Origin of the sequence: Nocardioides luteus, assembly GCF_000960475.2 — a bacterium.
Taxonomy (GTDB): domain Bacteria; phylum Actinomycetota; class Actinomycetes; order Propionibacteriales; family Nocardioidaceae; genus Nocardioides; species Nocardioides luteus_A.
In genome coordinates this window covers 115,343-163,532 of record NZ_JZDQ02000011.1, presented here as the reverse complement: position 1 = coordinate 163,532, position 48,190 = coordinate 115,343, and the positions used below count along the sequence as shown (strand labels likewise).

Annotated in this window: 48 protein-coding genes (1 of these 48 only partly in view); 33 read left to right on the top strand and 15 right to left on the bottom strand. The window is 69.7% G+C overall.

Annotation, left to right across the window (positions count from 1 at the left end):
* The first annotated feature begins 160 nt into the window (after positions 1–160).
* Positions 161–1,285 (top strand): FUSC family protein, encoded by a 1,125-nt coding sequence (locus UG56_RS09945; RefSeq protein ID WP_045546804.1) that lies wholly within the window; start codon positions 161–163, stop codon positions 1,283–1,285.
* Here UG56_RS09945 and UG56_RS09940 read toward each other — a convergent pair.
* Positions 1,282–2,409 carry a glutamate--cysteine ligase gene (locus UG56_RS09940; protein WP_045546805.1) on the bottom strand — a complete coding sequence of 376 codons (1,128 nt, stop codon included), beginning with the start codon at positions 2,407–2,409 and terminating at the stop codon, positions 1,282–1,284. The two genes, UG56_RS09945 and UG56_RS09940, sit on opposite strands and share 4 nt — an antisense overlap.
* A gap of 82 nt (positions 2,410–2,491) precedes the next feature.
* Between UG56_RS09940 and UG56_RS09935 the strand changes: the two genes are divergently transcribed.
* A complete protein-coding gene (locus UG56_RS09935; RefSeq protein WP_256206535.1) occupies positions 2,492–3,838 on the top strand; it encodes a threonine/serine ThrE exporter family protein in 1,347 nt (448 codons plus the stop codon).
* Between the two features lie 3 nt (positions 3,839–3,841).
* Here UG56_RS09935 and UG56_RS09930 read toward each other — a convergent pair whose 3' ends face one another.
* Genes UG56_RS09930 through UG56_RS09920 form a run of 4 tightly spaced genes read right to left on the bottom strand, consistent with a single transcriptional unit; the run spans position 3,842 to position 6,899 of the window.
* Entirely contained in the window at positions 3,842–4,369 is a 528-nt protein-coding gene (locus tag UG56_RS09930; protein ID WP_045546807.1) for a DUF402 domain-containing protein, read from the bottom strand.
* Between the two features lie 4 nt (positions 4,370–4,373).
* Positions 4,374–4,520 (bottom strand): hypothetical protein, encoded by a 147-nt coding sequence (locus tag UG56_RS28325; RefSeq protein ID WP_177191451.1) that lies wholly within the window; start codon positions 4,518–4,520, stop codon positions 4,374–4,376.
* Between the two features lie 16 nt (positions 4,521–4,536).
* Complete coding sequence (locus UG56_RS09925) at positions 4,537–5,373, bottom strand: SDR family NAD(P)-dependent oxidoreductase (RefSeq protein WP_045546808.1); 837 nt, start codon at positions 5,371–5,373, stop codon at positions 4,537–4,539.
* Positions 5,370–6,899, bottom strand: coding sequence for a flavin-containing monooxygenase (locus UG56_RS09920; protein ID WP_045546809.1), 1,530 nt, complete (start codon positions 6,897–6,899; stop codon positions 5,370–5,372). The genes UG56_RS09925 and UG56_RS09920 overlap by 4 nt, the downstream gene beginning before the upstream one ends.
* A gap of 48 nt (positions 6,900–6,947) precedes the next feature.
* Between UG56_RS09920 and UG56_RS09915 the strand changes: the two genes are divergently transcribed.
* The 3 genes from UG56_RS09915 to UG56_RS09905 all read left to right on the top strand — a co-directional run bounded on the left by UG56_RS09915 (position 6,948) and on the right by UG56_RS09905 (position 9,303).
* Positions 6,948–7,556, top strand: coding sequence for a TetR/AcrR family transcriptional regulator (locus UG56_RS09915; protein ID WP_256206534.1), 609 nt, complete (start codon positions 6,948–6,950; stop codon positions 7,554–7,556).
* A gap of 164 nt (positions 7,557–7,720) precedes the next feature.
* Entirely contained in the window at positions 7,721–8,233 is a 513-nt protein-coding gene (locus UG56_RS09910; protein ID WP_045546811.1) for a SigE family RNA polymerase sigma factor, read from the top strand.
* Positions 8,230–9,303 (top strand): nitrate- and nitrite sensing domain-containing protein, encoded by a 1,074-nt coding sequence (locus tag UG56_RS09905; RefSeq protein WP_071326999.1) that lies wholly within the window; start codon positions 8,230–8,232, stop codon positions 9,301–9,303. The genes UG56_RS09910 and UG56_RS09905 overlap by 4 nt, the downstream gene beginning before the upstream one ends.
* 89 nt (positions 9,304–9,392) lie before the next feature.
* Here UG56_RS09905 and rocD read toward each other — a convergent pair whose 3' ends face one another.
* Positions 9,393–10,631: an ornithine--oxo-acid transaminase gene (rocD, locus tag UG56_RS09900; RefSeq protein ID WP_045551894.1), complete on the bottom strand. Its 1,239-nt coding sequence runs from the start codon at positions 10,629–10,631 to the stop codon at positions 9,393–9,395.
* Between the two features lie 255 nt (positions 10,632–10,886).
* On the opposite strand from rocD, the gene UG56_RS28320 reads away from it, so the two are divergent.
* From UG56_RS28320 to glmM, 6 genes are all read left to right on the top strand, one after another.
* Positions 10,887–12,296, top strand: coding sequence for a hypothetical protein (locus UG56_RS28320; protein ID WP_045551893.1), 1,410 nt, complete (start codon positions 10,887–10,889; stop codon positions 12,294–12,296).
* Positions 12,293–12,553, top strand: a complete 261-nt coding sequence (locus UG56_RS09890; protein ID WP_045551892.1) for a hypothetical protein — start codon at positions 12,293–12,295, stop codon at positions 12,551–12,553. Before UG56_RS28320 ends, UG56_RS09890 begins: the two co-directional genes overlap by 4 nt.
* Positions 12,554–12,678: 125 nt before the next feature.
* The gene (locus UG56_RS09885) at positions 12,679–13,143 is read left to right on the top strand and encodes a hypothetical protein (protein WP_071326998.1); all 465 of its coding nucleotides are present in this window, start codon (positions 12,679–12,681) and stop codon (positions 13,141–13,143) included.
* 283 nt (positions 13,144–13,426) lie between these two features.
* Positions 13,427–13,870, top strand: coding sequence for a 50S ribosomal protein L13 (gene rplM, locus UG56_RS09880; protein WP_008362447.1), 444 nt, complete (start codon positions 13,427–13,429; stop codon positions 13,868–13,870).
* Positions 13,871–13,884: 14 nt separating this feature from the next.
* A complete protein-coding gene (gene rpsI, locus UG56_RS09875) occupies positions 13,885–14,385 on the top strand; it encodes a 30S ribosomal protein S9 (RefSeq protein ID WP_045551552.1) in 501 nt (166 codons plus the stop codon).
* 104 nt (positions 14,386–14,489) lie between these two features.
* Positions 14,490–15,845: a phosphoglucosamine mutase gene (gene glmM / locus UG56_RS09870; RefSeq protein ID WP_045551551.1), complete on the top strand. Its 1,356-nt coding sequence runs from the start codon at positions 14,490–14,492 to the stop codon at positions 15,843–15,845.
* A gap of 86 nt (positions 15,846–15,931) precedes the next feature.
* Here the strand turns inward: glmM and coaA are convergent, their stop codons facing one another.
* Positions 15,932–16,897, bottom strand: a complete 966-nt coding sequence (gene coaA / locus UG56_RS09865; RefSeq protein ID WP_045551550.1) for a type I pantothenate kinase — start codon at positions 16,895–16,897, stop codon at positions 15,932–15,934.
* Positions 16,898–16,967: 70 nt separating this feature from the next.
* On the opposite strand from coaA, the gene glmS reads away from it, so the two are divergent.
* From glmS to tsaD, 10 genes are all read left to right on the top strand, one after another.
* Complete coding sequence (glmS, locus tag UG56_RS09860; RefSeq protein ID WP_045551549.1) at positions 16,968–18,842, top strand: glutamine--fructose-6-phosphate transaminase (isomerizing); 1,875 nt, start codon at positions 16,968–16,970, stop codon at positions 18,840–18,842.
* Between the two features lie 13 nt (positions 18,843–18,855).
* The gene (locus UG56_RS09855) at positions 18,856–19,209 is read left to right on the top strand and encodes a holo-ACP synthase (RefSeq protein ID WP_045551548.1); all 354 of its coding nucleotides are present in this window, start codon (positions 18,856–18,858) and stop codon (positions 19,207–19,209) included.
* A gap of 111 nt (positions 19,210–19,320) precedes the next feature.
* Positions 19,321–20,667: an NAD(P)H-hydrate epimerase gene (locus UG56_RS09850; protein ID WP_256206533.1), complete on the top strand. Its 1,347-nt coding sequence runs from the start codon at positions 19,321–19,323 to the stop codon at positions 20,665–20,667.
* Positions 20,668–20,687: 20 nt separating this feature from the next.
* Positions 20,688–21,881 (top strand): alanine racemase, encoded by a 1,194-nt coding sequence (gene alr / locus UG56_RS09845; RefSeq protein WP_071326996.1) that lies wholly within the window; start codon positions 20,688–20,690, stop codon positions 21,879–21,881.
* On the top strand, positions 21,878–22,972 hold the full coding sequence (locus UG56_RS09840) for an alpha/beta fold hydrolase (RefSeq protein ID WP_045549803.1): 1,095 nt from the start codon (positions 21,878–21,880) through the stop codon (positions 22,970–22,972). The genes alr and UG56_RS09840 overlap by 4 nt, the downstream gene beginning before the upstream one ends.
* Complete coding sequence (tsaE, locus tag UG56_RS27515; protein ID WP_084100843.1) at positions 22,969–23,913, top strand: tRNA (adenosine(37)-N6)-threonylcarbamoyltransferase complex ATPase subunit type 1 TsaE; 945 nt, start codon at positions 22,969–22,971, stop codon at positions 23,911–23,913. The genes UG56_RS09840 and tsaE overlap by 4 nt, the downstream gene beginning before the upstream one ends.
* A 21-nt stretch (positions 23,914–23,934) precedes the next feature.
* Positions 23,935–24,576: a tRNA (adenosine(37)-N6)-threonylcarbamoyltransferase complex dimerization subunit type 1 TsaB gene (tsaB, locus tag UG56_RS09830; protein WP_045549804.1), complete on the top strand. Its 642-nt coding sequence runs from the start codon at positions 23,935–23,937 to the stop codon at positions 24,574–24,576.
* A complete protein-coding gene (gene rimI / locus UG56_RS09825) occupies positions 24,573–25,019 on the top strand; it encodes a ribosomal protein S18-alanine N-acetyltransferase (RefSeq protein WP_045549805.1) in 447 nt (148 codons plus the stop codon). Before tsaB ends, rimI begins: the two co-directional genes overlap by 4 nt.
* Positions 25,020–25,162: 143 nt before the next feature.
* The gene (locus tag UG56_RS09820) at positions 25,163–25,621 is read left to right on the top strand and encodes a hypothetical protein (RefSeq protein WP_143054981.1); all 459 of its coding nucleotides are present in this window, start codon (positions 25,163–25,165) and stop codon (positions 25,619–25,621) included.
* A 193-nt stretch (positions 25,622–25,814) separates the two neighbouring features.
* Complete coding sequence (gene tsaD / locus UG56_RS09815) at positions 25,815–26,861, top strand: tRNA (adenosine(37)-N6)-threonylcarbamoyltransferase complex transferase subunit TsaD (RefSeq protein WP_045549807.1); 1,047 nt, start codon at positions 25,815–25,817, stop codon at positions 26,859–26,861.
* Positions 26,862–26,876: 15 nt separating this feature from the next.
* On the opposite strand, the gene UG56_RS09810 is transcribed toward tsaD, so the two are convergent.
* Positions 26,877–28,040 (bottom strand): class I SAM-dependent methyltransferase, encoded by a 1,164-nt coding sequence (locus UG56_RS09810; protein WP_045549808.1) that lies wholly within the window; start codon positions 28,038–28,040, stop codon positions 26,877–26,879.
* A gap of 78 nt (positions 28,041–28,118) precedes the next feature.
* Here UG56_RS09810 and UG56_RS09805 point away from each other — a divergent pair, with 78 nt between their 5' ends.
* The 3 genes from UG56_RS09805 (at position 28,119) to groL (ending at position 30,958) form a co-directional block, all read left to right on the top strand.
* Complete coding sequence (locus tag UG56_RS09805) at positions 28,119–28,766, top strand: hypothetical protein (RefSeq protein ID WP_143054980.1); 648 nt, start codon at positions 28,119–28,121, stop codon at positions 28,764–28,766.
* Positions 28,767–28,955: 189 nt separating this feature from the next.
* Complete coding sequence (gene groES / locus UG56_RS09800) at positions 28,956–29,249, top strand: co-chaperone GroES (RefSeq protein WP_008362423.1); 294 nt, start codon at positions 28,956–28,958, stop codon at positions 29,247–29,249.
* A gap of 89 nt (positions 29,250–29,338) precedes the next feature.
* Entirely contained in the window at positions 29,339–30,958 is a 1,620-nt protein-coding gene (groL, locus tag UG56_RS09795; RefSeq protein ID WP_045549810.1) for a chaperonin GroEL, read from the top strand.
* Between the two features lie 83 nt (positions 30,959–31,041).
* Here groL and UG56_RS09790 read toward each other — a convergent pair whose 3' ends face one another.
* Together UG56_RS09790 and UG56_RS09785 are read right to left on the bottom strand one after the other, a co-directional pair.
* Positions 31,042–31,791 carry a glycoside hydrolase family 25 protein gene (locus UG56_RS09790; RefSeq protein WP_045549811.1) on the bottom strand — a complete coding sequence of 250 codons (750 nt, stop codon included), beginning with the start codon at positions 31,789–31,791 and terminating at the stop codon, positions 31,042–31,044.
* 19 nt (positions 31,792–31,810) lie between these two features.
* Positions 31,811–32,488, bottom strand: a complete 678-nt coding sequence (locus tag UG56_RS09785) for a DUF305 domain-containing protein (protein WP_084100840.1) — start codon at positions 32,486–32,488, stop codon at positions 31,811–31,813.
* Positions 32,489–32,669: 181 nt separating this feature from the next.
* Between UG56_RS09785 and UG56_RS09780 the strand changes: the two genes are divergently transcribed.
* From UG56_RS09780 to UG56_RS09740, 9 genes are all read left to right on the top strand, one after another.
* Positions 32,670–34,136, top strand: coding sequence for an LVIVD repeat-containing protein (locus UG56_RS09780; RefSeq protein ID WP_256206531.1), 1,467 nt, complete (start codon positions 32,670–32,672; stop codon positions 34,134–34,136).
* 134 nt (positions 34,137–34,270) lie between these two features.
* Positions 34,271–35,020 carry a hypothetical protein gene (locus UG56_RS09775; RefSeq protein ID WP_045549813.1) on the top strand — a complete coding sequence of 250 codons (750 nt, stop codon included), beginning with the start codon at positions 34,271–34,273 and terminating at the stop codon, positions 35,018–35,020.
* Positions 35,021–35,092: 72 nt separating this feature from the next.
* Entirely contained in the window at positions 35,093–35,878 is a 786-nt protein-coding gene (locus UG56_RS09770) for a DUF1684 domain-containing protein (RefSeq protein WP_256206530.1), read from the top strand.
* A 54-nt stretch (positions 35,879–35,932) separates the two neighbouring features.
* A complete protein-coding gene (locus tag UG56_RS09765; protein WP_045549815.1) occupies positions 35,933–36,844 on the top strand; it encodes a GNAT family N-acetyltransferase in 912 nt (303 codons plus the stop codon).
* 127 nt (positions 36,845–36,971) lie between these two features.
* Positions 36,972–38,471, top strand: coding sequence for an IMP dehydrogenase (guaB, locus tag UG56_RS09760; protein WP_045549816.1), 1,500 nt, complete (start codon positions 36,972–36,974; stop codon positions 38,469–38,471).
* A gap of 131 nt (positions 38,472–38,602) precedes the next feature.
* The gene (locus UG56_RS09755) at positions 38,603–39,571 is read left to right on the top strand and encodes an amino acid ABC transporter permease (RefSeq protein ID WP_045549821.1); all 969 of its coding nucleotides are present in this window, start codon (positions 38,603–38,605) and stop codon (positions 39,569–39,571) included.
* Positions 39,571–40,332 carry an amino acid ABC transporter ATP-binding protein gene (locus UG56_RS09750; protein ID WP_045549817.1) on the top strand — a complete coding sequence of 254 codons (762 nt, stop codon included), beginning with the start codon at positions 39,571–39,573 and terminating at the stop codon, positions 40,330–40,332. Before UG56_RS09755 ends, UG56_RS09750 begins: the two co-directional genes overlap by 1 nt.
* Before the next feature lie 20 nt (positions 40,333–40,352).
* Complete coding sequence (locus UG56_RS09745; protein ID WP_045549818.1) at positions 40,353–41,306, top strand: transporter substrate-binding domain-containing protein; 954 nt, start codon at positions 40,353–40,355, stop codon at positions 41,304–41,306.
* A gap of 17 nt (positions 41,307–41,323) precedes the next feature.
* Positions 41,324–42,112: a DUF1684 domain-containing protein gene (locus UG56_RS09740; protein WP_071326995.1), complete on the top strand. Its 789-nt coding sequence runs from the start codon at positions 41,324–41,326 to the stop codon at positions 42,110–42,112.
* Between the two features lie 105 nt (positions 42,113–42,217).
* Here the strand turns inward: UG56_RS09740 and UG56_RS09735 are convergent, their stop codons facing one another.
* The 5 genes in view from UG56_RS09735 to UG56_RS09715 are tightly spaced (at most 27 nt apart) and all read right to left on the bottom strand, a layout consistent with a single transcriptional unit that may run on beyond the window.
* A complete protein-coding gene (locus UG56_RS09735; RefSeq protein ID WP_045549568.1) occupies positions 42,218–43,345 on the bottom strand; it encodes an LLM class flavin-dependent oxidoreductase in 1,128 nt (375 codons plus the stop codon).
* Entirely contained in the window at positions 43,342–44,412 is a 1,071-nt protein-coding gene (locus UG56_RS09730; RefSeq protein ID WP_045549567.1) for an LLM class flavin-dependent oxidoreductase, read from the bottom strand. The genes UG56_RS09735 and UG56_RS09730 overlap by 4 nt, the downstream gene beginning before the upstream one ends.
* Complete coding sequence (locus UG56_RS09725) at positions 44,409–45,776, bottom strand: NtaA/DmoA family FMN-dependent monooxygenase (protein WP_045549566.1); 1,368 nt, start codon at positions 45,774–45,776, stop codon at positions 44,409–44,411. Before UG56_RS09725 ends, UG56_RS09730 begins: the two co-directional genes overlap by 4 nt.
* Entirely contained in the window at positions 45,773–46,999 is a 1,227-nt protein-coding gene (locus UG56_RS09720; RefSeq protein WP_045549565.1) for an LLM class flavin-dependent oxidoreductase, read from the bottom strand. The genes UG56_RS09725 and UG56_RS09720 overlap by 4 nt, the downstream gene beginning before the upstream one ends.
* Positions 47,000–47,026: 27 nt before the next feature.
* Positions 47,027–48,190 carry the 3' portion of an MFS transporter gene (locus tag UG56_RS09715; protein WP_045549564.1) on the bottom strand. It continues 258 nt past the right edge of the window, so the window shows 1,164 of its 1,422 coding nt (coding positions 259–1,422); the start codon falls outside the window, past its right edge; it ends in the stop codon at positions 47,027–47,029.

The window sequence follows — 48,190 nt, the reverse complement described above, 5'->3', positions numbered from 1 at the left end:
GAGGCGTCAGTCCCGTCGGCCGAGGCGTCAGTCCCGTCGGCCGAGGCGTCAGTCCCGTCGGCCGAGGCGTCAGTCCCGTCGGCCGAGTGGGCATCACCGTGCCCACTCGGCCGACGCGGGTGACGTCTCGGCAGGGGTCTGGACCGATAGGATCCCGCCCATGGCGTTCTCTGCTCCGCGGGTCACACGTGAGCAGGTGAAGTCCGACGTACGTCGCCGGCTGGCGCGGCTGAAGTCGAAGCGGTGGCACGTGCTCCAGGCCGCCGCCGCGGCCGGGGCGGCGTGGTTCATCGCGGCGTCGCTGCTCGGCCACGTCCAACCGGTCTTCGCGCCGATCGCGGCGGTGGTCAGTCTCGGCACCTCCTACGGCCAACGACTGCGGCGGGTGACCGAGGTGACCATCGGGGTCGCGCTCGGCGTCTTCCTGGGCGACATCGTCGTGCAGGTCATCGGCGAGGGTGCCTGGCAGATGACCCTGGTGGTGGCGATGGCCATGGCCGTCGGCATCTTCATCTCCTCGGGCCAGGTCTTCCGCAACCAGGCGGCGGTGCAGTCGATCTTCGTGATGGGGCTGCTGCCGACGCCCGGCGCGGCGTTCACCCGCTGGACCGACGCGCTGATCGGTGGTGCGGTCGCGCTGGTGGCGGCCTCGATCGTGCCCGCAGCGCCGCTGCGACGTCCGGGTGAGCAGGCGGCCGTGGTCGCCAGGAAGATCGCCTCGCTGCTGCGTGCCGCGGGCCAGGTGATGCTCGACGCCGACGCGGTCCACGGGCTCAAGGTGCTCGCCGACGCGCGCGCCACCGACCCGCTGATCCGCGAGCTGCAGGATGCGTCCGACGAGGGGATGTCGGTGCTGGCGGTGTCGCCGTTCCGGTTCCGGCATCGCAGCCACGTACACCGGATGGCCGAGCTGGTCGAGCCGCTCGACCGCGCGCTGCGGAGCACCCGGGTGCTGGTGCGGCGGGCGGCGGTGTCGGCCTATCGCGGCGACATCGTGCCGGAGAGCTACTACCAGCTGGCCTTCGGGCTCGCCGACGCCGTCGACGTCATCGAGTCCGAGCTCGCCGCGGGCCTCGGCCCCGACGGACTGAGCGAGGAGGCCAGATCGGTGCTGCTCGCGGTCGGCGAGCACTCGGCCGAGGTGGAGCGTACGGACTCCCTCAACGCCGAGGTCATCCTCGTCCAGATCAGGTCGATCATCGTCGACCTGCTCGGGGTCACCGGGATGGGGCAGTTCGAGGCGACCGACGCGCTGCCGCCGCTGCCCTCACGCCGAACGGCCTAGAGCGACCCGCGCAGGTCGCGTACGACCGAGTCCACGACCGCGACCAGGTCACCCTCGGTAGAGGCCGCGATCGCGCGTTGCCGCTGGTAGGAGGCACCTTTGTGGATGATGTCGTGCACCCCGGCGAGCTCCTTCTCACAGCCGAGGCGCGCGGCGACCGGCTCCAGCCGGACCAGCAGGTCGGCGAGGTCGTCGGTCACCAGCCGCTCCTCGGAGGCGTCGTTGAGGATCACGATCGCGTCCAGCCCGTAGCGGGCGGCGCGCCACTTGTTCTCCTGCACGTGCCACGGCGGCATCGTGGCGATCGGCTCCCCGGCCGCCACCCGGGCGTCCAGGTCGACGCAGAGGCAGTGGGCCAGCGCAGCGATCGCGGCCAGCTCCTGAAGGGTCGCGACCCCGTCGCAGATCCGGTTCTCGATGGTCCCGATCCGGGGCGAGGGCCGGATGTCCCACCGGATCTCGCTGATGTCCTCGATCACGCCGGTGACCGTCTGGTCCGAGACGTACGCCTCGAACTCCGGCCACGTCGCGAACTGGAACGGCAGCCCGGCGGTCGGCAGCTGCTGGAACATGAGCGCACGGTTGGACGCGTAGCCGGTGTCGACGCCGGCCCAGATCGGGGAGGAGGCCGACAGTGCCTGGAAGTGGGGGTAGTAGGTCAGCAGCCCGTTGAGGACCGGCAGCACCCGGTCCCGCTCCGGCATCCCGACGTGGACGTGCACGCCCCAGATCAGCATCTGCCGCCCCCACCACTGGGTGCGGTTGATCAGCTCCTCGTAGCGATGTCCCGCGGACAGTTCCTGGGTGGTCCAGGACGCGAACGGATGGGTGCCGGCGCCGAAGAGGTCCACCCCGAGATCGTCCCCGGCGCGTACGACCTCGAGGGTCGTCTCGCGGATCTGGTCGATGGCCTCCTCGACCGTCCCGCAGATCCCGGTGACGATCTCGACGGTGTTGCGCAGCAGCTCCTTGTGGATCCGCTCCGGGTTGGGAACCCGGGCCTTGGCCCGGGCGAAGAGGTGGTCGGCGACGTTGACCAGATCGCGGGTCCGGCGGTCGACGAGCGCAAGCTCCCACTCGACGCCGAGCGTCGGCCGGGGGGAGGGATGGAAGTCGATCCGCATGTATTGAGCGTTCCTTGCACGGGCCTGTTTGTCGAGCACCGTGAATGCCTGTCGATCACCGCCCCGATGGCACCCTGTGACGGTGGACGCGCGTGAGGTGAACCTGACTCTGGACTTCTGCCTCCGCGTCGGTGAGCTGCTGATCTCGACCGGCGCCGGGGCCGCTGACGTGACTGCGACGATGAGGTCGCTCTCCCAACATCTGGGGCTGCGCGGAGCCGAGGTCGACGTCACCTACACCAGCCTCTCGATGAGCTATCAGGCCGACCCGGAAGCGATCCCGATCCACACCACGCGCCAGGTCAAGAACCGCACGATCGACTACGACCACCTGACCGCCGTCGACCACCTGGTCCGTCAGGTCGTACGCGACGAGGTGGACCTGCAGGGCGCCCGGATCGCGCTGGGCCGGATCATCTCCGGCGGCCACCGCCGGCCGCGCTGGGCCGCGACGCTCGGGATGGCGGTGATGGCCGCCGCGTTCACCGTCTACGTCGGTGGTGATCCCTGGGTCGTCGTCCTCTCTTTCATCTCGGGCGCGTCCATCGACCAGCTGCAGCACCTCCTCCACCGCCGCTGGCGGCTGCCGCTCTTCTACCTGCAGGTCGCTGGCGCCGGCCTGGCCACGCTGCTCGCGGTCATCGCCGCGGCGCTGCCGCTGGACCTCGACGTCTCCACCTCGATCACCGCCAACATCACCGTGATGCTGGCCGGGATCAGCTTCATGGGTGCCCTGCAGGACGCGCTGACCGGCTTCCACGTCACCGCCAGCGCCCGGATCATGGAGGCCCTGGTCTCGACGGCCGGGATCATCGCCGGGGTCACCGGCGGTCTGGTCTTCGCGAGCGCGGTCGGGGTGCCGATCCACGGAGCCGTCTCGAGCGGCACCAGCACGCTGCAGTCGATCACCCTCGCCACCGGAGGTGGCGCGGTCGGTGCCGCGGCCTTCGCCTACGCGGCGTACGCCCCCAAGCGGACGCTGCTCCCGATCGCCGTCATCGCCGGCATCGCCGTGGTCCTCTCGATCGTCGTGCCCGGCGACGTCGGACGTACGTGGCGGGTGGCCGTGGCCGCCCTCTTCATCGGTCTCATCGCCTACTCGGTCGCCACCCGGCTGAAGGTGCCGCCGCTGGTGATCGTGGTCTCGTCGGTGGTGCCGTTCCTGCCCGGCTACTCGATCTACCGCGGTCTCACGATGCTGGCCCAGGAGACGCCGGCGACCACCTCGGTCGGCCTGGTCGCTCTCTTCACCGCGGCCTCGGTCGCGCTCGCCCTCGCCTCCGGCGTCTATCTGGGCGAATACATCGCCCAGCCGCTCAGTCGCCGGTCCTGGCGGATCGAGACGCGACTCTCCGGGCCGCGGCTCGTCGGTCCGCTGCGCAAGGACCGGACCGCTGCGCCGGTGCCCGTCGCCGAGACCGACTCGTAGGCCTCAGAGCCCGGCCAGCACCTCGAACCAGCGCTCAGGGGTCGTGTCGTACGGCGCCTTCCCCTCCTTGACCGCGAGATAGACCCGCTCGGCGGAGTCCTCGGTCATCGAGATGATCTCGGGCGGATAGCCGAACTCGATCTGATGGTGCTCGAACTCGTCCTGGTCGTCGATGTAGACCGAGCCGTCGAACTTCTTGACCACGTCGAGGTCCAGGTCGATGCAGGTGACGGTCGTGTCCTGCCACATCGGCGGAGTACACATGTCGACATATATCTGCGAGCTCACCCGCCCGTTGGGCTGGTTGAAGGCGGCGAAGTGAGCGGCGTCGCGGTGGGGGATGAGACTGACCGAGTCCCAGTCGGCGACCCACCCCTTGCCCGGCCGGGCGAACTCCGTGCCGACCGGGTGGCCGATCCACTCGCCGTGCTCGTCCTCGCCGAGGTAGATCCCGTCGAAGCCCCAGTGGGGCTTGTTGCCCCACTTCGTCATGTCGACTCGGATCCTGGTGCCTGCCTCGAAGCGCGTCATGGGGTCAATCTGCCACGACCGGCGCCGGCGGTGTGAGCGTGTCGAGGATCTCGAACCAGCGCTCGGCAGAACCGTCATGCGGCGCTATACGGGGCCGGCCACCCCACTTCGTGAACTCGACACGAACGGGGTGGCCGGCTTCGAAGCGCATGGGCGCCGATTCTGCCTCAGGCGTTCTTCTTCGGCAGCACGTATTTCGCACCCAGCGCGACCAGGTCCTGGTAGCGCGAGCCGGTGAACTTGCCGAAGTTGTGGATGACGTGGGCGTCGAGGCCGACCAGCACGCGGGCCTGCTTCTTCTCGATGCCCTTGATGATGATCTCGGCGGCGCGGGCCGGCTCCATCTTGGCGAGCTTCTCGTCGAAGAACTTCGCGGTCGCGGCCTGGTCGTCCTTGGCCGAGACGCGGGCGCTGCGGGCGACCGCGGTCTTGATGCCGCCGGGGTGGACCGAGGTGACGCCGACCTTGTGGCCGTCGATCAGCATCTCCTCGCGCAGCGCCTCGGTGAAGCCGCGCACGGCGTACTTCGCCGCGTTGTAGAACGCCTGGTCGGGCATGGAGACCAGCCCGAACAGCGAGGAGATGTTCACGATGTGGCCGTCGCCGGACTCGATCAGGGCCGGCAGGAAGAACTTGGTGCCGTGCACGACGCCCCACCAGTCGATGCCGATGATCCAGTCGATGTCGTCCCATTCGAGGTCGTTGACCCGGCCGGACAGCGCGACGCCGGCGTTGTTGATGACCACGTTGACCGTGCCGAAGTGGGCGATGACGCCCTCGGCGTACGTCTTGAAGGCCTCGCGGTCGGCGACGTCGAGCTTGTCTTCCTTGATCTCGCGGGCGCCGGCCTGCTTGGCGAGCTCGACGGTCTCGGCCAGGCCGGCCTCGTTGACGTCGGAGAGCGCCAGGCGGGCGCCACGGCCGGCGAGGTCGACCGCGAGGGCGCGGCCGATGCCGGAGCCGGCTCCGGTGAGTACGACTACCTTGTCGTCGAAGGACTTCATGCGGGAACACTCTCCTGGGTCGTGTCGGCGTGCTGGGTGCTGGCGGCGGTGACGACGTACTTGTCGACATCGAACTTGCTGGTCAGGTGGCGGAACAGGAACGTGAAGCTCGGCCACAGGGTGGTGTTGCGGCCGTGCTCGTCGAGATACCACGACGCGCAGCCACCCTCCGACCAGACGGTCTTGTCCATCTTGCGCTGCAGGTCGTCGTTCCAGGCGGAGGTGGCGTCCTCGGTCGGCTCGACGGTGGCGTACGCGTTCGTACGCATCGTGCGGATCGCATCGCGGATGTAGGCCACCTGCGACTCGATCATGTAGACCATCGAGGAGTGGCCCAGGCCGGTGTTGGGGCCGACCACGAAGAAGAGGTTCGGGAACTCGGGGACCGTGGTGCCCTTGTAGGCGCTCATCCCCACCTCCGCGAACCGCTCGGCCATGGTGCGGCCCTTGCTGCCGGTGATCGCGTGGGCGATCGGCAGGTCGGTCGTGTAGAAGCCGGTCGCCACGACGAGGACGTCGATCTCGCGGCTGGTGCCGTCCTTGGCGACGATCGCGTGCTCGCTCACCCGGTCGATGCCGTCGGTGATCAGGTCGACGTTGTCGGCGGCCAGCGCCGGATAGTAGGCGTTGGAGATCAGCGTGCGCTTGCAGCCGAGCGTGTAGTCGGGGGTGACCTTGCGGCGCAGCTCGGGGTCCTTGATGCCGCGGCGGATGTTGTTCTTCGCCATCAGCTCGTGGGCCTTGGTGAGCCTGGGCTCCACGGCCAGGCCCAGGACGCGGACCTCCAGGCCCCAGTAGACCGCCGCGCGGGCGAGCCGCTGGACGCCGGGGACGTGGCGGAAGGCGGCCTTCTCGAGCTTGGAGTAGCGGTGCTCGTTGCGGGGGAGGACCCAGGGCGCGGTGCGCTGGTAGACGTCCAGGCGGGCGGCCTTCTTCTGGATCTCCGGGACGATCTGGATCGAGCTGGCGCCGGTGCCGATCACGGCGACGCGCTTGCCGGTGAGGTCGACGTCGTGGTTCCACTGCGCGGAGTGGAAGATCTCGCCCTGGAAGCCCTCGATGCCCTCGATGTCCGGGAGCTTCGGCTCGGAGAGAGCGCCGGGGCCGGCGATGACGGTGGTCGCTGCGTACGTCTTCTTTCCGCTCTTGCCCTCCGTCTCGACGAGCCAGCGCTGCTGGGTCTCGTCCCAGGTCGCGGAGGTCATCGCGGTGTCGAAGACGAAGCGGTCGAGCGTGCCGGACTGCTCGGCGACCTTCTTGATGTACGCCTCGATCTCCGGCTGGGGCGAGAAGCTCATCGACCAGTCGGGGTTGAGCGCGAAGGAGTAGCTGTAGAGCTGGCTGGGGACGTCGCAGGCGGCACCGGGGTAGGTGTTGTCGCGCCAGGTGCCACCGACGCCGGAGCCCTTCTCGATGACGACGAAGTCGCGCTCGCCGTCCTCCTCGAGCTTGATCGCCGCACACAGGCCCCCGAAGCCGGCACCGACGATCAGGTGGTCGACGTGGGTGAGGTCAGCAGTGGTCATACCGAGAGTATTCTTGCCTATTGAACAGATGTCAATAGAATGGTCGGCATGAGCCAACGCACGAGACTGACGCCCGAGCAGCGCCGCGAGCAGCTGCTCGACCTGGGCATTCGCCTCTTCGCGCGCCACTCCCTCGACGAGATCTCGATCGACGTGGTGGCGCGCGAGGCCGGCATCTCGCGCGGGCTGCTCTACCACTACTTCGGCGACAAGATGGCCTTCCGTGAGGCGGTCGTACGCCGCGCCGCCGACGCTCTCGTCGCCCAGACCGCGCCGCCCTCGACGGGGGAGCCGGTCGAGCGCCTGCTGGCGTCGATGACCGCCTACGTCGACTTCGTCGACGCCAACTACGAGGGGTACGTCTCGATGGTCCGTGGCGCCGCGAGCGACCCGGTCCTGCGCGAGATCTACGACGAGGCCTTCTTGGCGTTGGGGTTGCGGATCTTCGATGCCGGTGCCGACTTCGTCGAGGACACTCCCGCCGCGCGATTGGTGGTGCGCGGGTGGCAGGCGATGTCGGAGGAGCTGGTGCTCTCCTGGAAGGCGGATCCCGCCGGGCTGTCGCGCGAGGAGCTGCTGGGGATGCTGGCGGGGTCGTTGCCGGTGCTGCTGGAGATGCTGCCGCGGAGCTCCGGGGTGGGTTCAGGCGAGCTGTAACACGTCGTTCGTAGGACTATCCGGTCGTTCTGATAGGGCGAGTAGTGCCACGAACGACGTGTTACATGGGCGCCCGCACTCAGGAAGCAGTTACCGGGACCCAACCGATGGACGACCGACTACGTCAGTAGGGCGTCGGGGGTCGGAACCGGAGGAGGAGACTGGTGAGTCGGGACGAGGAGTTCACCGCCTACGTCAGGGAGAGACGCGCGCACCTGTTTCGCGCGGCCTACCTGCTGTGCGGGGACGAGCATCGCGCCGAGGACATCGTGCAGCTGACGCTGTCGAAGGTGTACGCGGCGTGGCGAAAGGTGCGGAAGGCCGACAGCGTCGATGCCTACGTACGTCGGGTGCTGGTCAACAGCCATCTCGACGAAGGCCGCCGTCCGTGGCGGCGCGAGCGAGCGGGCGAGGTCGCCGACCGGCCGGAGCCGGCCGGCCTCGGGGTCGAGGAGCTCGATGAGCTCTGGGCCGCGCTGCGATCTCTACCCGCAGGTCAGCGCCGGATCGTGGTGCTCCGACACTACTGGGGCCTGTCGGTCGAGGAGACGGCCGCCGACCTCGGGGTCGCCACGGGGACGGTCAAGAGCCAGACCTCGACCGCCCTGGCCAACCTGCGCCGCACCCTTCGTCCCGGCCCCGCTTCCGCCGACGTTGCCCGAGGAGGCCAGCGATGAACACCTTCGACGACGACACCCTGCTGCGCGACAGCCTCTACCGCATCGGCGCGACCGCTCCGGTCCCGCTCGCGGACCCCGCCGAGGACGTACGCCGCGGCCGCCGCCGCGTGCGCCGGGCCCGCCTGGTCGCGGCCGTCGGGACCGTGATGGCGGTCGGGATCATCGGTATCGCCGGGGTGGCGCTCCAGCCCGTCATCGCCGACCGGGCCACCGATCCGGCGGGGTCGCCGACCGCCACCTCGACCTCGTCGGTGCGCCGGGCCGAGTCGGTCGCGCAGGCGCTGCCCAGCACGTTCGACCTGGCGATCAACGTGATGTTCGAGCGCGACGGCGCCTTGGCAGGCGTCCCCGACGTCGTGATGAGGCCGTTGCAGGCGACAACCGATGAGGCCATCACGATCTGGACGGCGAAGGCGGAGCAGATCGACGCCGGCGGCGACCAGGAGCTCGCGGACGTCCTCGGGAGGATCCAGCGGTCGTTGGACGGCATGGCGAAGACACGATCGGACATCCGTGACACGACCCAGTCCCAGGTGGTGGCGGCGGCCTACGGGACACTCGCCGACGATCTCCTCTCGCTCGCGACGCTCGTGCCGTCGGTCGGCGACGCCGAGATCGATGCCCAGATCGAAGCGCTCGGCGCCATTCGCCCGGCGTTCCGGTCATTGGGCGAGGAGCGGGCCCTCATGAGGGAGGCGCTCACGAAGCGCCAGCACTCGCAGGCGGCGGGTATGTCGGCCGAACCCATCAGCGAGGAAGACCTCGCCGCGCTCGCCTCGGCCGAGGCCACCTGGCGTCGGTCGCTCGCGGACTTCTACGCGGCGACCTCGGAGCGTCAGCGCGAGACCCTCGACCGGATCACCTTCAACACCGCGACCGACGGGGCCATCGGGGTCCCGGCGCACCGGGCGGTCAACCAGATCCTGTCCACCGGCAGCCTGGACCGGGTCACGCTCACGCCGGACGCTTACACGGGGTCCTGCACCGAGCTGATCCGTGGGCTGCAGGAGCTGTTCGTCGCTGCGGCGAACGAGATCATCGACGATCTCGCCGCGCTCGACCGCTAGAGACAGGTAACACGTCGTTCGACGTACTCTCCGGTCGCTCTCACAGGGCGACCAGTACGTCGAACGACGTGTTACAGCGCGGTCGGGACCTACTCGGAGACAGCCGCCTCGAGCTGGTCCAGGGCCCAGTGGAGGTCGTCCTCGGCGATCACCAGGGGCGGCGCGAGGCGGATGGTGGAGCCGTGGGTGTCCTTGGCGAGCACGCCGCGGGCGAGGAGGCGCTCGCAGATCTCGCGACCGGTGCCGACGGCCGGGTCGATGTCGACGCCGGCCCACAGGCCACGGGAGCGGAAGCCGACGATGCCCTTGCCGACCATGGCCATCAGCCGGTCGCGCAGGACCTGGCCGAGGGCCTCGGCGCGGGCCTGGAACTCGCCGGTCTCGAGCAGGTCGATGACGGCGGTGCCGACGGCGCAGGCGAGCGGGTTGCCGCCGAAGGTGGAGCCGTGCTGGCCGGGGCCGATGACGCCGAGCACGTTGCGGTCGGCGACGACTGCCGAGACCGGGACGATGCCGCCGCCGAGCGCCTTGCCGAGGATGTACATGTCCGGCTTCACGCCGGCGTGGTCGCAGGCGAAGGTGTAGCCGGTGCGGCCGAGGCCGGCCTGGATCTCGTCGGCGGCGAAGAGCACGTTCTCGCGGGTGCAGAGGTCGCGCAGCCCGATGAGGAAGTCGTCGCCGGGGATGACGACGCCGGACTCGCCCTGGATCGGCTCGACCAGCACGGCCACCGTGTGGGGAGTGATGGCTGCCTCGATGGCGGCCAGGTCGGCGTACGGGACCATCACGAAGCCGGGGGCGAACGGGCCGAAGCCGTCGCGCGCGTCGGCGTCGTCGGAGAAGCCGACGATCGTGGTGGTGCGGCCGTGGAAGTTGCCGCCCATCACGATGATCTCGGCCCGGTCGGCGGGCACGCCCTTGACGTCGTAGCCCCACTTGCGGGCGACCTTGATGGCGGTCTCGACGGCCTCGGCGCCGGTGTTCATCGGCAGCACCATGTCCTTGCCGCACATCGCGGCCAGGCGGGCGGTGAACTCGGCGAACTGGTCGTGGACGAACGCGCGCGAGGTCAGGGTGACCTTGTCGAGCTGCTCACGGGCGGCGGACAGCAGTGCGGGGTGGCCGTGACCGAAGTTCAGTGCGCTGTAACCGGCCAGCATGTCGAGGCAGCGGCGACCGTCGACGTCGGTCACCCAGGCGCCCTCGGCGTGGCTGATCACCACCTCGAGCGGGTGGTAGTTGTGCGCGGAGTGCGCCTCGGCTGCAGCGAAGGCGGCGGGGGTCAGGCTGGTCGCAACGGTGTCCTGAGCTTCGTTGAGCAGGGTCATCGCACTCCTCCATCTCGTGGGGTGTTCTCGGTGATCTGAGCCAAGATCATCTGATTGTCAGACAATCCTACGATCAGGCTACGCCAGATGTCCCATCGTTGTCGCCACGGCAGGCGCGGGCGGTGAACACCGGTGCCGAGGGCGTGTGGCCCGGGGGGTATAGATTCCGTCAGCCATCTCGGCCCGCCTCGCGTTCTCGGCAGCGAAGCGACGACCTCACCACCATCTCGGGCAAGAGACTCGGAGGAACCACAGATGCGCGTCCGCGCACTGGTGGCGGCTGCTGCCGTCGCCCTGATCGTGCCGGCGGTGCCGGCCTTCGCGACGGAGACGCCGTCGCCCACCACGGACCCGACGCCGACGGCCACTGCCGATCCGACGACGGACCCGACGGCCACTGCCGACCCGACCGCCACCGCCGACCCGACGCCGACCGCGACCCAGACACCCGAACCTGCACCGTCTCTCGACGTGTCCGCCACATTCACGCTCGGCCGGGCGGCACGTCCGGGCGAGCTGGTTCCCGCCAGCGTCACGGTTGTAGGTGGCGCTGACTCGTCCGTCGAGATCGCCTGGCAGCTGGAGGACCCCCACGGGGTGTCACTTGGAGCTCCTTCGGCGCCCGTGCCGGCGACGCTCGACGCCGCTGGGGTCGCCTCTGTGGCCTTGCCGGTGCCGCAAGCCGCTGATGGCTGGTACTACATCAGAACGTACGTCACCCGGCCGTCGGACGGCGCCACGGGTCGCTCCGGGGCGACGGGCCTCACGCTGGACGGGACTGCGCCGGCTTTCACCCTGGCTAACAGCCTCAGTACGTTCTACCCGGCCCGTGACGGGTATCGAGACCGAACGACGGTCCGCATCTACGGAGTGGACGAGACGTCGTACAACACCGCGACGGACCCGCGTTACCGCCTGCAGGTCCTCCGGTCCAACGGAACCCTTCTGCGCACGATCGCGTCCGGACAGCTCGAATGGAGCGGGCGCGCAGGGGTGGAGTGGGAGAAGGAGGTCACCTGGAGTGGGCTCGACGCAGCGGGTGTCCAGGTGCCCGCCGGCACCTACACGCTCAAGGCCATCGTCACCGACGCGGCTGGCAACTCGGTGGCCAAGGCGGTCAACGTGACGGTCTCCTCGAAGAAGCTGATCTGGAAGACCTTCTACCGCAAGCTCACCGCCGGGGGCGCGCTGGCGGACAAGTACGTCGGCTCCTGCTCGACCCTCAAGGCGCCCGCGCGCAGCGACTGGGCGGGCTCGCGCGGTTACCGCTCGAACGTCAAGTGCCAGGGCGGCGACACCGCCAAGTCACGGGTGATCACCGACAGCGTCGCGTGCCTGCCGCGGTCGTTCGACGGCAACTACCGCAACCTCACGATGAAGCACTACGGCGGGCGGCCGAAGGGCTACACCAAGAACGTCTATCTCGTGACCCACGTCTACAAGCCGCAGACCTCCGGTGACTGGACGCTCACGCAGCGCCACCAGTTCGGCAACTCCGTGCAGTGGAAGACGATGGCGTCGGTCTCCACGCCGAACGCGCTGATCGCCGACCGTCGGTCGACGCAGTATTGTCCCTCGATCTGGTGGGTCTCCGGTCTGCAGTCGAGCTCGCGCTACGACGTGTGGAAGTACTCGGTCGCCATCGAGTACCGGGTGCTCGCATGACCACGATCGAGAAGTCGGCCGATGCACCGGCGGAGGCGCGGGTGGTCAGCCGGAAGGTGCTGATCGTCGTGGTCGTCGCCCTGGTGCTGGCCCTCCTCGTGGGCGGCGCCGTCGGAGCCCTCGTCCTCGGCGGCGACGAGGCCCCGGCGAAGAAGCCGACGACCGGGCAGCCTCCCGCGCCGCGCGACGGCCCGGACCCGGCCCAGCTCGACGACGACGCCTTCGCTCCCGAGGGTGAGGTCGGCGCCGACCAGTAGCAGACGGAAAACAAGAGGACGACGTACGTCACCGGGACACGTTCCCGCGGCGTACGTCGTGCTTTGTCATCGAAGTCAAAGGTCCGGCACAGCCTCGTCACAGGAACTCGGCGGACGCTGGAAACATGAGCGAGAAGAGTACGGGCGACGAGGCTCCCGAGCCGGTGCAGCCGACGGCCGAGCAGCCCGCCGCCGAGCAGCCCGCCGAGCAACCTGCCGCACAGCCCGCGCCGGTGGCCTACGCGCCGCCCGCCTTCGGTCCGCCGACCGCCGCTCCGGTGGCCCCGAAGGCACCGAGGAAGAAGCTCTCGGAGCGGATCTTCGGATGGAAGAGCGTCGCGGTCGCCGCGGCGGCCGGCCTCGTCCTCGGTGGTGGTGTGGCCACGGGAGTCGCCGCCGTCGTCGTGGGCGGCGGCGACGACCAGGGCCAGCGGGAGCTGGGCCGGCGTGGCGGCGGTCCGATGCCCTACGGGCAGCTGCCCGAGGGTGGTCAGCTGCCCGACTTCGGCCAGGGCGGCGGTGGGCCCGGCGGCTTCGACCAGCAGCAGGTGCGGCCCGACGGCTCCTCCTCCGAGGGCCAGTCGAGCTGACCCACCCCAAGATCGCGTACGCCGCCAGGCTCCCCGACCGGCGGCGTACGTCTTGATTTGTCTCCGCCACGCGGGGGCTCGTAACCTTGTTCGGTCGTGACTCCTGCCGCGTCCTGATCCCTGGTTCGATGAGAACTGTCGCACGGTCAGGGGCGCAGATCCGGATGACTGTCGCTGGGATTCCAGCCGACAGGGCAAGCCGGGCCGTGTTCGTCAGAAGCCACGCAGCAACATCCCGCCTCCTGCATCCGCTGGGCGGGCACTACGAACTAAGAAGGCACACGTGCGTACTTACGCTCCCAAGCCGGGCGACATCGAGCGCGCCTGGCTCGTGATCGACGCGACCGACGTCCGTCTCGGCCGCCTCGCTGTCCAGGTCGCCGAGCTCCTCCGCGGCAAGCACAAGGCGATCTTCGCGCCCAACGCGGACACCGGCGACTTCGTCATCGTCATCAACGCCGAGAAGGTCTCCCTCTCCGGCAACAAGAAGACCACCAAGCTGGCTTACCGTCACTCGGGCTACCCGGGCGGCCTGACGGCCACCCCGATCGGTGAGGTCCTGGACAAGGACGCTCGCAAGGCGATCGAGAAGGCCGTGTGGGGCATGCTGCCGAAGAACAAGCTCGGCCGTCAGATGCTCAAGAAGCTGAAGGTCTACTCCGGCCCTGAGCACCCGCACGCCGCGCAGCAGGCCGTTCCGTTCGAGATCAAGCAGATCGCCCAGTGAGCCAGGACCAGGACATGACTGAGAACAACGTAGAGGTCGAGGAGACCTTCGAGACCGACGAGCAGGGCCTCGCGTACACCTCCGAGAGCGCCCCGTCCGCCGACACCCCCGAGCGCCCGGCGACCATCGCCCCGGCCGCCGCCACCGGCCGCCGCAAGGAGTCCGTCGCCCGCGTCCGGATCGTTCCGGGCACCGGCGCGTGGACCATCAACGGTCGCACCATCGAGGACTACTTCCCCAACAAGCTGCACCAGCAGATCGCGAACGAGCCGTTCGCCGCGCTGCAGCTCGAGGGTCGCTTCGACGTGATCGCCCGCATCGACGGCGGCGGCATCGCCGGCCAGGCCGGCGCGCTGCGTCTCGGCGTGGCCCGTGCGCTGAACGACGTCGACGTCGAGGCCAACCGCCCGACCCTGAAGAAGGCCGGTCTGCTCACCCGCGACGCCCGCGTGGTGGAGCGGAAGAAGGCCGGTCTCAAGAAGGCCCGCAAGGCCTCGCAGTTCAGCAAGCGCTGATCGCCCTCGCGATCGCCTAGCATTGTTGGGGTGCCTCGGCTCGCCGAGGCACCCCGACTCACTTTTCGGGCGGGGGCCGACGTACGAAAGAAGGTCACACGGACGTGGCACGCCTTTTCGGCACTGACGGAGTTCGCGGTCTCGCGAACGGCGACATCCTCACCGCCTCGCTCGCCCAGAACCTGGCGACATCCGCGGCACTTGTCCTGACCGAGGAGCTGCGGAACTCCGGGAGCGGACGCAAGCCGCTGGCGGTCGTCGGCAACGACTCGCGCGTCTCCGGACAGTTCCTGCAGGCCACGGTCGCCGGTGGTCTCGCCTCGGCCGGCTGCGACGTGATCGATGTGGGCGTGCTGCCGACGCCCGGGGTCGCCTACCTCACCGCGGCTCTCCAGGCCGACCTCGGCGTGGTCATCTCGGCCTCCCACAACCCGATGCCCGACAACGGCATCAAGTTCCTCCAGCGCGGCGGGCACAAGCTCGACGACGTGCTCGAGGACCGGATCGAGGCACACCTCGACGAGCCCTGGGACCGCCCGACCGGCGCGTCGGTGGGCCGGATCTCGTCCCACGAGAACCCCGTGGAGACGTACGCAGCCCACCTGATCTCCACGCTCGAGCGGCGTCTCGACGGGCTGACCGTCGTCGTCGACTGCGCCAACGGCGCCGCCGCGGCCGCCGGTCCGCTCGCCCTGGACCAGGCCGGCGCGAAGGTGATCGCGATCAACGACATCAACGACGGCCTCTCGATCAACGACGGCGTTGGCTCGACCCACCCCGAGATGCTCCAGAAGGCCGTCGTCGAGCACGGTGCCGACGTCGGCTTCGCCTGGGACGGCGACGCCGACCGCTGCCTGGCCGTCGACGCCCAGGGCAACCTGGTCGACGGCGACCAGCTCATCGCCATCCTCGCCCTCGGGCTCCACGACGCCGGCCGGCTCCCGGACGACACCGTGGTCGTCACGGTGATGAGCAACCTCGGCTTCGTGAAGGCGATGGACGCCGCGGGCGTCCACGTGAAGCAGACCGCCGTGGGCGACCGCTACGTGCTCGAGGAGATGCGCCGCGGCGGCTACGCCATCGGCGGCGAGCAGTCCGGCCACATCATCATGAGCGAGCACGCCACCACCGGCGACGGCATCCTCACCGCCCTGCACGTCCTGCAGCGGATGACCGACACCGGGCGTACGCTCGCCGACCTCGCCTCCGTCGTCACCCGCCTCCCGCAGGTCCTGCTCAACGTCAAGGGCGTCGACAAGGCCCGCTGCAAGACCGACGACGGGCTCCTCGAGGCCGTCGCCGTCGAGGAGAAGGCCCTCGCCGGCTCCGGGCGCATCCTGCTGCGTCCCTCCGGCACCGAGAACCTCGTACGCGTCATGGTCGAGGCCCCCACCCATCACGAGGCCGAGGCGTGTGCCGAGCGGCTCGCCGAGGTCGTGCGAGAGCGTCTGTCACTCTGACCCCTCCGATCACACCCGTTGCCGAGTCGGCTCGTCATGACGAGCCGACTCGGCGAGGTTTTCGGTCAGGATGAGCCGACTCGGCGTCAGATCTTGCGCAGGCGTACGTAGCGGACCGAGTGGTCGCTGTCCTTGCGCAGGACCAGGGTGGCGCGGGAGCGGGTGGGGAGGACGTTCTCGCGGAGGTTGGGGCCGTTGATCTCGTTCCAGATCTCGGTGGCGCGGGTGACGGCCTCGTCGTGCGACAGGGCCGCATATTTCGTGAAGTAGGACGACGGGTCGCGGAAGGCGGTCTCGCGCAGCCGGAGGAAGCGGTCGACGTACCACTGCTTGATGTCGCGCGACCCGGCATCGACGTAGACGGAGAAGTCGAAGAAGTCCGAGAGGGCCAGCGAGATGGTGCCGTCGGCGCGGACCCGGGAGGGCTGCAGGACGTTGAGGCCCTCGAGGATGACGATGTCGGGCTTCTTGACGAGCACGGTCTGGTCGGTGACGTCGTAGGTCAGGTGTGAGTAGATCGGCGCGCGCACCTCGTCCTCACCCGACTTGAGGTCGACGAGGAAGCGGAGCAGAGCCTTGCGGTCGTACGACTCCGGGAAGCCCTTGCGCTCCATCAGCCCACGACGCTCGAGCTCGGCGTTGGGGTAGAGGAACCCGTCGGTGGTGACCAGGGCGACGTTGGGGTGCTCGGGCCAGTGGGCGAGCATCTGCTGGAGCACACGAGCGGTGGTCGACTTGCCGACCGCGACCGACCCGGCGACACCGATGACGAACGGCGTACGTTCCGGCATCGTCTTGCCGAGGAAGAGCTCCTGCTGGTCGTGGAGCTTCGCCGAGGCGCTCACGTAGAGGCTCAGCAGGCGGCTCAGCGGCAGGTAGACCTCCTCGACCTCCTTGAGGTCGATCTGGTCGCCCAGGCCACGCAGCGACTCGATCTCTGCCTCGGTCAGCGGACTCTCGGTCTCGGTCGCGAGCTCGGCCCACGCGCTTCGGTCGAGCTCGACGTAGGGCGAGGAGCCGCGGTCATCGCCGTGTGGCCCGGGGTGTGACATGGCAACGATTGTTACGCACAACCGCCGCCGCTTCCTTATGGGGCCCACGAGAGCCGTAGGATCATCCGCCATGTGCGGCATCGTTGGGTACGTCGGAGACCGGTCGGCGCAGGGCGTCGTGATCGATGGCCTGCGGCGGTTGGAGTACCGCGGCTACGACTCGGCGGGGATCGCGCTGATCGCGGACGGCCGAAGCGGAGCCCGAGGCGATCAGCAGGGCAAGCTGGCCGTGGACAAGCGGGCCGGCAAGCTCGCCAACCTGGAGAAGGCGATCGCGGACACGCCGCTGCCGGCGTCGACGACCGGGATCGGCCACACCCGCTGGGCGACCCACGGCGGCCCGACCGACGGCAACGCCCACCCGCACGTCGGCCGCACCGGCCGGGTCGCGGTCGTGCACAACGGGATCATCGAGAACTTCGCCGAGCTGCGGGCCTCGCTGGAGGCCGACGGCCACGAGTTCGCCTCGCAGACCGACACCGAGGTCGCCGCCCACCTGCTGGAGCGTGAGGTCGTCGGCGGGGCCGACCTGACCATCGCGATGCAGAAGGTCTGCTCGGTCCTCGAAGGTGCCTTCACGTTCGTCGCGATCGACGCGGAGGACCCGTCCCGGGTGGTCGCCGCACGGCGCAACAGCCCGCTCGTGGTCGGTCTGGGCGAGGGGGAGTCCTTCCTCGGCTCCGACGTCGCCGCGTTCATCGAGCACACCCGCGAGGCGCTCGAGCTCGACCAGGACCAGGTCGTCACGATCACCCGCGAGGGCGCGACCGTCACCAACTTCGACGGCACCCCCGCCGAGGGCCGCCGCTTCCACGTCGACTGGGACCTGGCCGCCGCCGAGAAGGACGGCCACGACTGGTTCATGCGCAAGGAGATCCTCGAGCAGCCTCGTGCGGTGGCCGACTCGCTGCTGGGGCGGCGTACGCCTTCGGGGTCGCTCCACCTCGACGAGATGCGGCTCGACGACGACGAGCTGCGCGAGGTCACCAAGATCATCATCATCGCCGCGGGGACGTCGTTCTACGCCGGCATGGTCGCGAAGTACGCCATCGAGCACTGGTGCCGGATCTCGGTCGAGGTCGAGCTGGCCTCCGAGTTCCGCTACCGCGACCCGATCCTCGACAACTCCACCCTGGTGGTGGCGATCTCGCAGTCCGGCGAGACCGCCGACACCCTGCAGGCGATCCGGCACGCCCGTTCGCAGCGCTCCAAGGTGCTGGCGATCTGCAACACCAACGGCTCCACGATCCCGCGCGAGTCCGATGCGGTCATCTACACCCACGCCGGCCCGGAGATCGGGGTCGCCTCGACCAAGGGGTACGTCACCCAGCTGGTCGCCTGCTACCTGCTCGCGCTCTACCTGGCGCAGGTCAAGGGCACGATGTACGGCGACGAGATCGACGGCGTGATGACCCAGCTCGAGGCGATGCCCGCTGCCGTGTCGAAGGTCTTGGAGACCGCACCGCAGGTCTACGACCTGGCGCGTGAGTACGCCGACCGCCGGGCCTTCCTGTTCCTCGGGCGCCACGCCGGCTATCCGGTCGCCCTGGAGGGTGCGCTCAAGCTCAAGGAGCTCGCCTACCTGCACGCCGAGGGGTTCGCCGCCGGCGAGCTGAAGCACGGCCCGATCGCGCTGGTCGAGGAGGGGCTGCCGATCTGGTGCATCGTGCCCCCGCGCGGCCGCGACTTCCTGCACGACAAGATGCGCTCGGGGATCATGGAGGTCCGCGCCCGGGGTGCGCGCACCATCGCGCTGGTCGAGGAGGGCGACGACTCGGTCGACTCGGTCTCCGACACGATCATCCGGCTGCCGAAGGTGCCGGTGCTGCTGCAGCCCCTCGTCGCGGTCGTGCCGCTGCAGCTCTTCGCCTGCCAGCTCGCCACCGAGCTCGGCTACGACGTCGACCAGCCCCGCAACCTCGCCAAGTCGGTCACGGTCGAGTGATGGCGCTGCGCTGATGGCCGTGATCGGAGTCGGGATCGACGTGTGCGACCTCGCGCGGTTCGAGGAGTCGCTGGAGCGTACGCCGCGGCTGCGTGAGCGGCTGTTCACCCCTGCCGAGGCGGCGAAGCCGATCGCATCGCTGGCCGCCCGCTTCGCCGCGAAGGAGGCGCTCGCCAAGGCGCTGGGCGCGCCGCAGGGGATGGAGTGGCACGACGCCGAGGTGATCTCGGAGTCGTCGGGGCAGCCCCGGTTCGAGCTCCGCGGCACGGTGCTGGCGCAGGCCACGAAGCTGGGCGTCGCCACCGTCCACCTCTCGCTCTCCCACGACGCCGGGATCGCCTCGGCGATGGTCGTCCTGGAGGACTGACGGGCCTGTTGGAGCCCTTCGGCCCCACCCCGGCAGCGCCTCGGCGCGTAGGCTGGGCGCATGCGGCGTGCGCACTCGGTCGAGCAGGTCAGAGCGGCAGAGAAGGCCTTGATGGCGAGCCTGCCAGAAGGCGCCCTGATGCAGCGTGCGGCGGCCGGGCTGGCCTACGCGGTCATCGACCACCTGGGCGGTGCCTACGGAAAGCGTGTCGTCCTGCTCGTCGGGAGCGGCGACAACGGCGGAGACGCGCTGTACGCCGGGGCGCTGCTCGCGCGTCGCGGGGCGCGGGTCGAGGCGTGGTTGCTGTCGGATCGGGCGCACACAGGTGGGGTCGGTGCTCTGAAGGCGGCAGGGGGGATCGTTTCCTCTGGTGTGATCTCGACAGGCTCGATCACCGGGGACTTGGTGATCGACGGGATCGTGGGGATCGGCGGGAAGCCGGGGCTGCGGCCGGAGGCCGAGGAGGCGCTGGACGTGCTGGCCGGGGTTCCGGTGGTCGCCGTCGACACGCCGAGCGGGGTCTGCGTCGACACCGGGGAGGTCGACGGGGCCCATGTGACCGCCGACCTGACGGTCACCTTCGGCACCTACAAGCCGTGTCATCTGCTCGACCCGGCGGCGTCGGCGTGCGGGAAGGTCCAGCTGGTCGACATCGGGCTCGAGCTGCCGATCCCGGCCATCGAGAGCCTCGAGGCAGCCGACGTGGCCGCGCTGGTGCCGCGCCCCGCGCCGGACGGGCACAAGTACACCCGCGGCGTGGTCGGTCTCCGCGTCGGCAGCGCCACCTATCCGGGCGCCGCGCTGCTGGCCGTCGCCGGCGCCAACACCGGCCTGGCCGGGATGGTCCGCTACGTCGGGACCGCCTCGGAGTGGGTCAAGCGCCAGCACCCGGAGGTCGTCGGCGACGGACAGGCCCAGGCCTGGGTGGTCGGCTCGGGCAGTGCCGACGGCGCCAACAGCGCGCTCGCGTTCGCGCGGGCCAGCGGCGTACCTCTCGTCATCGACGCCGACAGCCTCCGTGCGCTCAACGGGCCGCTCGGCGTGCCCGCGATCCTGACGCCGCACGCGGGTGAGCTGGCGGCGCTGATCCGGGAGGACCGTGCCGACATCGAGGCTCGACCGCTGCACTACGCCCGGCTGGCGGCCCAGCGGTTCGAGGCGGTGGTGCTGCTCAAGGGGCGGCGGACCACGATCGCCTCGCCGGATCCCGACACGCCCGTACGGGTCAACACGACGGGGACGTCCTGGCTCGCCACGGCGGGCTCGGGAGACGTGCTGGGCGGGCTGATCGGCTCGCTGCTCGCCACCGGTCTCGCCCCCATCGACGCCGCCTCGGCCGGGGCCTGGCTGCACGGCGCGGCGGCGACCCTGGCGAGCGCCGGCGGGCCGGTCACCGCGAGCGGTGTCGCCGCGGCGATACCTGCCGTTATCCGATCCCTTCCTGCTGTCTCGAGTTAGCGGCAACTATCCTTGACACCATGTCACCGAGCCCAGCGCCTCGGGCTCCGCTTCGGCGAGCCGAGATCGTCATCGACCTCGCCGCGATCCGCAACAACGTCTCGCGGTTGAGAGAGCACCTGCGTACGCCGATCATGACGGTCGTGAAGGCCGACGGCTACGGGCACGGCCTGGTCGAGGCCGGGCGGGCCGCTCGCCAGGGCGGCGCCGACTGGCTCGGCGTGGCGTCGGCGGACGAGGCGCTCGTGCTGCGCGCGGCCGGTGACGAGGGACGGCTGCTGGCCTGGCTGATCATGCCGAGCGAGCCTGCCGAGGACCTCGTCGCCGCCGACATCGACGTCACCGCCTACACCGTCGCCGACCTGGAGAAGTTCGCCGCCGCCGGCGACGCCCTGGGCCGTACGCCGCGGGTGCAGCTCAAGGTCGACACCGGCCTCTCCCGGGGCGGTGCTGCCTTCGCCGACTGGTCGAACCTGGTCGCGCGGGCGCGCATCCTGGAGGCCGAGGGAGCGATCCGGGTCACCGGGATCTGGTCGCACTTCAGCGCCAGCGAGAACACCGCCGACCCGATCAGCGCCCTCCAGGAGAAGGTCTTCGGCGAGGCGCTCGCGGTCGCCGAGGAGGCCGGTCTCCGGCCGGAGGTACGCCACCTGGCCAACTCCGCGGGAGCGCTGCTGCGCCCCAGCGCACGGCTCGACCTGGTGCGGGTCGGGATCGCGACCTACGGCATCGACCCGGCGCCCGGCGTCGAGGGTTCGCCGTGGGCAGAGCTCGGGCTCGTCCCCGCGATGACCGTGCGGGCGGAGCTGGCGATGGTGAAGCAGATCGAGGCGGGTGCGGGCGTCTCCTACAACCACACCTGGGTGGCCGAGGAGCCGACGACGGTGGGGCTGATCCCGGTCGGCTACGCCGAGGGCATCCAGCGGCGTGCCGGGAATCGCGCGTCGGTATGGGTGGACGGCGCCCGGCGACCGGTGCGGGGCACCATCTGCATGGACCAGATCGTGGTCGAGCTCAGGGACGCCTCGGTCGAACCCGGCGCCGAGGTGCTCCTGTGGGGTACCGGCGCCGACGGCGAGCCGACGGCCCAGGACTGGGCGGAGGCGAGCGAGACCATCGCCTACGAGGTCGTCACCAGGATCGGAGGGCGGATGAAGCGGCGGTACGTGGACACCGAGCAGACCGAGCAGGCCGAACAGGGAGGCGACAGATGAGCATCGCGACACGGATCGGTCAGATCGCGGCCGGAACGTTGGGAGCGGCCGCGGTCGCCGCCGCGGCCCGTGGCGCGGTGGTGGTCAAGAAGCGCCGCCGCGCGATCGAGGAACGGCCCGAGGACCGGACCCCGCTCGGGACCCTGCGCTCCTGCCCGGTCACCGTGGTGACCGCCGACGGCGTACCCCTTCACGTCGAGGTCGACGAGGTCGACCCGGCTCACACGCACCCGGGCGGGGCGAACGGGGTGACGCTCGTCTTCGTGCACGGCTACTGCCTCAACCTCGACTGCTGGCACTTCCAGCGCGCCGCCTACCGGGGCCTGGTGCGGTCGGTCTTCTACGACCAGCGCAGCCATGGCCGCAGCGGTCGCTCCTCGCTCGGCAACGCCACGATCGACCAGCTCGGTGACGATCTGCTCCGGGTGCTGGACGCGGTCGTGCCGGAGGGGCCGGTGATCCTGATCGGCCACTCGATGGGCGGGATGACGATCGCCGCGCTCGCCGAGGACCACCCCGAGCTGTTCGCGCCCTACGACGAGGGCGGCCGCATCATCGGCGCCGCCCTGATCTCGACCACCGCCGGTGGCCTCGACCCGAGCCGTCTGCTGATCCCGGTGCTTCCGGCCAAGCTCTCCGGCGGGATCGCCAACGGCACCATGCGGACGCTGGCGCGGGGGCACGGGATCGTCGACCGGTTCCGGGTCATGGGGGCCTCGGTGGCGACGGTCTTCACCGACGTGTTCGCCTTCGGGGACGAGGTGCCCGCGGCGTACGTCGAGTTCGTCGACGGGCTGCTCTCGCAGACGCCGTTCGAGGTGGTCGCGGAGTTCTTCCCGAGCTTCCGTGCGCTGGACAAGTTCGCATCGATCACCACGCTCGGCCGGGTGCCGACCACGATCATCTGCGGCACCGCCGACCGGCTCACCTCGATCGGCCACAGCCGCAAGCTGCACTCCTACATCCCGGGCTCGCGCCTGGTCGAGTGCGAGAACGCCGGCCACATGGTGATCCTCGAGCGGCACGGACAGGTCAACGCCGAGCTCGACCAGCTGCTCGCCTCGGCCACCCGGGATGCGGCTTCGGCATGACGCTCGAGTTCGAGCGGGTCGGGCCGGAGGCCGCGGCCGAGGTGCTCGCCATCGTCCGCGCGGCCTTCTCCGCCCGCCCGCCGCTCGACCCGCCCGCCGATGCGCTCGGGGAGTCCGAGGGGTCGATGAAGGAGCGCCTCTCCGGCTTCGGGGGCGTGCTGGCGCGGCTGGACGGAGTCGGGGTCGGCACGGTGGTGATGGATCCCGCCGACTCGACCATGTGGCTGCGTCGGTTCGCTGTTCTGCCTGATCAGCAGGGTCATGGGGTGGCGCACAAGATGGTGACGTACGCCGCCTCCCTCGCCGTCTCCGAGGGTTTCGGCGATCTTGCGGTGATCGCGCGCGAGGAGCTCCCGGCGACGTTGCGGTTCTGGGTTCGTCAGGGTTTTCGAGAGATCTCTCGCGAGTCGCCGGCGGTGCGGCTGCACCGTCCGCTGAACGAGCATGTCGTCGAGGCGCTCGACGCCGAGGCGATGTTCGAGCTCGGTCGACGGGTGGCCGCCTTGGTCGCCGCCGGCGACGTACTCGTCCTCTCCGGCGGCCTCGGCGCCGGCAAGACCACCTTCACCAAGGGTCTCGGCCTCGGGCTCGGGGTGCGCGGCGAGATCACCTCACCGACCTTCGTGATCGCCCGGGTGCATCCCTCGACGGTCGGCGGTCCCGAGCTCGTTCACGTCGACGCCTATCGGCTCGGCGGGATCGACGAGCTCGACGACCTCGACCTGGACACCGATCTCGACGACGCGGTGACCGTCGTCGAGTGGGGCGAGGGCCTGGCCGAGGGGCTCTCCGAGTCGCGGCTGGAGATCCGGATCGTACGTGCCGAGGCCGACGAGGCGCCCCTGGATCTGGTCGATGCGCCCGACGGCGCGGACCCGCGGCGCGTGGAGATCGTTCCGGTCGGACCCCGCTGGCGCGGTGTGGATCTCAGCAGGCTCTAGGGCGCGCTCTAGGGTGGGAGTGTGCTTCTCGCCTTTGACACCGCCACGCCCCAGGTGACTGTGGCGCTCCACGATGGTGACGATGTCGTCGCCGAGGTCGTCTCCGACCGCACCATGAAGCATGGTGAACAGCTGGCGCCGCTGATCTCCGCCGTCCTCACCGAGGCCGGGATCGTACGCCAGGATCTGACCGCCATCGCCGTCGGTGCCGGCCCCGGGCCGTTCACCGGTCTCAGGGTCGGGCTGGTCACCGCCCGGACGCTCGGGTTCGCGCTGGAGATCCCGGTCTACGCGGCCTGCACCTTGGACATACTGGCGGTGGAGGCTGTCGCCTCCGGGATCGGTGAGGGGTTCTTCGTGGCGACCGATGCGCGTCGCAAGGAGGTCTACCTGGCCTCCTACGACTCCGACGGCGTACGGCTCGAGGGTCCCGTCGTCGCCCGCCCCGCCGAGGTCGCCACCTCGGTGCCGGTGGTCGGAGAGGGCGCCCTGCTCTATCCCGACGCGTTCCCGACTCCGGTCGGCCCGGTGCGCCCGTCCGCGGGGTGGCTGGCTCGGGCGGTGGCCGAGGAGCGGGTCGAGCTGATGGACCCCGAGCCGCTCTATCTGCGCCGGCCGGATGCGGTGGAGCAGGCTGCCCAGAAGAAGGCGATCTCCCGGTGACCGTACGCTCGGCCGGCCCGGACGACGTCGACGCGATCGCCGACCTCGAGGTCGAGGCGTTCCCCGAGGATGCCTGGACGCCCGAGTATCTGCAGGTGGCCATCGACGGGAAGATGCCGACAGTCCGGATCCTCGTCGCCGTCGACGATGCGGGGACGATCGTCGGCCATGCGCTGCTGAGCGTCGTCTACGAGATCGCCGAGCTCCAGCGGATCGCGACTGCTACGGAGCAGCGTCGTCGGGGGATCGGTGGGGCGCTCCTCGACGCGTCGATCGAGCTCGCTCGGAACGAGGGAGCCGAGCGGATTCTCCTCGAGGTCCGTGAGGACAACGTCGGGGCCATCCGGTTCTATGACCAGGCTGGGTTCGTCGAGATCGACCGCCGTGAGCGCTACTACCGCGACGGCGCCACTGGGATCGTGCTGGCGCTCGAACTCAGCTGACCTCAAGAGATTCATCGGCCTGTGGATAACTTTCGGCAGCGATTTCCCATCCGTGGTCTTCTGTCGTCATGGTTCAGTTTGCTACCGACTCGATGACGCGAGAGGCCGGCTTGGGGCTGGCGCGCGCCATCAGCCTGCAGGGGATGCGGACGCCGTCGCTGAGGGCGATCGGCGAAACGATGGGCGCCAGCGTGCCCACGGTTCATCGATGGCTCGGCGGTGGCCAACGGAGGCTCGCTCGGGTCGTGGGAGCGCACCTAGGGGTCATCATCGATGTCATGCGTGATCGCACCGGCGCCAGAGGCGCGGCGGGCTTCATACCATGTGCGGACGCCGAGCTGTTCCCGATCAGAACCCTCCTGGCGTTCGAGGAGATGGGCCGATCCGACGACTTCGTGGCCGAACAGGTCGCCGAGGCATGGCGGGAGCTGTGCGTGACCCTCGGCAACACGATCAAGCAGTCAGACGTCGGTCGTGAGGCCGTCATCCTCCGTGGGCTCTGGGCGAGCGTCTGTGACGGTCACGCCCCGATGACTCTTGGCGACGCCTCTCGGATCTGGACCGAGGATGTCGTGTCCCGGCGGGACGCTGGCCGCGGGTGAAAGAAAAGTCTCTTTCGCGGGATGACCGGGTGGTGCGGCTTGGGCTCGCGGTGGTGAGTCCACGATGCCCAGGCAGTACTTGTTGATGCCCAACCTCCCCGCGTGAAAGAAACATTTCTTTCACAGAATCCGACCGGTGCCGCTCCCAGACCGATTCACGGTGACCTGACGTGGACACGGCAGAATGCAACCCATGGCCGATGAACCGCTAGTGCTCGGGATTGAAACGTCGTGCGATGAGACGGGGATCGGCGTCGTCCGCGGACACACGCTCCTGGCCGATGCGGTGGCGAGCAGCGTCGAGGAGCACGCCCGGTTCGGTGGGGTCGTGCCCGAGGTGGCGAGCCGGGCGCACCTCGAGGCGATGGTGCCGACGATCGAGCGGGCCTGCGAGGAGTCGGGCATCAAGCTGAGCGACGTCGACGCGATCGCAGTCACCGCAGGGCCCGGCCTCGCCGGCGCCCTGCTGGTCGGCGTGGCGGCGGCCAAGGCGCTCGCCCTCGGACTCGACAAGCCGATCTACGGGGTCAACCACCTGGCCTCACACGTCGCGGTCGACCAGCTGCAGCACGGCCCGCTTCCCGAGCCCTGCATCGCCATGCTCGTCTCCGGAGGCCACTCCAGCCTGCTCAAGGTCACCGACATCACTCAGGGTGTCGACCCGATGGGTGCCACCATCGACGACGCCGCGGGCGAGGCCTTCGACAAGGTCGCCCGCCTGCTCGGCCTCGGCTTCCCGGGCGGTCCGGTGATCGACAGGACCGCCACCTCGGGCAGCTCGATCGCGATCGACTTCCCTCGCGGCCTCACCACCCGCCGCGACCTGGAGCGACACCGCTTCGACTTCTCCTTCTCCGGCCTCAAGACCGCGGTCGCCCGCTGGATCGAGGCGAAGGAGCGCAGCGGCGAAGCCGTTCCGGTCGCCGATGTGGCCGCCAGCTTCCAGGAGGCCGTGGTCGACGTGCTGGTGCGCAAGGCCCTCGACGCAGCCTCCTCCGAAGGCATCGAGGACATCATCATCGGCGGCGGTGTCGCCGCCAACAGCCGGCTCCGGGTGCTCGCCGAGGAGCGCGCCACCAAGCTCGGCATCCGCGTCCGGGTCCCGCGCCCGGGCCTGTGCACCGACAACGGCGCGATGGTGGCGGCGCTGGGGGCCGAGATGGTCGCCAGGGGACGTACCCCGTCGGCGCTGGACCTCCCCGCCGACTCCTCCCAGCCGATCACGACCGTGCTGGTCTGACTGCCCTGACCGCCCTCAGAAGGGCCGCACCAACAGGCACGTCCCCTCACCGGCAACCCTGGTGAGCACGATCGTGGCCTCGGCGGAGCCAGACAGCGAGAGTCGCTTGCGAAGCTGCTCGGGCACGACCTGTACGCCGCGCTTCTTGATCGTCAGCTTCCCGATCCCGCGCTCGCGCAGCGCCGCCTTGAGCTGCTTCTCCCGATAGGGGAGCTCCTCGAGCACCTGATAGCCGCGGGCGAACGGGGTCTCGAAGGAGGCGGAGGAGGTGACGTACGCGATGTGCTCGTCGACCAGATGGCCCTGCACCCCGGCGGCGACGGCGGTGACCAGCCCGGCCCGGATGACCGCGCCGTCGGGCTCGTAGAGGAACTCGGCGACCGCGCCGACCTCCGCACCCGGGTCGTCCTCGGAGGTCAGCGTCGCCAGACCGCGCTCGCCGATCACGGTGGCCCGCCGGTGCGTGCTGGCCAGCGAGCCCGACCACAGCGCGGCCTCCTTGACCTCGCCGCGGTCGCTGACCCATTCGGCCTCGACACCGTCGGGCACGAGGTCGTGCGGGATCCCGGGAGCGACCTTCACGCACGCGTCGCGCGCGAAGAGCGTCTCGACCCACGACCACGGCGGTGTCCACCCCTCCGCGGAGAAGACCCGGCCCGTGGCGCCGCGACGGGCGGGATCGGCGTACGCGACGTCGAAAGGTGAATGGTCGACAGCTGTCGCGTCGGCGACGGTGACGGCGCCGGGCAGCCCGAGGGCGTCGAGGTTCGCCCGGGCGACGGCGACCCGCTCCGGATCGTTGTCGACGCCGGCGGCGGTGAGCCCGGCACGCGCGGAGGCGATCAGGTCGCCGCCGATCCCGCAGCCCAGGTCGATGACGCTCGCCGCGTCGAAGGCGCGTAGCCGCGCGGCCCGGTGATGGGCGACGGCCAGCCGGGTGGCCTGCTCGAGGCCGTCGGGGGTGAAGTACATCTTCGGCGCCAGATCGCCGAACTTGGCGCCCGCCTTCCGGCGCAGGTCCACCTGCGTCATCGCTGCGGCCACGTGCTCGGCGGTCTCGTCCTTGCGCAGCGCGGTCTGCACCGCCAGGGCCGAACCTTCGTCCGTCATCTCGGTGGCTCGCGCGAGCAGCCGTTGCCCGTCGTCGGTCAGCAACCAGGCGAAGGCGTCGAGATCCATGCAGCCGATCCTCTCAGGCGAGTTTCCGGACCGGGCAAACTCCATTACCCCGCGGGGTGTTTATGTAGGATCCGCCGGGTGCGCAGATCTCCCCGTAGAGTCCCGCCGAACCTCTGGGCGGCAGCGGCCGTCGTGACTCTGCTGTCGCTGATGCTCGTCCCGCCCGCATCTGCCGACACCGCGACCCCGGTGAGCACGTGCTCGTCCGGTGACCGCTCCTACACCTCGGTGGGTGCCACATCCGCCACCGCGACGGCGCCCGACGGCTACCTGATCTCGTCGTTCTGCGTGGTCGGACGCGGAAACGCCGGCGCCGAGAGGCACACGCTCTCCGCGCCGGAACGGACGGTGGTCGTCAGTCACAGCACCGGCAAGCAGCTGGAGAGCTACTCGGTGACGTACGTGCGGATCCCGGTCCCCAGCGTGCCGGAACCGGCTGACGAGACGGACGAGGAGACGGAGCCGCGGGCCGAACGATCGGCGGACGCACAGAAGGCGACGGCGGAGCCGAGCAGGTCGGCCACGGCCAAGAAGTCGCAGGTCGCCGAGGATGTTTCGCCGCTGGGCGCACTGCCGGGCGACGGCGAGGAGCTCAAGGTCACCAGATTCGAGGAAACCGACGACAGCGAGGATCGCTGGTCCGTCCTGGTCGTCGGCGGCATCATCGTCGTCGGCCTCCTGGCCGGTGCGATCGCCCTGACGGTGAGGCTTCCCGGACAGCGATAGACCGGGCTTGCTGGCACTCATTGCGGGCGAGTGCTAACGTCTGCATTGGCACTCTCCCCTTGAGTGTGCCAACGCTTGCGAGTCAGGTGCGACCCCCGCGACGGCGCGCGTGGCAGATCGCAAGCACAGACGTAGCAACACCCACCCAGAATCATCTGACTCCATAGAAGAAATGGGGAGGTCGACACAGTGTCGGTCAACATCAAGCCGCTCGAGGACCGGATCGTCGTCAAGGCAGTCGAGGCCGAGCAGACCACCGCCTCTGGCCTGGTCATCCCGGACACCGCCAAGGAGAAGCCCCAGGAGGGCGAGGTCCTGGCCCTCGGCCCGGGTCGCATCGACGACAAGGGCAACCGCGTTCCGCTCGACGTCGCCGTCGGCGACAAGGTCATCTACAGCAAGTACGGCGGCACCGAGGTGAAGTACGCCGGCGAGGAGTACCTCATCCTGTCGGCCCGCGACATCCTCGCGGTCATCGCCTGACGTCATCCGTCTCGCACAGCGCGGCCGGGCCGGGCGGGATATGTCCCGGCGGCCACGGCCGCGCGCTGCGTACTAGGGAGTAAATGCACATGCCGAAGATCCTGGAGTTCGACGAGAACGCCCGCCGCGCCCTCGAGCGTGGCGTCGACGCGCTCGCCAACGCCGTCAAGGTGACGCTGGGCCCGAAGGGCCGCTACGTCGTCCTCGACAAGAAGTGGGGCGCCCCGACCATCACCAACGACGGTGTCACCGTCGCCCGTGAGGTCGAGCTCGACGACCCGTTCGAGAACCTTGGTGCTCAGCTCACCAAGGAGGTCGCGACCAAGACCAACGACATCGCCGGTGACGGTACGACCACTGCGACCGTCCTCGCCCAGGCGATGGTCCACGAGGGTCTGCGCGCGGTTGCTGCCGGCGCGAACCCGATGAGCCTCAAGCGCGGTATGGACGCCGCTGCGGCCGCCGTCGGCGACGCGCTGCGCGCCGCCGCCCGTGAGGTCGTCGACGAGTCCGACATGGCCTCGGTCGCCACCATCTCCTCCCGCGACGCGAAGATCGGCGAGATCCTCGCCGAGGCCTTCGCCAAGGTGGGCAAGGACGGTGTCATCACCGTCGAGGAGTCCAACACCACCGGCACCGAGCTCGAGTTCACCGAGGGTATGCAGTTCGACAAGGGCTACATCTCTCAGTACTTCGTGACCGACCAGGAGCGGATGGAGGCCGTCATCGACGACCCGCTGATCCTGCTCGTCCAGGGCAAGATCAGCTCCGTCCAGGAGCTCCTGCCGCTGCTGGAGAAGGTCATCGCCGCCGGCAAGCCGCTCTTCATCATCGCCGAGGACGTGGAGGGCGAGGCCCTCTCGACCCTGGTCGTGAACAAGATCAAGGGCACCTTCAACGCGACCGCCGTCAAGGCTCCCGCCTTCGGTGACCGCCGCAAGGCCATGCTGCAGGACATCGCGATCCTGACCGGTGCGCAGGTCGTCGCCGAGGAGGTCGGCCTCAAGCTCGACCAGGTCGGCCTCGAGGTGCTCGGCACCGCTCGCCGCGTGACGGTCTCGAAGGACAACACGACCATCGTCGAGGGTGGCGGCGACGCTGCTGCCGTCGAGGGTCGCGTGGCCGAGCTCAAGTCCGAGATCGAGCGCACCGACTCCGACTGGGACCGCGAGAAGCTCCAGGAGCGCCTCGCCAAGCTCGCCGGTGGCGTCTGCGTGATCAAGGTCGGCGCTCACACCGAGGTGGAGCTCAAGGAGAAGAAGCACCGCATCGAGGACGCTGTCTCCGCGACCCGCGCCGCCATCGAGGAGGGCATCGTCCCCGGCGGTGGCTCCGCGCTGATCCACGCCGTCTCCGTCCTGGAGAAGGACCTCGGCCTCGAGGGCGACGAGGCGGTCGGCGTACGCGTCGTCCGCAAGGCCGCCGACGAGCCGCTGCGCTGGATCGCCGAGAACGGTGGCGAGAACGGCTACGTCATCACCACCAAGGTCCGCGACCTCGGTGTCGGGCAGGGCTACAACGCCGCGACCGGTGAGTACGGCGACCTGGTTGCCCAGGGCGTCATCGACCCGGTCAAGGTCACCCGCTCCGCGCTCATCAACGCCACCTCGATCGCGGGCATGCTGCTCACGACCGAGACCCTGGTCGTCGACAAGCCGGAAGAGGAAGAGGCGCCCGCGGCCGGTCACGGCCACGGTCACGGCCACTGACACAGAGCTGAGTCGGCGCATCTTGCCCCGTGCTTCGCGAAGCGAAGCGAGCGAAAGGGGCGGGATGCGCCGACTCGGCGATTTCAAGGAACGACCAGCGAGTCGAGAGAGACCTCGTCCGAGAGCACGTTCATGTCGACGTACGCCTCATCCTCGCTCCCCACGCCGTCGAGCCGATCCCGGTTCGAGTACTGCCAGATGGTCCAGTCGCGCCCGTCGGGAACCCGCGGTGGCCACGCGACGGAGCGGAACCAGATCGGGTTGTCGGGGTAGGCGTCGACCAGGTAGGCGCGGTAGGCCGACGGCGTGGTGTAGATGACCGGCGCGATGCCGTAGTGGTCCTCGAGGGCGTCCAGCAGAGGGTCCAGGATGGCGCGGACCTCGGCCGCCGGCGGCAGGTTCCCCTTGAAGGAACCGTAGGGCTCCAGGTCGACGACCGGGGCGAGCATGCCGGCGACGCGGGGCACCGTGGCGATCATGTTGTGCGCCTGGTCGCTGCCGGGGCTCTCGAAGCTCATGAAGTGGTAGGCACCGGTCGCGATCCCGGCCCGCTGCGCCTCGGCCCAGTTGGCGGAGAAGCGGGAGTCGACGTGCGCCGAGCCCTCGGTCGCCTTGATCCAGGCGAAGGCGATGTCCTGCTCGGCGACCCGTGGCCAGTCGACGGCGCCGTTGTGGTGGGAGACGTCGATGCCGCGTACGTCGTACTTCGCCGCGAACAGCCGCGTGGGCATCACGACGCCGGTGTAGACGAGCACGGTCGTGATCAGGGCGAGGCAGGCGAAGACGGCGGAGCCGATCAGCACACGTCGGCGACGGGCGGGGGCGAGGGGCACCGCCGCAACGTACCGGTTCTCAGTGCGAGGCGAGCAGCTTCTCCATGATCTCGATCTCGACCGACTGGGTGGCCTCGACGTCCATCGCCATCTCGATCGCCTGCGCGTCGCTGCCGCTGGACGCCATCGGTTCGGCCATCTTCAGGGCGCCCTGGTGGTGCTGGATCATCCCGGTCAGGAAGAGCCGGTCGAACCTCTCGCCGCGGGCCTTGCCGAGCTCACTCAGCTGAGCCGGGGTGAGCATGCCGGCCATGGTGTGCGGGGGATCCGAGGCGCGCGGCACCCGGAGGCCGCGGGCGTCGAGCCAGCCGCTCATGGCCACGATCTCGGGGCCCTGGGCAGCCTCGATGCGCTCGGCCAGCGACACGACCTCGGGATCGACGGCGTGCTCCTTCGCCAGCCGGGTCATCTCCAGGGCCTGGGCGTGGTGCGGGATCATCATCGACACGAAGTCGGCGTCGGTCTGGGTCCACGGGTCGGTGGCGGCGGCCGAGGACGAGACCGTCTCGGCAGCCTCACCGGGCGCCCCGCCCTGCACCACCGGAGCCGACTGGGTGGCCGCCTCCGGGCTGGGCGAGTGCCCAGTGTGCTCACTGTGCCCACCGTGGGCATCGTGTGAGGAACCTCCGCACCCGCCGAGCGACACAGCCGCGAACAGGACTCCCGTGGTGATGACACCGACTCGCCGACCGCGCATGTGGTTCCTTCCGAGACGCCGCAGGGGAGGAACAATCTATTCACATTCCACGTCGGCCGTGTACGAGTTTTACTAAAGTTGAGAGGTCATGCCCGTGCCACCCCACGGCGGCCGACTCGGAAGGCTTGCGCTCATGAGGCTTAGACGTCCTACCCACTTTCTGGCCCCCATCGCGGCGGTCATGGTTGTCGCAGGAGGGCTGGCCGTCGCCGCCCCGTCCTCCGCAGACGAGTCCCACACCCACGGAACCGAGACCACCCAGACTCCCGAGGCGCAGACGAGCTGCACCGCCGAGGAGAAGCGGGCGATCACCGCGCTCGGCGACAACTTCGCCTCCGCCTGCGTCGCCGGCAACGACCTCGCCCAGCTCGACGCCAACAACCCGGTCGTGCCTGCCGGCGAGTCCGCCGGGTCACCCAACATGCACCTGGTCGCCAACATCCCCAAGTCGGGCGCCTTCGAGCCCGCCAACGCCCTCAACAGCGACCTCGCCTTCCAGGGGCACTACGCGTTCGCGGGCAACTACAACGGGTTCAACGTCATCGACATCAAGAACCCGACGAGGCCGAGACTGGTCAAGCAGTACGTCTGCCCCGGATCCCAGAACGACATCTCCGTCTACGGCGACCTGCTGGTCCTCTCCGTCGACTCCAGCCGCAGCAACAACACCTGCGACAACGTGCCGCAGTCGGCCGAGATCAAGGAGTCGTGGGAAGGCATCCGCGTCTTCGACATCAGCAACCCGCGAGACCCGCAGTACGTCGCGGCGGTCGAGACCAAGTGCGGCTCCCACACCCACTCGCTGGCGCCGAGCAAGGACGGCAAGGACGTCTATGCGTACGTCTCCTCCTATGGTCCCCGCGACACCTATCCCGACTGCCAGCCCCCGCACGACAAGATCAGCATCGTGAAGATCCCGACGCGGGCGCCGGAACAGGCCGCGGTGGTCGCCGAGCCGGTGCTGTTCCCCGACGGCGGCTACACCAACACCGCCGGGTGCCACGACATCACCACCTACCCGTCCAAGGACATCGCGGCCGGTGCCTGCATGGGTGACGGCATCCTGATGGACATCTCCGACCGCGAGAACCCGGTCGTCACCGAGCGGGTCACCGACACCGAGAACTTCGCGTTCTGGCACTCGGCGACGTTCAACAACACCGGCACCAAGGTGGTCTTCACCGACGAGCTCGGTGGCGGTGGTGCGCCGACCTGCAACCCGGAGACCGGGATGGAGAAGGGCGCCAACGGCATCTACGACATCGAGGGCGGCAAGCTCGTCTTCAAGTCCTACTACAAGATGCCCCGCACCCAGTCCAACACCGAGAACTGCGTCGCCCACAACGGCTCGCTGATCCCGGTGAAGGGCAAGGACATCATGGTGCAGGCCTGGTACCAGGGCGGTGTGTCGGTCTACGACTTCACCGACTCGGCCAACCCGAAGGAGATCGCCTGGTTCGACCGCGGTCCCTTCGAGAACACCTCGACGATCGCCGGTCCCTGGTCGACCTACTACTACAACGGCTACATCTACTCCAACGAGATCCAGCGCGGCTTCGACGTCTTCGACCTGCGCGACCCGCGCGTCGCCTCGGCGAAGAAGGTCAGGTTCGACGAGCTGAACGTCCAGGCTCAGCCCTCCTACTGAGGAGCCGAGTCGGAGCAGAGCCGAGTCGGCGCATCTGGCCGCGAGAGGGGTCGGATGCGCCGACTCGGCGATTTCAAGGAATGACCAGCTGATCGCAACCTCCTGGTCACCAGGAGACGCCATAGTCCACCGCGATGACCGAGACCGTTGCTGCCGACAGGACCGGCCGGGCATACGCGACCCGGCTGATCCAGCGCAGCTCGGTCGAATGGGTGATCGCCGCCGTCCTCGGCCTGCTCCTCCTCAGGCTGCTGTGGAGCCTGGTGACCAACGAGAACCTCCTCCCGCGAGAGGTCGTCGGGCACCTGCTCCATCCGGACGTCCTCGCCGGGGTCTGGTTCACGGTCCGGATGACCGCGCTGGTCTTCGCGATGGCCTCGGCGATCGGTGTCGTCGTGGTCAGGATGCAGAGGTCGGAGAACCCGCTGCTGAGCGGGGTCGCGGCGGCGTACGTCTGGATGTTCGGGAGCGTCCCGGTGCTCGTCCAGCTGCTGCTGTGGGGCAACATCGCGCTGATCTTCCCGGACCTCGGCTTCGGGATCCCCGGGCTGCACATCGACACGATGCGGACGGTCACCCCGGTCCACGCGGCGATCGTGGGGCTGGCGCTGGCGATGGGAGCGTACGCCGCCAGGGCCCTCCCCGACGGCGACCGGATCTCCGCGCTGGGCGACGTCCTGGTGACGACGCTCCAGGCGACGAGCCTGGTCTCGGTGCTCTCGATCACCGACCTGCTCGGGGTCGTGCAGGCGCTCGAGGAGCGCAACCACCTGATCGTCCCGCTGCTGGCGGTGGCCACGATCTGGTACCTCGTCCTGGTCACCGCGGCCCGGGTCGCGGTCCGTCTGGTGCGGGTCGTGCGGGGGCGCAGCCAGGCACACTGACGGTGAACCGCAGGGTAAAAGTCGCCGGCTATTGCAAGACCTGGCAACGCAGGTCTTTGTAGAGTGCAGCGCGTGACTTTCGAGCAGGCCTGGCAGCGGTGGCGCGATGAGCGGGAGGCCCAGCTGAGAAGTCCCGAAGGTTTCCTGGCCATCACCGGCCTGCACTGGCTGGGGCCGAGGCCGCAGCGATTTCCCGGAGTCCCTGGTTTCTGGTCGACCGGTCCCGACGGTGCCGTCGTCGATCTCGGCGAGGGCGAGTGGCTCGAGCTCGACGGTGTCCCCCTCGTCGGTCGCCACGTCTTCGGCCACGTGGACCCCTACGGCGTGATCGCCACCTTCGACGGGGGGACGGTCGAGGTCGCCGACCGGTTCGGCACCCCGGTGCTCCGGCCGCGGCAGCCCGACGGTCCGTTCCTGCGCGACTACACCGGCACGCCGACGTACGCTCCGGACCCGTCGTGGCAGATCAGCGCCGTCTTCACGGCCTACGAGAAGACCCGGCCGATCTCGGTCGGGTCCGTGGTCGAGGGCCGCTCGAGCATCATCGACGCCGTCGGGGAGGTCGCGTTCGAGATCGGCGGCCGCCCGCAGCGGCTGATCGCCTTCGACGGCGGCGACGACGAGCTGTGGCTGCTGTTCACCGACGAGACCAGCGGGGTGACGACCTATGCCGCCTGCCGTCAGCTCGCCGTCGAGCGGCCGGTCGACGGCCGGGCCGTCCTCGACTTCAACCGCGCCGCCAACATGCCCTGCGCCTACACGATCCACGCCACCTGCCCGCTCCCGCCGGCGAGCAACCACATCGACGTGCTCGTCGAGGCCGGCGAGAAGACCCCGCCCCGGCCGCCGGCGGACTGAAGGTTTAACCCTGAGTAACGGACCAGAAACAGCGAAACAGGCAGACTAGGGCCCATGGCGGGGACGATGTTGTGGAGAGTGCGTACGACGCTGCCGGACCGACCGGGCACGCTGGCGGCGCTGGCTCAGCGCTGCGGTGAGGCCGGGGTCAACATCCTGGGGATGCAGATCTTCCCCGGGCTGGACGAGGTGACCGACGAGTTCGTGCTGCGTACGCCACCGGGATGGAGCGACCTGCGGGTGGCCGAGCTGCTCGCCTCCGCGGGTGGGTGCGACATGGTGATCCAGCCCGCCAACGAGGCTGCCCTCGCCGACCAGCCGACGCGCTACGTCCAGGCCGCACGCCATGTCCTGGAGCGGCCGATGTCGTTCCCCGAGGTGGTCGCCCAGCTCTTCGACGCCGAGGCCGAGGCCCCGCCCGGCGTCGTCCACGACACCATGGAGCTCCGCGTCGCCGACGTCGACGTCCAGCTGCACCGCACCGCCCCGTTCACCGCGACCGAGCACGCCCGCGGCTCCGCCATGGCCGACCTGGTCAACGACGTCCTCGACCGCAGCCGCGAGTCGGCGGCGATCGGCACCACCCCGCCCGTACGCCGCCTGGGCACCGGCAGCACTCCCGACCTCGTCGTCTCCGGAGAGACCGTCACCGCCCTGATCGACGGGGTCGCGGTCGGCATCGGCGAGGTCCTGGGCGCGACCGAGGACGACGAGAACGTACGCATCGTCAACCTCCGCGTCGACCCGGCCTGGCAGCGCCGCGGCATCGGGACCCGGCTGCTGGTCGACACCGCCAAGCTCGCGCACATGCTCGGCGCCGACGAGATCCTGCTGACCACCCAGTCCGACAACCAGGCCGTGCTGCCCATGGTCCTCGCCGCCGGGATGCGCGGCCGGATCCGGATGGCCGGCGACCTGCTGACCGTCAAGGTGCCGGTGCGGGATCTCAAGCCGTTGGACCGGTAGGTAGGAATACCCGGTCAACCGGTGATTCCTGCGCTTCTCAGGCAATGCAATGCCAGAGAAGCGCAGGAAACACCTGAGAAGTCTCGCCGTTTCGGCGATCCTCGGGGCTGGGCCGTAACATTTCTCTATGGAGATCCCGGAGAAGTTCGCGACGCTCGGCCTCACCTACGACGACGTACTCCTGTTGCCCGGATACTCGGATCTGGCGCCGTCTGACATCGATACGACCTCCCGGCTGACCCGCGAGATCAACCTGCGGGTGCCGCTGATCTCCGCGGCGATGGACACCGTGACCGAGTCGCGGATGGCGATCGCGATGGCCCGCCAGGGCGGCATCGGCGTGCTCCACCGCAACCTGAGCATCGAGGATCAGGCCTACCAGGTCGACCTCGTCAAGCGCACCCAGACCGGGATCATCTCCAACCCGGTCACCATCGGCCCCGACGCGACGCTGGAGCAGCTCGACAAGCTCGCCGGTGAATACCGGATCTCCGGGTTCCCCGTCGTCGACGTCGACCAGAAGCTGATCGGCATCATCACCAACCGCGACCTCCGGTTCACCCCGGTCGCGGAGTGGGCGACCACCAAGGTCAACGAGGTGATGACCTCCAAGGACCTGATCACCGGCCCCGCCGAGATCTCCCGCGAAGAGGCCACCAAGCTGCTGCGCCAGCACAAGCTCGAGCGGCTCCCGCTGGTCGACGCCGACGGCCGCATCACCGGCCTGATCACGGTCAAGGACTTCGTGAAGTCCGAGCAGTTCCCCGACGCCTCCAAGGACGCCCAGGGCCGGCTGCTCGTCGGCGCGGCGATCGGCTACTTCGGTGACGCCTGGGAGCGGGCCACCACGCTCATCGAGGCCGGTGTCGACGTGCTCGTCGCGGACACGGCCCACGGCAACGTACGCATGCTGATCGACATGGTCCGCCGGCTCAAGACCGACCCGGCCACCAAGCACGTCCAGGTCATCGGCGGCAACGTCGCGACCAAGGAGGGTGCGCAGAGCTTCGTCGAGGCGGGCGCCGACGCGGTCAAGGTCGGTGTCGGCCCGGGCTCGATCTGCACCACCCGCGTCGTCACCGGCGTCGGCGTACCGCAGATCTCCGCGGTCTACGAGGCCTCCCTGGCCTGCAAGCCGGCCGGCGTCCCGGTGATCGCCGACGGTGGGCTGCGCTACTCCGGCGAGATCGGCAAGGCCATCGTCGCCGGCGCCGACACCGTGATGCTCGGTTCGATGCTCGCCGGCACCGAGGAGACCCCCGGCGACACGGTCCTGATCAACGGCAAGCAGTTCAAGGCCTACCGCGGCATGGGCTCGATGGGCGCCATGTCGAGCCGCGGCAAGAAGTCCTTCTCCAAGGACCGCTACTTCCAGGCCGAGGTCACCGACGACGACATGATCGTCCCCGAGGGCGTCGAGGGTCAGGTCGCCTACAAGGGCGCGCTGGCCACGGTCGCCCACCAGCTCACTGGTGGTCTCCACCAGACCATGTTCTACGTCGGCGCGCGCACCATCCCCGAGCTGCAGGAGAAGGGCCGCTTCATGCGGATCACCTCCGCCTCGCTCAAGGAGTCGCACCCCCACGACGTCCAGGTCACCGCCGAGGCGCCGAACTACCACGTCTGAGCCTCGAGCGCGTCGAGCCCCGAACCCGTTGGGTTCGGGGCTCGTCCCATTTTCCGGATGCCCCGTCCGGATCCGCGCATGACGGCTAGAATGTTGAGCAAGTTACTCGACATATAGGGGTGGTCGCGCGCATGAGTGTTGATGAGGCCGTACGTCGCCACACCCTGCTCGCTCGTGATGGCGACGAGCAGCTCCTCGGTGCCAGGCTCGTCGCGCGCCGCAAGCCGGGCCAGTGGATCTCAGCAGCGCTCGCGCTGCTGGTCGTCGCCGGGATCGTGAAGAGCCTGGTGACGAACCCGCGCTACCACTGGGACGTGGTCGGCGCGTTCTTCCTGCGCCCCTCGATCCTCGACGGGCTGGTGCTCACCCTCTGGCTGACCGCGGCGGTGCTGATCAGCTCCTACCTGCTCGGCATCGTGCTCGCCGTCATGCGGCTCTCCACCAACCCGGTGCTGAGCTCGGTCAGCGCGGTCTACATCTGGTTCTTCCGGAGCGTGCCGCCGTTGCTGCAGCTGCTCTTCTGGTTCCAGATGGCCTCGCTGTATCCGCAGATCAGCCTGGGCATCCCGTTCCTGGAACCGTTCGTCACCATCGAGACGGCCCATCTGTTCAGCGGCCTGCTCGCGGCCTTCGTCGGGCTCACCTTCGACATCGCCGCCTTCGCCGCCGAGATCATCCGCGGTGGCCTGGTCTCGGTCGAGGCGGGTCAGAGCGAGGCGGCCAAGGCGCTCGGCCTGTCCAAGGCCCGGATCTTCTGGCGGATCGTGCTGCCGCAGGCGATGCCGGCGATCATCCCGGCCTCCGGCAACCTGCTGATCGGGCTGCTCAAGGGCACCTCGATCGTCTCGGTGATCGCGGTGCAGGACCTGCTCTACTCGGTGCAGCTGATCTACGCGCAGAACTACCTGGTCATCCCGCTGCTGCTGGTCGCCACGATCTGGTACCTGATCCTGGTCACGGTCCTGTCGACGATCCAGTTCTTCGTGGAGCGCTACTACGCCCGCGGCAAGGGCGCGCGCACCGGGTTCTGGCGGCTGTGGCGCGGCCAGCTGCCGCTCGTCCCACGGTCGAGTCCCCGTCGAGACGTGGAGGTGATCTGATGAGCGAGCCGTTGGTGCGTGTTCGAGGCCTGAGCAAGCAGTTCGGCGCCAACACCGTCCTCGACGGCATCGACCTCGACGTCGCCCGGGGCTCGGTGGCGGTCGTCCTGGGGCCGTCGGGGTCGGGGAAGTCCACCTTGCTGCGTACGGTCAACCACCTGGAGAAGCCCGACGCCGGCTTCGTCGAGGTGGACGGCGAGATCATCGGCTACCGCCGCGAGGGAGCCCAGCTGCGGGAGCTCTCCGACCGGGCGGTCACCCGCCAGCGCAGCCGGATCGGGATGGTCTTCCAGCAGTTCAACCTGTTCCCGCACAAGACCGCCCTCGAGAACGTCCTGGAGGGCCAGCTGGCCGCAGGCGTACGCCGCCGGGCGGCCGAGACGCGCGGGCGCGAGCTGCTCGACCGGGTCGGCCTGGCCGACAAGGAGCGCTCCTACCCGCGACAGATGTCGGGCGGCCAGCAGCAGCGGGTGGCGATCGCCCGCGCGCTCGCGGTCGAGCCCGAGCTGATGCTCTTCGACGAGCCGACCTCCGCGCTCGACCCGGAGATGGTCGGCGAGGTGCTCGGCGTGATGAAGGACCTCGCCCGGACCGGGATGACGATGATCGTGGTCACCCACGAGATCGGCTTCGCGCGCGAGGTCGCCGACCAGGTCGTCTTCCTCGACGACGGCCGGCTGGTCGAGGCCGGGCCGCCCGGCGACGTACTCGTCTCTCCCACCCACGAGCGCGCTCGGGCGTTCCTCTCCGCTGTGTTGTGACCCCCAGACAAGGAACTCAGATGAAGCTCAAGCTCGTCCTGGCCGCCCTTGCGGCCCTCGCCCTCGCCGGCTGCGGCAACGCCTCGGACACGCTCAGCGACGCCGAGCGTGGCATCGGGGCCGACGGCTCGGCCTCCGCCGAACCGGCCGCGATCCCGACCCAGGACGTCGTCTCGGGCGTCCAGGCGGACCCGGCCCTGACGAAGCGGCTGCCCGCCGACGTACAGAAGTCCAAGACGCTCGTCCTCGGCACCACCGAGGCCACCGGTGAGCAGGGGCTCCCGCACGGCGGCTCGGACCAGGCCGGGGAGCAGATCGGTCTCGACATCGACCTGCGCAACGCGGTCGCGGCCAAGCTCGGGGTGACCTGGAAGACGGAGTTCGGCAGCTTCGAGACGATCGTGCCGGGCGCCCAGAGCGGGAAGTACGACGTCGGCCAGGCCAACTTCGCGGTCACCTCCGAGCGGCTCGAGGTGGTCGACTACGCCACCTACCTGCTCGACGGGCAGTCGTTCGTCTCCCGTGAGGACGGCGACCTCGACCAGGTGAAGACGCTGACCGACATCTGCGGCCACACCGTGGCGACCTCGCCCGGCTCCAGCTTCCAGCAGATCCTCGAGGACGGCGCCGCCGAGTGCGAGAAGGCCGGCAAGAAGGCCTACGAGGTGGACTACTTCAAGGACAACGCCGCGATCCTGCTCGGCCTGCAGAACGGCAAGACCGACCTCTACTTCGGTCCGACCCTGTCGCTGAAGTACCTGGTCTCCCACCAGCCCGGTCTGAAGTACCTCGGCGAGCTCAGCCTCACCGACGTCGGCTTCGTCGTCGCCAAGAAGTCGCCGCTGGCGCCGGTGATCGTCGACGCCATCAACGCGCTCATCGCCGACGGGACGTACAACAAGATCTTCACGAAGTGGGACGTTTCCGACATAAAGCTGGACAAGTCGGAGTTCAATCCGAAGCCGGCATTCTGAACCTTCCGGGAGGAACTATGACCGTCACCGACACCTTCACCCAGGACTGGGCGACGTGGCACGAGGAGCACGAGAAGAAGCGCGCCTCGGCGCACGGATTCCTCGCCATCACCTCGATCCGCTGGCTCACCGAGGAGCCGGAGACGTACGACGACGTCCCGGGCGCCTGGTCGACCGGCCCCGAGGGCATCGTGGTCTCGCTGGCCCCGGGTGAGTCCCTGATCGTCGACGGCGTCGAGGTCACCGGCCGGCACTCGTTCGGCGTGATCGACGAGCGCGGCGGGGTCACCGCCGCGTTCGGCGACGCGGTCGTCGAGATCGCCAAGCGCGGCGGCAACGACATCATCCGGCCGCGCCACCCCGACAACCCGGTCCTGGTCGGCTACCGCGGCACCGAGGCCTACGCGCCGGACCCGAGGTGGGCCGTTCCCGGGCGCTTCGTCGCCTACGACACGCCGGTGCCGACCACCGTCGGCTCGGTCGTCGACGGCCTCGAGCACGTCTACGAGGCGGTGGGCGAGATCGAGTTCGAGGTGGGCGGTGCCGTGCACAGCCTCATCGCGTTCCCCGGCTTCGCGCCCGGCTCCCTGCACGTGCTGTTCGTCGACCAGACCTCGGGGAGGACGACGTACGCCGCCAACCGGTCGCTCTCCGTCGACGCGCCCGACCTGGACGGCAACGTGATCGTGGACTTCAACCGCGCGACCAACCTGCCGTGCGCCTACACCGACCACGCCACCTGCCCGCTCCCGCCGGCCGGCAACCGGCTGCCGGTGGCGGTCGAGGCGGGGGAGAAGCTGCCGTAAGGGCCGATCGGCCGAATGTTGGCCGAGGTACCTCGGTGGGCGATCACTTCATTCGTGGAGTTCGACGAAGCAAGTGATGCCCTACCGAGGTAACTCGGTCAGCATCTAGCGACCGCGGCGGGCCCACTCGGCCGCGAGCAGCTCGTAGGAGCGGACGCGGTCGGCGTGGTCGTGGGTGATGGTCGTGATGACCAGCTCGTCCGCCTCGACCGCGCGCTGGAGGATCTCCAGCTGGTCGGCGACCTGTGCAGCGGTGCCGACGAACTGCGTGTCGAGGCGGTCCTGCACGAGCGCCCGGTCCTCCTCGGTCCACGTCCACGCGCGGGCCTCGTCGGGCGTCGGGAACGGGATGGCGCCCTCGGCGGTGCGGATGGAGCGGACCCAGAGGCCGTAGCCGGTGGCGAGCTCGCGGGCCTCCTCCTCGGTCTCGGCCACCACCACGTCGGCGGAGACGGCAACGTGGGGTGCGGTGAGGGTGTCGGAGGGCGCGAAGGCGGTGCGGTAGGAGTGGGCCGCCTCCAGGACGCCGGAGGGGTTGACGTGATAGTTCGTCGCGAACCGGAGTCCCCGCTTCCCGGCCGCCTCGGCGCTCTCGCCGCCGCTGCTGCCGAGCACCCACAGCTCGAGCTCCGCGCCCTCGCCGGGTACGACCCGCGCCGGGGTGCCGGCGGCGTCGCGGTAGGTGCCGTCGATGAAGGCGAGGATGGTGTCGATCTGCTCGCCGTAGTCGGCCGCGGTCGCGCCGGGCAGCTGCAGGAGCTCCTTCTGGAGCCGGAACCGCGGTGACCCGAGCAGCCCGCTGGGGTCGAACTTCGGCGGGACGAGGAGCCCTTCCGGCGTGCGTCCGTCGACCAGCTCGACCGGTACGCCCACCGGAGCCGCAGCTCCCGGCCTGCCGCCGGAGCGTCCCAGGCCGAGGTCGATCCGGCCCGGGAAGGCGGCGTCGAGCAGCCCGAACTCCTCGATCGTCGACAACGCCGTCCGGTGCCCCATCAGCACCGCGCCGGAGCCGATCCGGATCGTCGAGGTGGCGCTGCCCAGCAGCGCCAGCACGACCGCCGGCGAGGTGCCGGCGACACCGGGGTTGAGGTGGTGCTCGGCGACCCAGTAGCGGTGGTAGCCGAACGACTCGGTCGCCTGCGCGAGCGAGACGGCGTTGCGCAGAGCGTCCGCTCCGGAGGCACCGGACGGCACGGGCACGAGATCGAGGACGGACAGGGGTGTGTGGCTCATGGATTCGCTCCGTTCGTGGGGGAGCCCCAGCCCCAGGGCGGGTCGGGGAGGGCGGTACGCAGCGGGGCGGCCACCTCAGTCGCGAAGAGCTCCAGGCTGTCGCGATGCTGCTGCTCGGACAGGCCGCTGGCATCGGCATGGACGTGGACGACCTGGTGGCCGAAGCGCTCGTGGTAGCGGTGGATCTTCTCGACCACCTGCTGCGGCGACCCGACCAGTGCCGAGGAGCGTTCGACGAAGTCCTCCAGGGTCGGGAAGACCGGCTCGAGCCCGACGCTCGCCTGGAAGGCGAGCTGGCCCTCGAAGACCGGGCGATAGGCGGCGTACGCCTCCTGGCTGGTCGGTGCCACGAACAACCCTGCCGTTCCGGCGCCGATCGCGATGTCGGCGGGGTCGTGGCCGTAGGCGGTCCAGCGCTCGCGGTAGTGGTCGACGAGCTCGCCGTAGGGCTCGATCGGGTTGGTGACGTTGGCGGAGAAGAGCGGGTCGCCGTAGCGGGCGGCCAGGTCGACGGACTCCTTCGAGGTGGCGCTCCCGTGCCAGACCCGCACCGGCTGCTGGAGCGGCCGCGGCCAGACCTCGGCCTCGACCAGCTCGGGCCGGAACCTCGGGGTCGCCGTGACTCGGTCCTGCCGCCACAGCTTCCGGAAGATCTCGTACGACTCGGCGTTCCGGTCCCACTGGTCCTCCGGCGTCACCTGGAACAGGTCACGCTGCGCGGAGCCGTTGCCCTTGCCGATGATCAGCTCGAGCCGGCCGTCGGAGAGGTGGTCGAGGGTGGCGTAGTCCTCGTAGGCCCGCACCGGGTCGAGCAGCGCCAGCGTGGTCACCGCGGTGAAGAGGCGGATCCGCTCGGTGCGTGCGGCGAGGTGGGAGAGGACCACGGTCGGGGAGGAGGAGATGAACGGCCGCTCGTGCCGCTCGCCGACCCCGAACCCGTCGAACCCCAGCTCCTCGGCGAGGACCGCGTTGGCGACGACCTCCCGGAACCTCTCGTACGTCGACTTCTGCTGCCCCGTCACCGGATCGGGCCGGTGGACGATGAGCGTGATCGCCAGGAACCTCACTGCCCCGGCTCCCGCAGCCCGAGGTTCTCGCGGAGCGTGGCCCCTTCGTAGGCGGTGCGGAAGACGCCGCGCTCCTGGAGCAGCGGCACCACGTGGTCGACGAAGGGCGCCAGCCCGCCGGGGGTGATGTGGGGGACCAGGATGTAGCCGTCGGCGGCGTCGGCCTGGACGAAGTCGTCGATGGTGGACGCGATCGTCTCCGCCGAGCCGATGAAGCTCTGCCGGCCGGTGACCTCGACGATCGTCTCGCGGGTGCTCAGCCCCTTGGCGCGCGACACCTCCCGCCAGCGCTCGGCCTGCTCGAGCCGGTCGCCGTGCGAACGGGCGCTGGCGCGGCCCTTCGCGATCAGGTCGTCGTTCTCGGACGGGTCGACGGTGGGCAGCGGGCCGTCGGGGTCGTGGTCGGAGAGGTCGCGGTTCCACAGCTGCTCGAGCAGCTTGATCGCGGTCGCGGGCGAGACCTGCTGAAGGCGGATCTCCCGGGCCAGCTCCACGGCCTCGGCGTCGGTGTCGGCCAGCACGAAGGTGGCCGCGGGCAGGATCAGCAGGTCCTCGTGGCGACGGCCGAACCTCTCCAGCCGGCCCTTCACGTCGGTGTAGAAGCGCTGGCCGTCCTCGAGGTGGCTGTGCCGGGAGAAGATCGCGTCGGCCTTGGCGGCGGCGAAGTCGCGGCCCTCCTCGGAGTCGCCGGCCTGGAAGATCACCGGGCGGCCCTGCGGGCTGCGCGGGACGTTGAACCGGCCACTGATGTCGAACTGGCTGTCCTGATGCTCGAAGGTCCCCGCGGCCGGTGTCGACAGGAACTCTCCGGAGGCCTTGTCGGCGAGGATCTCGTCGCCCTTCCAGGTGTCCCACAGCCGGGTCGCGGCGTCGAGGAAGGTCCGGGCCCGCTCGTAGCGCTGGTCCTGCGGCAGATAGCCGCCGCGGCGGAAGTTCTCCCCGGTGAACGCGTCCCAGGAGGTGACCACGTTCCACGCGGCCCGGCCGTCGGAGAGGTGGTCGAGGCTCGCGAACTGGCGGGCGACCTCGTAGGGCTCGTTGAACGTCGAGTTGATCGTGCCGGTCAGCCCGAGGCGCTCGGTGACCGCGGCGAGCGCGGCCAGGATGGTGAACGTGTCCGGCCGCCCGACCACGTCGAGGTCGTAGATCTGCCCGGCCTGCTCGCGCAGCCGCAGCCCCTCGGCGAGGAACATGAAGTCGAACAGGCCGCGCTCGGCGATCTGCGCGAACTCGACGAACGAGTCGAACTCGATGTGGCTGCCCGAGGCCGGGTCGCTCCACACGGTGGTGTTGTTGACGCCGGGGAAGTGGGCGGCGAGGTGGATCTGCTTCTTCGGCTTGTCATCGTTGCGCACGGTGCTCATGCGGGCGTCCCCTCGGTGGTGGCGTAGCGGCTGATGGGACGCGGCAGACCGAGCGCGCCCCGCAGGGTCGTCCCGGCGTACGCGTCGTGGAAGAGCCCCCGCCGCTGCAGCTCGGGCACGAGCTTCTGCGTGATCCGGCGCAGGTCGTCGGGGAGCACCGCCGGCCGCAGCCGGAACCCGGAGAGGCCCGCGGCGTGCCAGGTGGCCAGCAGGTCGGCCAGACCCGCGGGGGTGCCGGCGAAGATCAGCGCGTCGGACTCGTACGCCGCCCCGGCCGCCTCGTTCAGCCGGGTCAGCCGGTCCTGGGCGCCCTGCTCGGTCTCGTCGAGCACGACGACGATGTCGCCGAAGACGTGGACGGTCTCCTCGCCGCGCCCGGCGGCGTCCTGCGCGGCCCGGATCTCGGCGGTGATCGAGGCGATGTCGGCCGGAGTCCGCGGCGTCACGAACCCGACGTCGGCCGAGGTGCCGACCAGCTCGAAGGGCCGGTCGCGGTGGGCGAGAGCGGCCACGACCGGCTGTCCCTGCGGCGGCCGCGGGGTGATCGAGGGGCCCTTCACGTCGAAGTGGAGTCCCTCGAAGTCGATGTAGTGGATCTTGTCGCGGTCGACGAACCGGCCGGTCGCGACGTCACGGATCTCGGCGTCGTCCTCCCAGGAGTCCCACAGCCGCCGCAGGACCTCGACGTAGTCGGCCGCCTCGGCGAACGCCTCCCGGATCAGCCCCTCGCCCGCGGGCGAGCGCAGGTCGGCGTACGAGATGTCGGGGAACTCGCGTCGCCCGAACAGCGCGGCGTCGCGCGGCCGCGGCGCCACCTGCACGCGTACGCCGGCGCGGCCCCGGCTCACGTAGTCCAGCGTCGCGATCGCCTTGCTGAGATGGAACGGCTCGGTGTGGGTGACGACCACGGTCGGCACGATGCCGATGTGCCTGGTCAGCGGCGCGATCCGGGAGGCGATCAGCACGGCGTCGAGCAGGCCGCGCACGCGGTCGGTGCGATCGTCGTCCTCGGTGCCGAACGGTGCGTCGGTCTGGATCGAGAGCGAGTCCTCGATCGTGACGAAGTCCAGCAGGCCGGTCTCGGCCTCCTGGACGAGACCGGCCCAGTAGCCGGGTTTCAGAAGATCTTCCGGCCGGGCGTTCGGCTCTCGCCAGGCGGCCGGATGCCACCCGGCGCCATCGAGAGCCACGGCGAGTCGAAGACGAGGTAGGGGCGCGCTCATGCGCAAAAGTCTACTGACTTCATCAACTTAGTTCAGAGAGTTTCGGAGGATGGACCGGCGGACGGGCATCCCGACGGCCACCAGCAGCGCGGCGATCAGGACCAGGACCGCGTTGACGGCGATCGCCACGTGAAGCGCGCCGAGCGAGTCGATCCCGCCGGCGGCGGTGGCCACGGTGGACATGATCGGGATGCCGAGGGCGATCGCGACCTGCTGGGTCATCATCGCCAGGCCGGTGGCCAGCCCCTGCTCGTGGTCGGGCAGCCCGGAGGTCGCCGCGACCATGAACCCGACGATCGCGGCGACGTGCCCGATCGCGCCGACGAAGTTCATCAGGCCGACGAACCACAGCCAGCCGACCGAGGGCCCGACCAGGACGAGGATGCCGGTGGTGACCGCCTGGATGGCGAGACCGACCGCCACGGTGTTGCGTACGCCGAAGGTCTCGATGAACCGAGGAGCGACGGAGCCGCCGATGATCGCGCCCAGGCCCATCGCGACCAGCATCAGCCCGGTCTGCAGGGCGTCGAGGCCGAGGACGTGCTGGAGATACATCGTCAGCACGAAGACCAGCGAGGACTCGAAGGCGAAGGTCGCGAAGCCGGCGATGTTGCCGAAGCCGATCGTGCGCCGGGTGAGGATCTGCAGCGGCACCAGCGGGTGCGGGTGGGCGGACTCGGCGCGCCAGAAGGCGACCAGCAGGACCACCGCGACGCCGATCGCGGCCAGCCCCCAGACGTCGGCGATGCCGGCCTCGCCCAGACGGGTCGCGCCGTAGACCAGCGCGAGCAGACCGCCGGTCACCAGGACGGCGCCCGGGATGTCGAGCCGCGACCGCTCCCGGTCGGCGGAGTCGCGCAGCACGAACGGCGCGATCGCCACGACCAGCAGCGCGATCGGTACGTTGACCAGGAACGCCCAGCGCCACGAGAGCAGATCGGTGAGCACGCCACCGAGCACCGCTCCCGCGGTGAAGCCGGTCGACATCACCACGCTGTTCAGGCCCAGGGCGCGCTGCCGCAGTGGTCCCTCGGGGAAGGAGACGGTGAGCAGCGAGAGCGCCGCCGGGGTGACCGCGGCGGTGGCCAGGCCCTGGGCGACCCGGGCGGTGAGCAGCATCTCGGGAGAGGTGGCGACACCGCCGAGCAGCGAGGCGGCACCCAGCGCGATCATGCCGATCAGGAAGACCCG

Excerpts from the sequence above, each read along its gene's own strand:
- groL (WP_045549810.1), top strand. The coding sequence starts at position 29,339 with ATGCCGAAGATCCTGGAGTTCGACGAGAACGCCCGCCGCGCCCTCGAG.
- UG56_RS09735 (WP_045549568.1), bottom strand. The coding sequence starts at position 43,345 with ATGAGCCACACACCCCTGTCCGTCCTCGATCTCGTGCCCGTGCCGTCC.
- UG56_RS09720 (WP_045549565.1), bottom strand. The coding sequence starts at position 46,999 with ATGAGCGCGCCCCTACCTCGTCTTCGACTCGCCGTGGCTCTCGATGGC.
- UG56_RS09740 (WP_071326995.1), top strand. The coding sequence starts at position 41,324 with ATGACCGTCACCGACACCTTCACCCAGGACTGGGCGACGTGGCACGAG.
- UG56_RS09775 (WP_045549813.1), top strand. The coding sequence starts at position 34,271 with ATGACCGAGACCGTTGCTGCCGACAGGACCGGCCGGGCATACGCGACC.
- guaB (WP_045549816.1), top strand. The coding sequence starts at position 36,972 with ATGGAGATCCCGGAGAAGTTCGCGACGCTCGGCCTCACCTACGACGAC.
- tsaD (WP_045549807.1), top strand. The coding sequence starts at position 25,815 with ATGGCCGATGAACCGCTAGTGCTCGGGATTGAAACGTCGTGCGATGAG.
- UG56_RS09930 (WP_045546807.1), bottom strand. The coding sequence starts at position 4,369 with ATGACGCGCTTCGAGGCAGGCACCAGGATCCGAGTCGACATGACGAAG.
- rocD (WP_045551894.1), bottom strand. The coding sequence starts at position 10,631 with ATGACCCTGCTCAACGAAGCTCAGGACACCGTTGCGACCAGCCTGACC.
- UG56_RS09945 (WP_045546804.1), top strand. The coding sequence starts at position 161 with ATGGCGTTCTCTGCTCCGCGGGTCACACGTGAGCAGGTGAAGTCCGAC.
- rpsI (WP_045551552.1), top strand. The coding sequence starts at position 13,885 with ATGACTGAGAACAACGTAGAGGTCGAGGAGACCTTCGAGACCGACGAG.
- UG56_RS09765 (WP_045549815.1), top strand. The coding sequence starts at position 35,933 with ATGGCGGGGACGATGTTGTGGAGAGTGCGTACGACGCTGCCGGACCGA.
- UG56_RS09780 (WP_256206531.1), top strand. The coding sequence starts at position 32,670 with ATGGTTGTCGCAGGAGGGCTGGCCGTCGCCGCCCCGTCCTCCGCAGAC.
- UG56_RS28320 (WP_045551893.1), top strand. The coding sequence starts at position 10,887 with ATGCGCGTCCGCGCACTGGTGGCGGCTGCTGCCGTCGCCCTGATCGTG.
- alr (WP_071326996.1), top strand. The coding sequence starts at position 20,688 with ATGTCACCGAGCCCAGCGCCTCGGGCTCCGCTTCGGCGAGCCGAGATC.
- UG56_RS09755 (WP_045549821.1), top strand. The coding sequence starts at position 38,603 with ATGAGTGTTGATGAGGCCGTACGTCGCCACACCCTGCTCGCTCGTGAT.
- glmS (WP_045551549.1), top strand. The coding sequence starts at position 16,968 with ATGTGCGGCATCGTTGGGTACGTCGGAGACCGGTCGGCGCAGGGCGTC.
- UG56_RS09940 (WP_045546805.1), bottom strand. The coding sequence starts at position 2,409 with ATGCGGATCGACTTCCATCCCTCCCCCCGGCCGACGCTCGGCGTCGAG.
- UG56_RS09850 (WP_256206533.1), top strand. The coding sequence starts at position 19,321 with ATGGCGAGCCTGCCAGAAGGCGCCCTGATGCAGCGTGCGGCGGCCGGG.
- UG56_RS09750 (WP_045549817.1), top strand. The coding sequence starts at position 39,571 with ATGAGCGAGCCGTTGGTGCGTGTTCGAGGCCTGAGCAAGCAGTTCGGC.
- UG56_RS09890 (WP_045551892.1), top strand. The coding sequence starts at position 12,293 with ATGACCACGATCGAGAAGTCGGCCGATGCACCGGCGGAGGCGCGGGTG.
- UG56_RS09925 (WP_045546808.1), bottom strand. The coding sequence starts at position 5,373 with ATGAAGTCCTTCGACGACAAGGTAGTCGTACTCACCGGAGCCGGCTCC.
- UG56_RS09905 (WP_071326999.1), top strand. The coding sequence starts at position 8,230 with ATGAACACCTTCGACGACGACACCCTGCTGCGCGACAGCCTCTACCGC.
- UG56_RS09745 (WP_045549818.1), top strand. The coding sequence starts at position 40,353 with ATGAAGCTCAAGCTCGTCCTGGCCGCCCTTGCGGCCCTCGCCCTCGCC.
- UG56_RS09885 (WP_071326998.1), top strand. The coding sequence starts at position 12,679 with ATGAGCGAGAAGAGTACGGGCGACGAGGCTCCCGAGCCGGTGCAGCCG.
- UG56_RS09920 (WP_045546809.1), bottom strand. The coding sequence starts at position 6,899 with ATGACCACTGCTGACCTCACCCACGTCGACCACCTGATCGTCGGTGCC.
- UG56_RS09810 (WP_045549808.1), bottom strand. The coding sequence starts at position 28,040 with ATGGATCTCGACGCCTTCGCCTGGTTGCTGACCGACGACGGGCAACGG.
- UG56_RS09915 (WP_256206534.1), top strand. The coding sequence starts at position 6,948 with ATGAGCCAACGCACGAGACTGACGCCCGAGCAGCGCCGCGAGCAGCTG.
- tsaE (WP_084100843.1), top strand. The coding sequence starts at position 22,969 with ATGACGCTCGAGTTCGAGCGGGTCGGGCCGGAGGCCGCGGCCGAGGTG.
- coaA (WP_045551550.1), bottom strand. The coding sequence starts at position 16,897 with ATGTCACACCCCGGGCCACACGGCGATGACCGCGGCTCCTCGCCCTAC.
- UG56_RS09725 (WP_045549566.1), bottom strand. The coding sequence starts at position 45,776 with ATGAGCACCGTGCGCAACGATGACAAGCCGAAGAAGCAGATCCACCTC.
- UG56_RS09820 (WP_143054981.1), top strand. The coding sequence starts at position 25,163 with ATGCGGACGCCGTCGCTGAGGGCGATCGGCGAAACGATGGGCGCCAGC.
- UG56_RS09785 (WP_084100840.1), bottom strand. The coding sequence starts at position 32,488 with ATGCGCGGTCGGCGAGTCGGTGTCATCACCACGGGAGTCCTGTTCGCG.
- UG56_RS09855 (WP_045551548.1), top strand. The coding sequence starts at position 18,856 with ATGGCCGTGATCGGAGTCGGGATCGACGTGTGCGACCTCGCGCGGTTC.
- UG56_RS09840 (WP_045549803.1), top strand. The coding sequence starts at position 21,878 with ATGAGCATCGCGACACGGATCGGTCAGATCGCGGCCGGAACGTTGGGA.
- UG56_RS28325 (WP_177191451.1), bottom strand. The coding sequence starts at position 4,520 with ATGCGCTTCGAAGCCGGCCACCCCGTTCGTGTCGAGTTCACGAAGTGG.